This window comes from uncultured Shimia sp., from assembly GCF_947493595.1.
GTDB lineage: Bacteria > Pseudomonadota > Alphaproteobacteria > Rhodobacterales > Rhodobacteraceae > Shimia.
In genome coordinates, this window is sequence record NZ_CANLRL010000003.1 from 1 (window position 1) to 56,461 (window position 56,461).

57 protein-coding genes are annotated in these 56,461 nt (G+C 56.7%); 23 read left to right on the forward strand and 34 right to left on the reverse strand.

Annotated features, from left to right (window positions below; translation table 11 throughout):
- From Q0955_RS08860 to Q0955_RS08890, 7 genes are all read right to left on the reverse strand, one after another.
- The coding region (locus Q0955_RS08860) for a VCBS domain-containing protein (RefSeq protein WP_299423259.1) at positions 1-1,234 on the reverse strand (1,234 nt) is incomplete at its 3' end.
- Positions 1,231-2,532 (reverse strand): HlyD family type I secretion periplasmic adaptor subunit, encoded by a 1,302-nt coding sequence (locus tag Q0955_RS08865; RefSeq protein WP_299423262.1) that lies wholly within the window; start codon positions 2,530-2,532, stop codon positions 1,231-1,233. The genes Q0955_RS08860 and Q0955_RS08865, both read right to left, overlap by 4 nt.
- Positions 2,525-4,462: an ATP-binding cassette domain-containing protein gene (locus Q0955_RS08870; protein ID WP_299423264.1), complete on the reverse strand. Its 1,938-nt coding sequence runs from the start codon at positions 4,460-4,462 to the stop codon at positions 2,525-2,527. Before Q0955_RS08870 ends, Q0955_RS08865 begins: the two co-directional genes overlap by 8 nt.
- Positions 4,462-5,991 (reverse strand): hypothetical protein, encoded by a 1,530-nt coding sequence (locus Q0955_RS08875; protein ID WP_299423267.1) that lies wholly within the window; start codon positions 5,989-5,991, stop codon positions 4,462-4,464. The genes Q0955_RS08870 and Q0955_RS08875 overlap by 1 nt, the downstream gene beginning before the upstream one ends.
- 205 nt (positions 5,992-6,196) lie before the next feature.
- Entirely contained in the window at positions 6,197-6,709 is a 513-nt protein-coding gene (locus Q0955_RS08880; protein ID WP_299423268.1) for a hypothetical protein, read from the reverse strand.
- Positions 6,700-7,470 (reverse strand): hypothetical protein, encoded by a 771-nt coding sequence (locus Q0955_RS08885; protein WP_299423271.1) that lies wholly within the window; start codon positions 7,468-7,470, stop codon positions 6,700-6,702. The genes Q0955_RS08880 and Q0955_RS08885 overlap by 10 nt, the downstream gene beginning before the upstream one ends.
- Positions 7,471-7,542: 72 nt before the next feature.
- On the reverse strand, positions 7,543-8,058 hold the full coding sequence (locus Q0955_RS08890; protein ID WP_299423273.1) for a DUF805 domain-containing protein: 516 nt from the start codon (positions 8,056-8,058) through the stop codon (positions 7,543-7,545).
- Positions 8,059-8,252: 194 nt separating this feature from the next.
- Between Q0955_RS08890 and Q0955_RS08895 the strand changes: the two genes are divergently transcribed.
- Positions 8,253-8,717 (forward strand): hypothetical protein, encoded by a 465-nt coding sequence (locus Q0955_RS08895; protein WP_299423276.1) that lies wholly within the window; start codon positions 8,253-8,255, stop codon positions 8,715-8,717.
- A 41-nt stretch (positions 8,718-8,758) separates the two neighbouring features.
- Positions 8,759-9,178: a hypothetical protein gene (locus Q0955_RS08900; RefSeq protein ID WP_299423278.1), complete on the forward strand. Its 420-nt coding sequence runs from the start codon at positions 8,759-8,761 to the stop codon at positions 9,176-9,178.
- Positions 9,179-10,012: 834 nt separating this feature from the next.
- Here Q0955_RS08900 and Q0955_RS08905 read toward each other — a convergent pair.
- Positions 10,013-10,195, reverse strand: coding sequence for a hypothetical protein (locus Q0955_RS08905; protein ID WP_299423281.1), 183 nt, complete (start codon positions 10,193-10,195; stop codon positions 10,013-10,015).
- 63 nt (positions 10,196-10,258) lie between these two features.
- Here Q0955_RS08905 and Q0955_RS08910 point away from each other — a divergent pair, with 63 nt between their 5' ends.
- Complete coding sequence (locus Q0955_RS08910) at positions 10,259-10,549, forward strand: hypothetical protein (RefSeq protein WP_299423284.1); 291 nt, start codon at positions 10,259-10,261, stop codon at positions 10,547-10,549.
- Between the two features lie 45 nt (positions 10,550-10,594).
- On the opposite strand, the gene Q0955_RS08915 is transcribed toward Q0955_RS08910, so the two are convergent.
- From Q0955_RS08915 to Q0955_RS08960, 10 genes are all read right to left on the reverse strand, one after another.
- Positions 10,595-11,353 (reverse strand): hypothetical protein, encoded by a 759-nt coding sequence (locus Q0955_RS08915; protein ID WP_299423288.1) that lies wholly within the window; start codon positions 11,351-11,353, stop codon positions 10,595-10,597.
- Positions 11,354-11,503: 150 nt separating this feature from the next.
- Positions 11,504-11,830 (reverse strand): hypothetical protein, encoded by a 327-nt coding sequence (locus Q0955_RS08920; protein WP_299423290.1) that lies wholly within the window; start codon positions 11,828-11,830, stop codon positions 11,504-11,506.
- A 289-nt stretch (positions 11,831-12,119) separates the two neighbouring features.
- Positions 12,120-13,031 (reverse strand): SdiA-regulated domain-containing protein, encoded by a 912-nt coding sequence (locus Q0955_RS08925; protein WP_299424351.1) that lies wholly within the window; start codon positions 13,029-13,031, stop codon positions 12,120-12,122.
- Positions 12,982-13,746 (reverse strand): hypothetical protein, encoded by a 765-nt coding sequence (locus Q0955_RS08930; protein WP_299423293.1) that lies wholly within the window; start codon positions 13,744-13,746, stop codon positions 12,982-12,984. The genes Q0955_RS08925 and Q0955_RS08930 overlap by 50 nt, the downstream gene beginning before the upstream one ends.
- 26 nt (positions 13,747-13,772) lie before the next feature.
- Positions 13,773-14,741: a metallophosphoesterase gene (locus tag Q0955_RS08935; RefSeq protein ID WP_299423295.1), complete on the reverse strand. Its 969-nt coding sequence runs from the start codon at positions 14,739-14,741 to the stop codon at positions 13,773-13,775.
- Positions 14,728-16,152: a hypothetical protein gene (locus Q0955_RS08940; RefSeq protein WP_299423298.1), complete on the reverse strand. Its 1,425-nt coding sequence runs from the start codon at positions 16,150-16,152 to the stop codon at positions 14,728-14,730. The genes Q0955_RS08935 and Q0955_RS08940 overlap by 14 nt, the downstream gene beginning before the upstream one ends.
- A gap of 19 nt (positions 16,153-16,171) precedes the next feature.
- The gene (locus Q0955_RS08945) at positions 16,172-16,819 is read right to left on the reverse strand and encodes a hypothetical protein (protein ID WP_299423300.1); all 648 of its coding nucleotides are present in this window, start codon (positions 16,817-16,819) and stop codon (positions 16,172-16,174) included.
- 245 nt (positions 16,820-17,064) lie between these two features.
- Positions 17,065-17,964, reverse strand: coding sequence for an HNH endonuclease (locus Q0955_RS08950; protein ID WP_299423303.1), 900 nt, complete (start codon positions 17,962-17,964; stop codon positions 17,065-17,067).
- 4 nt (positions 17,965-17,968) lie between these two features.
- Positions 17,969-18,265 (reverse strand): hypothetical protein, encoded by a 297-nt coding sequence (locus Q0955_RS08955; RefSeq protein WP_299423306.1) that lies wholly within the window; start codon positions 18,263-18,265, stop codon positions 17,969-17,971.
- Between the two features lie 4 nt (positions 18,266-18,269).
- Positions 18,270-18,692: a helix-turn-helix transcriptional regulator gene (locus Q0955_RS08960; protein ID WP_299423308.1), complete on the reverse strand. Its 423-nt coding sequence runs from the start codon at positions 18,690-18,692 to the stop codon at positions 18,270-18,272.
- Positions 18,693-19,057: 365 nt separating this feature from the next.
- On the opposite strand from Q0955_RS08960, the gene Q0955_RS08965 reads away from it, so the two are divergent.
- A complete protein-coding gene (locus Q0955_RS08965; protein ID WP_299423311.1) occupies positions 19,058-20,152 on the forward strand; it encodes a tyrosine-type recombinase/integrase in 1,095 nt (364 codons plus the stop codon).
- A 579-nt stretch (positions 20,153-20,731) separates the two neighbouring features.
- Here the strand turns inward: Q0955_RS08965 and Q0955_RS08970 are convergent.
- From Q0955_RS08970 to Q0955_RS08980, 3 genes are all read right to left on the reverse strand, one after another.
- Complete coding sequence (locus tag Q0955_RS08970; protein WP_299423313.1) at positions 20,732-21,262, reverse strand: DUF1415 domain-containing protein; 531 nt, start codon at positions 21,260-21,262, stop codon at positions 20,732-20,734.
- Between the two features lie 274 nt (positions 21,263-21,536).
- On the reverse strand, positions 21,537-21,851 hold the full coding sequence (locus Q0955_RS08975) for a hypothetical protein (RefSeq protein ID WP_299423316.1): 315 nt from the start codon (positions 21,849-21,851) through the stop codon (positions 21,537-21,539).
- 18 nt (positions 21,852-21,869) lie between these two features.
- Positions 21,870-22,403 carry a hypothetical protein gene (locus Q0955_RS08980; protein WP_299423318.1) on the reverse strand — a complete coding sequence of 178 codons (534 nt, stop codon included), beginning with the start codon at positions 22,401-22,403 and terminating at the stop codon, positions 21,870-21,872.
- A gap of 175 nt (positions 22,404-22,578) precedes the next feature.
- Here Q0955_RS08980 and Q0955_RS08985 point away from each other — a divergent pair, with 175 nt between their 5' ends.
- Positions 22,579-23,067 (forward strand): hypothetical protein, encoded by a 489-nt coding sequence (locus tag Q0955_RS08985; protein ID WP_299423321.1) that lies wholly within the window; start codon positions 22,579-22,581, stop codon positions 23,065-23,067.
- An 80-nt stretch (positions 23,068-23,147) separates the two neighbouring features.
- Here Q0955_RS08985 and pnp read toward each other — a convergent pair whose 3' ends face one another.
- Positions 23,148-25,289, reverse strand: a complete 2,142-nt coding sequence (pnp, locus tag Q0955_RS08990) for a polyribonucleotide nucleotidyltransferase (protein WP_299423323.1) — start codon at positions 25,287-25,289, stop codon at positions 23,148-23,150.
- A gap of 371 nt (positions 25,290-25,660) precedes the next feature.
- Between pnp and Q0955_RS08995 the strand changes: the two genes are divergently transcribed.
- Together Q0955_RS08995 and Q0955_RS09000 are read left to right on the forward strand one after the other, a co-directional pair.
- Complete coding sequence (locus tag Q0955_RS08995) at positions 25,661-26,440, forward strand: SGNH/GDSL hydrolase family protein (RefSeq protein WP_299423326.1); 780 nt, start codon at positions 25,661-25,663, stop codon at positions 26,438-26,440.
- Between the two features lie 247 nt (positions 26,441-26,687).
- Positions 26,688-27,194: a hypothetical protein gene (locus Q0955_RS09000; RefSeq protein ID WP_299423328.1), complete on the forward strand. Its 507-nt coding sequence runs from the start codon at positions 26,688-26,690 to the stop codon at positions 27,192-27,194.
- Here the strand turns inward: Q0955_RS09000 and Q0955_RS09005 are convergent.
- The 4 genes from Q0955_RS09005 to Q0955_RS09020 form a co-directional block, all read right to left on the reverse strand.
- Positions 27,191-27,922 carry a sterol desaturase family protein gene (locus Q0955_RS09005; RefSeq protein ID WP_299423331.1) on the reverse strand — a complete coding sequence of 244 codons (732 nt, stop codon included), beginning with the start codon at positions 27,920-27,922 and terminating at the stop codon, positions 27,191-27,193. The two genes, Q0955_RS09000 and Q0955_RS09005, sit on opposite strands and share 4 nt — an antisense overlap.
- 117 nt (positions 27,923-28,039) lie before the next feature.
- On the reverse strand, positions 28,040-29,257 hold the full coding sequence (locus Q0955_RS09010) for a GTP-binding protein (RefSeq protein ID WP_299423334.1): 1,218 nt from the start codon (positions 29,255-29,257) through the stop codon (positions 28,040-28,042).
- Positions 29,258-29,391: 134 nt separating this feature from the next.
- Positions 29,392-29,661: a 30S ribosomal protein S15 gene (rpsO, locus tag Q0955_RS09015; RefSeq protein ID WP_164644262.1), complete on the reverse strand. Its 270-nt coding sequence runs from the start codon at positions 29,659-29,661 to the stop codon at positions 29,392-29,394.
- A gap of 159 nt (positions 29,662-29,820) precedes the next feature.
- Positions 29,821-30,330, reverse strand: coding sequence for a DUF1643 domain-containing protein (locus Q0955_RS09020; protein ID WP_299423338.1), 510 nt, complete (start codon positions 30,328-30,330; stop codon positions 29,821-29,823).
- 124 nt (positions 30,331-30,454) lie between these two features.
- Between Q0955_RS09020 and Q0955_RS09025 the strand changes: the two genes are divergently transcribed.
- Positions 30,455-31,858: a hypothetical protein gene (locus tag Q0955_RS09025; protein WP_299423340.1), complete on the forward strand. Its 1,404-nt coding sequence runs from the start codon at positions 30,455-30,457 to the stop codon at positions 31,856-31,858.
- Here the strand turns inward: Q0955_RS09025 and truB are convergent, their stop codons facing one another.
- From truB to Q0955_RS09050, 5 genes are all read right to left on the reverse strand, one after another.
- Entirely contained in the window at positions 31,859-32,773 is a 915-nt protein-coding gene (gene truB, locus Q0955_RS09030; protein ID WP_299423351.1) for a tRNA pseudouridine(55) synthase TruB, read from the reverse strand.
- Between the two features lie 176 nt (positions 32,774-32,949).
- Entirely contained in the window at positions 32,950-34,464 is a 1,515-nt protein-coding gene (locus Q0955_RS09035; RefSeq protein WP_299423353.1) for a tripartite tricarboxylate transporter permease, read from the reverse strand.
- Position 34,465: 1 nt separating this feature from the next.
- Positions 34,466-34,699, reverse strand: a complete 234-nt coding sequence (locus Q0955_RS09040) for a hypothetical protein (protein WP_299423355.1) — start codon at positions 34,697-34,699, stop codon at positions 34,466-34,468.
- Between the two features lies 1 nt (position 34,700).
- On the reverse strand, positions 34,701-35,192 hold the full coding sequence (locus Q0955_RS09045; RefSeq protein ID WP_299423357.1) for a tripartite tricarboxylate transporter TctB family protein: 492 nt from the start codon (positions 35,190-35,192) through the stop codon (positions 34,701-34,703).
- 69 nt (positions 35,193-35,261) lie between these two features.
- The gene (locus Q0955_RS09050) at positions 35,262-36,245 is read right to left on the reverse strand and encodes a tripartite tricarboxylate transporter substrate-binding protein (protein WP_299424352.1); all 984 of its coding nucleotides are present in this window, start codon (positions 36,243-36,245) and stop codon (positions 35,262-35,264) included.
- Between the two features lie 111 nt (positions 36,246-36,356).
- Between Q0955_RS09050 and Q0955_RS09055 the strand changes: the two genes are divergently transcribed.
- The 3 genes from Q0955_RS09055 to Q0955_RS09065 are packed head-to-tail and all read left to right on the forward strand — an operon-like array spanning position 36,357 to position 39,368.
- Positions 36,357-37,022: a response regulator transcription factor gene (locus tag Q0955_RS09055; RefSeq protein ID WP_299423359.1), complete on the forward strand. Its 666-nt coding sequence runs from the start codon at positions 36,357-36,359 to the stop codon at positions 37,020-37,022.
- Complete coding sequence (locus Q0955_RS09060; protein WP_299423361.1) at positions 37,015-38,382, forward strand: sensor histidine kinase N-terminal domain-containing protein; 1,368 nt, start codon at positions 37,015-37,017, stop codon at positions 38,380-38,382. Before Q0955_RS09055 ends, Q0955_RS09060 begins: the two co-directional genes overlap by 8 nt.
- The gene (locus tag Q0955_RS09065; protein ID WP_299423362.1) at positions 38,361-39,368 is read left to right on the forward strand and encodes an ABC transporter substrate-binding protein; all 1,008 of its coding nucleotides are present in this window, start codon (positions 38,361-38,363) and stop codon (positions 39,366-39,368) included. Before Q0955_RS09060 ends, Q0955_RS09065 begins: the two co-directional genes overlap by 22 nt.
- On the opposite strand, the gene Q0955_RS09070 is transcribed toward Q0955_RS09065, so the two are convergent.
- Together Q0955_RS09070 and rbfA are read right to left on the reverse strand one after the other, a co-directional pair.
- Positions 39,358-40,107, reverse strand: a complete 750-nt coding sequence (locus Q0955_RS09070) for a phosphodiester glycosidase family protein (RefSeq protein WP_299423363.1) — start codon at positions 40,105-40,107, stop codon at positions 39,358-39,360. The two genes, Q0955_RS09065 and Q0955_RS09070, sit on opposite strands and share 11 nt — an antisense overlap.
- Complete coding sequence (gene rbfA / locus Q0955_RS09075; protein ID WP_299423365.1) at positions 40,104-40,526, reverse strand: 30S ribosome-binding factor RbfA; 423 nt, start codon at positions 40,524-40,526, stop codon at positions 40,104-40,106. Before rbfA ends, Q0955_RS09070 begins: the two co-directional genes overlap by 4 nt.
- Positions 40,527-40,628: 102 nt before the next feature.
- Here rbfA and dapB point away from each other — a divergent pair, with 102 nt between their 5' ends.
- The 5 genes from dapB to Q0955_RS09100 all read left to right on the forward strand — a co-directional run bounded on the left by dapB (position 40,629) and on the right by Q0955_RS09100 (position 47,420).
- A complete protein-coding gene (dapB, locus tag Q0955_RS09080; protein ID WP_299423367.1) occupies positions 40,629-41,438 on the forward strand; it encodes a 4-hydroxy-tetrahydrodipicolinate reductase in 810 nt (269 codons plus the stop codon).
- Between the two features lie 273 nt (positions 41,439-41,711).
- On the forward strand, positions 41,712-42,674 hold the full coding sequence (locus Q0955_RS09085; RefSeq protein ID WP_299423369.1) for an ABC transporter substrate-binding protein: 963 nt from the start codon (positions 41,712-41,714) through the stop codon (positions 42,672-42,674).
- 6 nt (positions 42,675-42,680) lie between these two features.
- Complete coding sequence (locus Q0955_RS09090; protein WP_299423371.1) at positions 42,681-43,733, forward strand: glycine betaine/L-proline ABC transporter ATP-binding protein; 1,053 nt, start codon at positions 42,681-42,683, stop codon at positions 43,731-43,733.
- Positions 43,730-45,802 (forward strand): ABC transporter permease subunit, encoded by a 2,073-nt coding sequence (locus Q0955_RS09095; protein ID WP_299423374.1) that lies wholly within the window; start codon positions 43,730-43,732, stop codon positions 45,800-45,802. Before Q0955_RS09090 ends, Q0955_RS09095 begins: the two co-directional genes overlap by 4 nt.
- A gap of 280 nt (positions 45,803-46,082) precedes the next feature.
- Positions 46,083-47,420, forward strand: coding sequence for a hypothetical protein (locus Q0955_RS09100; RefSeq protein WP_299423376.1), 1,338 nt, complete (start codon positions 46,083-46,085; stop codon positions 47,418-47,420).
- Between the two features lie 6 nt (positions 47,421-47,426).
- On the opposite strand, the gene Q0955_RS09105 is transcribed toward Q0955_RS09100, so the two are convergent.
- The gene (locus tag Q0955_RS09105; protein ID WP_299423379.1) at positions 47,427-47,612 is read right to left on the reverse strand and encodes a DUF1674 domain-containing protein; all 186 of its coding nucleotides are present in this window, start codon (positions 47,610-47,612) and stop codon (positions 47,427-47,429) included.
- 77 nt (positions 47,613-47,689) lie between these two features.
- On the opposite strand from Q0955_RS09105, the gene Q0955_RS09110 reads away from it, so the two are divergent.
- The 7 genes from Q0955_RS09110 (at position 47,690) to Q0955_RS09140 (ending at position 56,378) form a co-directional block, all read left to right on the forward strand.
- Positions 47,690-48,961: a transcription antitermination factor NusB gene (locus tag Q0955_RS09110; RefSeq protein WP_299423381.1), complete on the forward strand. Its 1,272-nt coding sequence runs from the start codon at positions 47,690-47,692 to the stop codon at positions 48,959-48,961.
- Between the two features lie 101 nt (positions 48,962-49,062).
- Positions 49,063-50,805 carry a heparinase II/III family protein gene (locus tag Q0955_RS09115; protein ID WP_299423384.1) on the forward strand — a complete coding sequence of 581 codons (1,743 nt, stop codon included), beginning with the start codon at positions 49,063-49,065 and terminating at the stop codon, positions 50,803-50,805.
- A 19-nt stretch (positions 50,806-50,824) separates the two neighbouring features.
- Entirely contained in the window at positions 50,825-52,414 is a 1,590-nt protein-coding gene (gene purH / locus Q0955_RS09120; RefSeq protein ID WP_299423387.1) for a bifunctional phosphoribosylaminoimidazolecarboxamide formyltransferase/IMP cyclohydrolase, read from the forward strand.
- A gap of 175 nt (positions 52,415-52,589) precedes the next feature.
- Positions 52,590-53,063: a signal peptidase II gene (lspA, locus tag Q0955_RS09125; protein ID WP_299423389.1), complete on the forward strand. Its 474-nt coding sequence runs from the start codon at positions 52,590-52,592 to the stop codon at positions 53,061-53,063.
- Between the two features lie 26 nt (positions 53,064-53,089).
- Complete coding sequence (locus Q0955_RS09130) at positions 53,090-53,635, forward strand: DUF3035 domain-containing protein (RefSeq protein ID WP_299423391.1); 546 nt, start codon at positions 53,090-53,092, stop codon at positions 53,633-53,635.
- Positions 53,636-53,745: 110 nt separating this feature from the next.
- Positions 53,746-55,083, forward strand: a complete 1,338-nt coding sequence (locus Q0955_RS09135; protein WP_299423394.1) for a pitrilysin family protein — start codon at positions 53,746-53,748, stop codon at positions 55,081-55,083.
- The gene (locus Q0955_RS09140; protein WP_299423396.1) at positions 55,080-56,378 is read left to right on the forward strand and encodes a pitrilysin family protein; all 1,299 of its coding nucleotides are present in this window, start codon (positions 55,080-55,082) and stop codon (positions 56,376-56,378) included. Before Q0955_RS09135 ends, Q0955_RS09140 begins: the two co-directional genes overlap by 4 nt.
- The last annotated feature ends 83 nt before the right edge of the window (positions 56,379-56,461 follow it).

The following is a 56,461-nucleotide window of genomic DNA, read 5'->3' on the forward strand; positions in this document are numbered from 1 at the left end:
CCGCCTGACCCGCATCCGGGTCGGTCACATCGAGCTTGCCACCGGTCGAGGCCAGCTTGTCTTCCGTGACTGCGCCCTGAGAGGCTCCGGCGATGACCGCTCGATCGTCGGTGCCCATTACGTTCACGACCAGTTGGTGGCTCGTTCCATCGACGCTGTGTACCGTGAACGTTTCGCGCTCGCTCTGCCCTGAAACCAGCGCCTGAACCGAGGGAGAGGCGTTGTCGAGCCTGTAGGTCCACCGACCCGACGCATCGATCTGCAGACTACCGAAGCTTCCAGTCAAAGACGTGGTTTGAAAATGTGCTTCGCCCGGATCCGGATCGACGATCGTCAGCGCGCCGGACACCGTCAGAACACGATCCTCGGACGTCGTTCCGGTATCCGTTCCCGAGATTCTGGCTGCGTCGGGTTGTGGCAACACATTGAAAGGCAACTGAACCTGTGCGGAGTGACCGTTTGGATCAACGACCGTTGCGGTTAGGTGCCCTGATCCGAACCAGTCGGTCGGGGGAGTCATGGTCAGGTTCTTAAGGTCGGTGCCGGGACCAAGGACCCACGTCCCACCCGGACCTGCGTGCCCTTGGTTCATGATCGTTCCGGGGGGCAACCCACTGATGGTCACAGTGGAGCCACCCTGCGTGTTGTTGCCGTTCACTACCGAGATCAGGACCGGCACAGGGTGGCCTTCCTTACCACCGGGGATCAACCCGGCGATGGCAGGCCCACTGGGCTGACCAGCCGTCACGATGTGGCTTGGCGTCTGTCCCGAAGCGTTACCGCCACCGCCAGTTGAAACGGAGGGGATGATAGCATGTCCGACATTCTGACCTGTGCCAATGCCCGGCAAAGCATGAGTGAAGTCGGGATGTCCAGCACCAGATTTCTGGATTTTAGTTGGGGGCAAGGGAGCCAGGCCGGACGAGGCCAACCAGTCGGAGCCGGACTCCGCCCCCGGACGACCCGGCTCGGAATGCAACTCGGAAAGGTCGGCGCCCATATGTCGTGCCAGGGCCGGCGCGGAGACCACCAACTGCCGGTTGCCGGAACCGCCGCCTTGCTCTACGCCATCCGGCGTCGCATGGGCGCCTTCGTCCTGTACATCCGGAAGGTCGCTCGTGTCGGTCACAACCCAAGCAAAAACCTCTTCGGACAACTCGTCTCTGGGATCCGCGGTCGAGCGGGAGGTTTGGGATTTGCTCGGGTTCTGATCGGACATCGCGTCTCTCCTCACCTCTCTGTCAATGCCAAGTCGAGATTGGTGTAGATGGGTTTCCAGACATACTGAAACACGGTCTTGGCACCGGTCTTGATATCGGCCTCACCGGTCATTCCGGCGATCAATGTAAGTCCGTCCTCAACATCGCGGAAATGGTCGCGGTCCAGCTGCACCAGCACTTCATAGTATGCTGTTCCTTTCTCATCGACAGCCGTTGTTGGCGAAACTCCCTCGACCGTGCCAGGCAATGCTCCGAAGCGACTGTAATCGAAGCTATCAACTTTCAACCGAACGGATTGGCCTACTGAGACGAAGCCAACATCGCGCGGCGACAAGCGGCCGCTGAAACGAAAGCCACCGTCGGCGGGAACGATCGTGACAACCATGCCGCCGGGATCAATGACATCGCCTATGGTGTCGTCGGGGATCGACTGAATAACACCGGCAATGGGTGACCGAATCTCCGTCTCGGCCACACGGCTCTGCAAGCCAGCGGCTTCGGCCTGCAAAGCACGCCGCTGGGAATCTGCTTCTGCAATCCGGCTCCGTGCCTTGGCAAACTCATCCAGTTCGACCTGTGTTAGCGATGCTTGTAGCTCGGCAATCTCGGCCTCGGCAATGGTTCGCCGGCCGGCGAGCTGGGCAAGATCAAAGCGATACTGTGCTTCCTGCTCGCGGAGTTCCGCGAGCTTCGCGCGCGCGCTTAGGCCCCGTTCCAGCAAGTCTTGTTGAATGGTGCGCTCCTCTTCGGCGACGGCGATTTGTTGAATGAGTTGGGGACGTTCCTCGTCGATGGCTGCAATCTCGGCACGCTTTTCTTCGATTTGCGACCGGATCACGGAGTGTTCGGCACGAATGAAGGCGCGCGTTGCTGCAAGCGCAGCTGTCTCGCGTTCCACAAGGTCACTGAAATCCTCGGCATGGGCCGAGAAATCCGGTTCCCGCCCCTCTGCAAGCGCGAGAAGCCGCTCGATCTCAAGCGACAGTCCCGCAATACGCGCTTCAGCCGCTCGGAGTGCCGATTGTGCCTCCGCCTGATCCAGAAGCGCCACGATCTCGTTCGCTTCCACCATCTGACCGCGCGCCACCCGCAGCTCGGCCAGTTGACCTCCGTGCCGGCTTTCAACCCGCTTCACCTGCGCGATGGGTTCGATTTCCCCGCGCGCCTTAGAGATCTCGTCGACCGGCGTGTAGACCATCCAGATCACCAGTGCGGTCAGACCGAGCAGAATGACAACCGCCGCACGACGCATCCAGACGAAGGTCGACGTATCGTAAAGGTCGAAAGGTTGATCTCCGCGATTTTCATGCATCGCTCTTCTCCTCAGTCGAAGCTTCTGCTTCTGGCTTTGTTGTCTGAACAGGCCCGCAATAGACGACATTGCCGGCGTCCAGAACGATGACGATATCGGCGTGCGCCGCGAGTTCCGTGTCGTGGGTTGCAAGAAAGATCGTAGCTTTGCCGCGCGTTTCGTCGATGAACTTCCCGATCTCGGCCACGGCATCCTTGCCATTCGCGGCAAGCGGATCATCGAGAACGAAGAACCTGCTGCAATGTTCCGTTATCGCGGTCCACGCCGCACGTTCCACCTTGGTTTCGGCTGTAAACCCGACGCCGGGCTTTGTCTTGCTTTGCTCTAGCCAGACGCTCTTGTCGCCACCGACATAAGCGCACCGTGCGTCGATCTCGTCGGGATCAAATTGGGACATCTGGCGCCCGTTCAGCGTCAGATGTCCGGATTGCGGACGCAGATGCCCTGCGATGAGCTGCAGCAAAGTGGATTTGCCCGAACCATTCAGCCCCATGACGACCACGACGCTCCCGGGGGAGACATCAAATGTAACGCCGGTAACGGCGGGCGGCTGACCGGCTTCATGACGGTAGAACAGCCCCTGTGCGGCCACGGCGGGTGCTTCAGGTTCAAGCGCTATCTGCAGATGTGACTCCTGGCCTATCGTTGGTGCCCGGAGTTGGGCCTCAAGGGAAGTCCAGCCGCTATGGATCGCCTTGAGACGAGGGATCGCCAGGAACAGCGATTGCGCGGGGCCGGTGATGCGCCAGGTCAGCAACATGGTACCGATCAATGTTCCCGGAGACAGATGGCCGTTCAGCGCAAGATCGATCCCGACGACCAGAGTCACGAGCGCGGTGCCGGATCCGAGCGTTGTCGCGATTGCAGACTGGGAACCGGTCCTCGCCATCAAACGGTGCGTGTCGCGCGCACTTGAGCGCAAGGTAGAGTCGAACCGCTGAAGCCATTTCTCACCCAGTCCGGCACGTTGAATGGCGCCGTTGGCATCAATTAGTTCGCCGATCATCTGGGAGCGTCTCTGGGATTGACGGACAGCAAACGGGTCCCGGCTGCCCGTTCCGGCGTTCATCAAAAGGCCGAAGCCAAAGAACAGCACGAGGTAGATTGCGGGGATGATAGCCATGCCCCCGCCGACGATCACAAGCGCGGCAAAAGTCAGCACTATAAATGGCGCGTCATAGATCGCCGCGATATTCGGCGAGGCGAACAAGTCGGCGGCGCGCTCGCCCTGCCGGACCTTCGCGACAATCGCACTGCCAGAGTTCCCTGCAGCGTTCGATGCGGGCGAACGAAGAGCCTTGCCGGTCAGCAATGTTGAAATCTGCCCCGAAAGCGAGGCGTATTCCGTGGAAGCAAGCCCTGACCGCACTCGGCGCATCGCCAGCATCGTGATCAAAACAATCACTGCGCCCGATAACAAGGCCGGAAGCGAATGAGCGGCGCCCCCACCCAGCACCCGATCATACACCGCCATGGTGAAGAACGGCACAGCAAGAGCGCATAGGTTGATGATCAGAGATTGCCACGCGACATGGACGAATGCGCCCCGCGCGCGGGAAGATATGTTGGCATAGGTGACCCTGGATGCCTCTGCTTCTGGAAGCATGCGCAGATAAAGGAGCGGCCCTGCCGGCAGATTGATCTGCCCCGTTTTTCCGGCCTCCGGGAACGAAACGAGATCGCCATCACGTCTTGCGACGCCAATCCAATTGGTGCCGTCTCTTGCAATCAGGGCTCCATCATGCCCGTCGCTCCAGGATTTCGGAAGGCCCTTGTTGATGGACGCGTGAACACCAATCAGATTGCTGGCGCGCGCCATGTCGGCCAGCGAAGAAGAATACCCACCGAAAGCCGCTTCAACGGTCTGATCGGAGTGACGCCCGTCGAGATACTTGAGAACAGATTGGAGAAAGCCGGTGGCGTCAGACATCATTCGACTCCCTCGATCCAATTTCTCGGATTGTCGAGGCGCTTGGCATCTTCAAGTCCGTCGCGGAGAGCCTGCGACGTGGTCTGTAAAAGTATTTTGACGTCATTTGCGCGGGGCAGGAGGAACTCCGACAACTTCTTCACAGCATCAACATCCAGGGAAGCTTCCGGGGCCTCAAGAATAACCAGCTCGGGGCTGCCAACGAATGCCTGGACGATTGCGGACCGTTTGGTGCCACCATCCGGCAGTGGCCGGCCGGAAGACGCAATCTCCGTGTCGTACCCATGGGGAAGTCGGCAAACGATGCTGTCCAGTCCGATCTCGCGCGCCAGGGTCAGAGCTTCCGATTCAAGATCCTTGTCCAGGCGGGACAGGCTATCCATGAGTCTACCGATCAAAAGCTGCGGCCGAGCAGACACGATCCGGGTCTTCTCCGGGTTTGCCATGTTATGCGGCAAATGATCGATGATGGCTTCCAACTTCTCTGTCTCAGTCTGCTGCGAACACGCCTCGAGGATCCAAATGCCCCCGCCAGTCGAACTCAGGTATTCTTTCGTTCGTTTCGAAGGCTGCCTTCCGCTCTCTCCGCTGACTTCGAAGATCGCCTTTGAACGCTCCGCCGTGACGGCCGCAGGCTGGGCACGCAGGCCCGTCGCCGCAACTCCAACAATCTGAGATGCCGCCCGGGAACCCAGCAACGTGCAGGCGGCAAGGCCGCCGGTTGTCATCTGCCCAGCGAGCACTTCTCCGGCACCCAGCCAAACAACGCCGACGGTCGAGATGAGTGCGCCACTCTGCAACAGATCTAGTTGGAAGCTACTGATATTCTGCGTTGTCTTGTTTGCTTGGGACTGGACGGCTCGCGCGTGGGCAAGACGCGAGAATCCGGAACCGATGCTGGCCAGGCTCGTCGTGTTCGAGGGCGTATTTGCGAGCGCAGTGACACCGGCTTCGTACTGTGCGCCCGACAGTAGTTCCTCCTCCAGAGCTGATCGGTTCCGCGATGCCACCGCGAGGAACGCGAGCATCGATACGGCAGCAACCAACAAGGGCGCTACAACAACGGTTCCACCAAGATACGCAATCAGAGCGATGAAAACGATGGAGAAAGGCGCATCAAATCGCGCGAGCATCGTTTGACCGACATTCACATCGCGTGCCTTTGCAGGCGCGGAGGCGAGTAGAAGGGCTTTCTCTCGGCTATAATGTCCATGAAGCAGTTCTCGGGCTGATCGAGACCACAGCCTGTGTTCTTCCAGCGCAGACCAGCGTGCAAATATGCCGGACCTTACGTATCGGAGCAGTCCCGAAAACAACAAGGCCACGACAACCGCCGAGAAAATGACAATAGCCGACCCGGCCGACTGATTTGGCAAAATTCGGTCGTAGACTTGAAGTAGAGCCAGCGGAAGCGCCAACGCCAGCACGTTGATTCCCATGGACAGAAGGCCCACAAAAACGCGCGCGCTCATCTTCCGACCCGGAGCATGATTGGGTCGACTGCTTTGTAACGCCTCATCAATACCCATACTACTGATTCCTCAAACCTCGAAAGTCTTAGTTTACGTTGCCGAACTCCATTCAAAAACTCACGTTTTTTATTGTTGGTTTGTTTTCATTTGGCCGGGTTTGTCGAGAACAGCAGAAGGAGCGGAGCTCCAACGAAATGCACTTTGGCTGTTTCCTCCGATGAAGATCTACATATGAGGAAGGCAAAGAATTCACGTACTGCGTCTATTCCCATTGTGCTAAGCTTGTTCGCCAGCGTCCCTCTTCTTTGTCCCAAACGCTGGCCGTTACACACGGGGTTGGGTTTATGCCACCACACTGCGAGCCATGCACTTGCGCTAGGAGCACTTTGAACGGACCAAGTACCTCCAGCGACCATCCCTTGTTCAATAGGGATTGGATCGAACCCTCCACGAGGAAGTGCGACATACAACCGCCGGTTCCACAATAGAGCGACGCAGCGGACGAACAGGCAAAGCCATACTCGTTCAAGACCCAATCTGCATATAAATCGCCATCAAGGTCGACCCGGTCAAGTGCGCCCCAGTCCAGCGCGAACTCTCCATCATCAATTGCCGCGCAAGCTGCCTGCGCATTCTCAACTTTGGATTGGAGTTGCACAGGCAGCGTCGAGATGTCTTGCGAATGAGCAGGCGCTGCCCCCATCACAAAAACCAGAAATGGTGCGGCCAGAAGAAGGGGCGCAATCAGCCCCCGGATAGAAACGTTTAGTTGCATTGGTCGTACCTGTAGTCCCCGTACTCGATCCAGTTCTGGCCGCCATCTTGGAACACCAGAAACTCCGAGCGATCTTCAGCGAGCAGAGCCACGACAAATCCCTTCGGAGGTTGCGCATTGCCAAAGTAGCTGTACGCAGTTATTGCTCGGGTAGTCTGGCCATTTACAGTGACAAACGCGTTCCAATCACTGCTTGATGACTCAAGAAGAGCGTACTCGATCTGTCGCTTCACCCCGCCGCCACCGCAATACACGATGCCCTCCGGCGCTTCTGGCTGTGAAGATGCCTCTGCGCTGCGCCCGCAGGCCGCTTTCAGTGACCGGACCGCCGCGGCCGACCCCTTCAAGTCGAATATCCCATATGTGACATCCTGGTCGATCATTGATAGGTCCACGGCGGCGTTTGCAGCAATTTGGTCGAGTACGAAGTCATAGTCGCTGCTGTTTCGAAAAACGATCTCGATCGGGTAGTTGTCGACAATATTTACCGACGCATTGTCTCGCCCGACTTGGAACGCACCAACTTCAGTTGTTCCGTTTGCGAGAAACCGAATGGACACTCCTTGCTTTGAGGCAATGTCCTGGCTGTCTTCATAGCCTGCGGGCGCAAATCGAATGCGGTCACACTGAAGTTCGAGGGTTGAGTTGTTACTTTGAATAAAAGCGTTGGGCGACGGCGAACCTACGAATGACCAATCCGCCAAAGCAGGCGCAGCACAAATGCATGCCGCAGCAACCCCCGCCAATGTCCAAGTTTTCATGTTACATGCTCCCTTTGTGTCTGTTGAACGTCTGAAAGCTGTCCGCAATATCTGCATACGATCGGCTTCGGTTCACGCCGGCGGTGGGCCATAGGCGTTGGTACCTTCCTCAGACGGTCGTGTGAGCCACCAAATCATCATGATTGCCAGTACCACCTGTAGTACAACCACGACCATCAGCCCTATGCCGCCAAGAAACTCCGCGGGCCTACGCAGCGTATCAGGATCTTCGACACCGGTCTCAAGCACTGAGAAAACTGCGACACCGCCAAGCAACATGAAAGTTGTTGCCAGTGATAAAGCTGCTGGAAGCAACAAGTACCACCCCGGACGCCCGCTATCATGTAGGCGACGCCATCCAGCCGCTAGTAAGGGAACCAACACCATAAGTTGGAAAATCGAATTGAGCGGTCCCGAACGGTCACCGGTTTCGAGGTTGGCACCGAACACCGTAGCGTCGACAACAGAGAGAAGCACACTGACAATGACGACAAACAAAACGAACCACCAGTACTCTGGGCGTGAAGCCCGGCCAGAGAAAACAAAGTACTTCTTCAAGCAAACGCGAGATGACTCAATTAAGCCCATGCCTTATTTCCTTCTACCCATGCGGTAACTATATATTTCTACTTATGCGGTAACTATTGAACAGATCCAGTAGGTGCGTCAATTTTTTCTGTGAATTCTCTTCTCTTTAGGTAAGCTTGAATTCGTTAAGGCAGACTTAAGCATTGTGTAGATGATGACCTCGATTCCGCAGCCGAATGAGTGGGAATGTACCAATGGCCATTAGAAAACTCGCCAGCATGACCTTGGTAGGCGCTGTTGCCCTCCTATCCTTTTGGGCCGGCTCCACCTACCGCGATATGATCTATTCGGATGCCTGTCTTGATATAGGCGGCGGCCGAGAGCCGGGCGGGCATCAGATCTGTGTGCTTGTTGCCGGTTCCACCCCACTTCGTCTTGGACCCATTCTGATTATGCCCGAATACGTTGCTACCGCCGATGTTGAAGTCGTAGCCGACGGTGACGCGCTGCTGAATTTGGGCCTGAACAAGGACGTCGCCGCAGCCTTGGCTGCTTATACTGAGAACGCGATCGGAAAGCCCCTCGACATTGTGGTAGGCGGCCAACTCGTAAACTCTGTCGAAGTTCGCGAAGCCGTCACCGGGACTCAGATCTCGCTGGCCATGCCCGCAGGTTTGGCCGAGAAGGTTCTCAAGGACTTGAACGCGGGCCGCAATTAGGAAACTGACAACCAGTGACCTGTAACATTGAAGCATACATCATGGACTGGAGACATCGAGTGTTGGCGCGACTTATCCTGCTTGTATTTTTTGCGCCTGCCGCTGTTCTTGCCGACGGTGTGCATTTTTCCGGTCTCTATGTGCCGCAAGGATTGACGTGCGAAGATGGAGCAAGGATTTCCGAGGAGTACGGTGACCTACGAGCAGGGTATGTCATTTATGATAACGAGGGTCGCAAGTCTGACGACGGAGACTGCGACTACACCCAGGTTCAGCCCTTGCGCGGTACGGCGTTGCAAATCGTGGATCTTGCATGTTCCTACGATGGGTCCTCATACGAGTATCGTCAGGTGCTGACCCCTTTGAGCGAAAACCGCATGATGGCACTCAGCAGCCTTGATGACGGAACTTCGATATATCAGATTTATACCTATTGCGCCTGGGTGCCAGAAAGCAACTGACGAAAATGAATGTTTTCCGACCGGCGGTTATATCCGTAGCAACTCTGATCTTTGCAGGGTGCTATTTGAGTCGCCCATTGCTTGCTGGAGATCCATACGAAAGAATAATGGGTCATCGGAAAGACGAATATCGGAAAATTTTATCCAGAGGAATAACGCGCCAGAGCGCCTTCGCCGGACGATGGCCCTAGAATGAAAGGTCTCGCATGAACAAATTAACCACCGCGTTGCTTGCAGTTGTCGCCACACTGCTTGCCGGTTGTGCCGACCCGGTCTGACAAGGATACGCAGGCTAAGACGTTCAATCGGTCGTGCTTGATCAGGGCCCGCCTGCCAATGTTGAACAATTGTCCGATGTCCGACACGCGTATCAGTGGATTGTTGAATACACGGGCACCCGCCCGGTTGTATCTAATACCACTACGAATGTGGAAAGCGATGTGGCTGGGTCGACCACGGCCAACGCCACTACGACAACCCATGTTCCTTACACGCAACGATGCCTCTACACACTGATCGCGGTGCCGCGGGGAAGTCGCTGGTTCGTTGATGGCATGCGTAACGGCGGCCCAACTTGCCGCTAGGTTTGCGGGGCCCTCTGGCCTCGAACTTGAATGAAGGGCGACATCAATTCAAAGCGGCAGAAACGGAATCCCCGCAGCGCTTTCGATCTGTCAGACCAGCCAATCTGTTCATAAAATGTCCCAACTCGGGTGCACTTTTCGAAGACCGGTGACCCGTGCTCGCTATGCCCCGCTTACAAACAACGCTGGTAATACGTTGTTCATGGGGGGATTTTACGGGACCCAACCAGAAGGGTCGCATCAATGCCGATCAGGCCCCTTGACCCGGCCAGACCAGGTTGAAAATCAGTATGACAAAAGCAAAAGCAATCGCCAATAACAGACGCTTGCGACCCTTTGTTTTACCCTCGAGGACGCCGGACAACTCCATCGCCCAATATGTTGCGAACAACAAAGCCCCCGAGATTATCGCATGGAGAAAATCATACTGCATCTTGACTTGCACTCCTTATCGGGACGAGACTGGCCTTTGAGGAAACAAATACCGGAGGCAAAAATGCGTTTGCAAACATCTTTTCTGCTGCCAAGCCTTGGCATTCTGTCTTTGACTGCCTGTTTAGAGGTGTCTGAACCGGTTTCCGGCGGTAACGAAGCTGTCGCGCGGGCAAACTGTGTGAATAGCGTCAACTCGACCATAGGCGCGGGTGGGTCAAGCATTTCCGATGTGACAGTTCTCGAAGACGGTTACAGCTTTCTGGTAGCAGTACCCGGAGCCGAGCAGCCGTGGGTTTGCGAAGCAGACTTTGCCGGTAACGTCGGAGAAGTATTTTATCTGGGTGAAGGCTAAACGAGTTCAGCGATTGCTGGTGGCGACGCGCAAGCATGCGCCGTCTCACCTTATGATCCGCTTCCAACTCGGGTTACGCGCAGCCAGTTCTTCTAAAGTACCGGGTCCGTGCGCTGCTCCGAATAACACCACAACGTCACTCGGGGCAGCCTCGATCATCTCTGCGAGATGCTCGTTTCGCAAGTCAATGATCACCATCGGTGTCTTGGCGATATCCCCTGTCGGCATTACAAACTCGCTTATCGGCGTTAATCGATTTTCATCGGAAATTTCCAGCTTTCCCATCGAGCTCTCATAAGCGTCGGCTAACTCAGCAGGGGTTAGGTCCGCGTTCACGTCTCGACCACCGGGAAACCCCAGGAACATCTCATTGTCCTGCGCCACGAGTCCTTCTGCGACATTCTCCGCATAAAACGCTGGGGTCGGCAGGAAACCAAGCATCGCCCGAATGCGCAATTGGTCTTCATGGCTAGCGGCTTCAAAATCGACAAACTCATAAAACAGGTCTGCTCCGCCGGACTTCAAATTCTGAACCACCCCGGCAATAGCAGTGTAGAACTCGGGCTCTGCCTGATGGATCATAGGCACGAAATAGAGTGTCCTAGTACCGTCAGAAAACTGTAGCAGTTTGACGCTTCCGACCGTGCCGTCGACCAAGAAATGCTCCTCTGTCAATTCAGCGATACTACCGGGTGGTCCATCCGCAATATCTCCAACTGCCTGCGCGGCCGCAGGCATCATGATGCAAGAAAAAAAGATACTGGTGAATGCAAGCCGACAAGTTGCGGCAATTGAACTCTTCATATTCATGCTTCCCCTTTGCAAGCGTGCGCAAACAAAACTGCTTAGACTCGAAGTCTAATAGAATACGCTTTGCACCTCGCTGAAATCAGTAGTCCAGAACAGGTTTGCAAATCTGAAAGACCCTTCGTTGACGACACCCTCGATTGAGACCTAAAGGAAACCGTTTTCCGTAACGAAGACAATCAACTCTCCCATAAAGCGTTCTGCCTGTCGGACCCTGCGTGCGATAATGCATTCGACTACTCCGGCTGACAACGCCTTTGAAAACTCCTGAATCAGCTGAGGCCTCACACTATCAGGCATGTCGAGTTGCGCTACAGCAGCTTCTATTTGCCCAATTGAAAGATGTGCTTTGGCCTGTTCCAGAGCAGGATGACTGCTTGGCTGGTCAATGCGCTCACACGCAGCATAGCTGCCGGTACTGAGCAGCAGTGAAACCGGAAGTGCTGTCAGAAAACGCTTTATGATCAGAATCACGAAAGTCCTTTCGCTTGTGTTCCACTTCCCGCAGAGCGTAATGCCGACCCCACAGAACAACCAAGCAAAAACTTGTTTGAGTTGGGAGCGGGTGTTTTAAACCGAATGGGCTTGCACATCGCTTCTTTGAAGGTCGGACATGTGCAGGATATTGTTGAGCTCATGGTGTCGACAACCACCATTAGGCTGCATCTGAGCTGCTCCTCTGACAGGTTTTGAGTTTGAGGTTGGCCAGTTCCCTGGCTGATGAGAGGAGCTGTGACGGAATGCCGTTTCAAAGACGCGCTGCTCATTGACACTCAGCGGGCATTTCGTGTGGGCATGATGTTGCCACTCGCCCAGTCGCATATTGGACAAGCATCGAGTCCTGCTCATCATCTGTGACAACAAACAAAGACTCACCGTCCGGCGACAAGGCCACACCTTCGGTGTTTTTCAACCTGCGCCTCTTTTCGCCGTCTATCCAGTAAAGATCAAACGTTGCTACGTCGCCGTCATCTGGCAGAAAATGCACGGATCTTCCAACATCGCTGACGATCCAGAGCCCCCTTCTTTTTGGATCAACCGCCAACCCCGACACGTCCTCACCACCTGGCAAGATTTCATCGAGAGAGCGCACTGAAACAACCCGGTCCAGTGATGGCGCAATCACGACAAGCAGTCTGGGGCTCCGTTCCTTCAGAACAAGAACCGTTCCAGTTTCGGGATCGATGGCAATGCCTTCCAATCCATTCTGTCGGTCTTCTAACGCATCGGTAAGGTCTGTGGGGCTCGGTAGTGCCGTGACGTCGACAACTTCGGCACGATGGGGTGGCACGAGCGAGACCGTGACGATACTTCCGGTGCGCTCAGACACCATCAGAAGGCGGCGCTGAGCGACATCATGTGCCACCCCTTCGAGGTCGCGCAGTCGATCATCACGGCCGGTGTAGGCAGCAATATCGCCGTTAGCGTCAAGCCTGAATGCAGTGTGCGTGCTATCGGAAACAATCCAGAATCCGGTCCCGTCCGGATCAGTGGCCAGCCCCGAAGGTTCAGACAGTCCGATCTCAGGAAAATAGAGTGGAATATGCGAAACGTATTTCAGTTCAAGCGCGCTAACTGCTGTCGAAAACCCGATCGGTGCACAAAGTAAAGCGAGCGCAGCAACTTTAGGAAACATGCCAGCCTTTGGCGCGATGACCCGCCTGGCCCAGATCATCAAGCACGCCAGGCACACGGCTTACGGCTTCAGAATCGCTATGAGAAAGAACGAATTCGATTGTGGGCTTGAAGTCGTTCTTTCGCATCGAAACGATCCGGAAACTCTTGGCCTCAAAAGCCGCCTTTAGCGGTTCGATAGCAGCTCGGAGTGCATCATCGTCGTCGAACTTCACCTCCACAACGGACGTTTTTCTCGCGGTAACGAACCACAGCGTTGCCCAACCAGCAACTGTCGCGACGAGTGCCATAACCGGCAGATTCAGTCCAACCGCCAAACCGACGAGGGTCACAATGATCAGGATTGCGCCATCGACCAATGAGTTTGACGCCATGCGGAACCGGAAGAGACTGCCAAGGCCGAAAATGACAAAACCAATCAGGTAACCGTGGTGGATGACGAGGAACCCCACGAACATCCCGATCAGTCCGAAAAGGAATATGCTCACTTGCACACTCCAGCCTTGTGTATCTTGCCGAAGCGCGTTGCCACGTGGATGGAAGGCGAAGGCAACGGCAAGCAAAAGTGTCTCGATCACTGAAAGGAAGAATTCAAGCAACTCCTCCGTGTTCGCGATCTGCGACCACCCAGCATCCCGCACTGTAATGCTCGTGGGTAACGTAAGCGTCCCCTCAGGCGACTGGGCCAAGGTCAAATCTGGCAGACTGCATCCTACGAGCGCGATCAGAAGCACAGTGGCGAGGGGCTGGAACATCCGTTGATTTCGTTTCGTCGTTGTTTCTACTTGACCATTTCTACCGCACCGGATGGAACGGTATCAATCCGATAGATTACGCGCTCGGGTGTGTTCAGGCTTTCCGGCAGCGTACGCACATCAACAGGGGTCCGGAAGTCGGGGGCCTGCAAGGCCGACACCCGAATTGTGCCGTCTGCCTCGATATCGAGGAGCGTGATGGTTTTGGGCCCCGGACGCTCGGCTCCGATCAAGCGCCGAGATCCGCCGCCCAGTTCAGCCTGAGCAATCACTGACAACCGATCAAGGTGACCCGGGTAGAAGGCGTGATGATGTCCCGAGAGGTGAAGGCCGACGTCGATCTGCTCAAGCAGAGTTTCCAGATCAGGGTCGCCAATAATGTGGGTTTCGCGGCCTTCGGTGAAGGGCCATAGCGGCATATGGCTAAAAACGATCCGCGCCGGCCCTGCGTCTTCGAAAACAGTCGCGAGGGCGACCATCTGGGCGGAGTCCAGACGACCGATCGTGGTCGCGTCTAGCGACACAAGGCGGGCTGGCCCAATATCGAAGGCATAGAAGAAAGGATAATTGTCATCCTCCACGAAACTCACCTCGGGGCGCCTGTCCTTCCATTGCTCAGCGTACAAGCGCCGTTCTTGTTCGAAACCCTTGTAACCTGACGCGTCGTGGTTTCCCGGGGTTACAGCCATCGGAATGCCCGCCGCCGTAAGCGGATCGGTGACAGCAGCGTGAAACGCAGCCCACATCGCCCGTACTTCGGTTTCAGATAGCAGGGGCTGTCGCTGACCGGCGACCATGTCACCGGTCGAGACGACGAGATCAGGAGAAAGCGCAATAATGGCAGAAACTGCGCGGTGGACGTTTGCAGAATAGTCAGTCGAGCCGTAGCTGCCATTCAGGTCCGAGATCACCACGATCCGAACGGCCTCGGCAGCCGCCTGAACACCAGCCAGCACCCACAAAATCAGGCCAAGGGCGAGGCTACGCCGGATCACAAGTGATCTCGTCAGGCACAACGTCGCCGGTGAGGAAGAACTCTTTGGGGTTCAGATCGAACCTCAATTGCCCTGCTCGGCAACTGTCCTGAAGGATGCCTGCCGCGAGCGCTGTGTTGTTGACGACCTGAGCGACCTCTCTTTCCTTGAGCCCAAGGCTTGTCGAAAGCCACTGATAGATCGGCCCCTGCGATTGTAGATCACGGTCGAGCGCTACCAGACGCTCGTATACTGCGCCGTCAAAATGATGGAGTTTTTCGAGCATCTCGGTGCTTTTTGCAAAGTTTGCGTATGCAACACGCCCACCGGCATCATTGTCATTGAGGTTGGTGCGTCTCAGAAGCATTGCGCCTGCAGGCACGTCGCCATCTCCAGCTTCATGGTGCTTGGCCCTTTTGTGCTCCAGATCACCGTCCTCGATCCAATAGTAGTAAGGCGTGAAGTCGATATTCCCAACCCGGTCCTGCTGACTGAAGATAAAGTCGAGGAGGACAATCTCAGAGATCTCGCGCATCCAGTAGGCCATCTGCTCGCGAGGCACGTCCGGCCCGAGGTCGCGGTTGATCTGGCCGTCCCGACGACCTTTGGCGAGGCCAGTGTCAATTGCATCGATCAGCGGCGCATCCTCGCGCAAAGCCAAAAAGGCCGGAGTTTCCTGGAAGTCCCGGTTCTGGCCCTTGCCCCAACCTGATTTGCGCGTGCCGTTGATCTCAGATCCATACCTATGTCCCGGGCTCAATGTCATAATACCATAGATCTGCGTGCGATCAGCGGTGAAGATGTCATCTGTTGGGCTATAGGACGCGGGGTTCGTTTCGGCATCGACCAGGTGCTTCCACCCGGCATGGTTCATCCGCGCGGACCCGGACATGGAAAGGCCCGGGCGCGCGACCTCTGATGTGTGCATCGCCACGTCCATCGAGCGCCAGACTGCGACGGGAACTTTCACATCCATGTCGAAATACCGAGAGAAATGATAATAGAGCAGCGGCGAAGCGGAGTATGTTCCGCTAGTGCCTTCGGCGTTCATTGTCACCTTGAACTTGGCATGCTGGCCCTCGGCGAGATCCTTGGCCGACTTGCCCTCCTTGCACGCGTTGCGCTCAAACGCGACGCGGCCGTTCGCATAGGACCCGGTCGAGATGTCATATACCATCATGCCGGGGCTCGTGCTCCAGGTCTTGGGGCAAAGTGCGACCGCGTCGGCGTAAAGGTCGACAGCACAGAAGGCGGCTTCGTCTTCGAGATCGCGTTTGGAATATGAACCGCCAGGGATCTGCGCGATCCTTACGCAGCGCTCCTCTACGCCGTTGGGGCTCGAGAAGGTGGTTGTGTCGCCGCGGACCGCATCGGTTGCAAATCCAGGAGTGGCGGAAAGAAAAGCAAAAAAGCAAATCGTGGTTCGGATCATTGTGCAGATGGTCCTTCCGTTACTTTGGGCAGATCGCGGCGCGTTCGGCATCCGTGATCTGAAGCGCCGGATTGACGGTGAAGCGCTCGAACTTGCCGTCTATCCAGGCATCGCAGCCACCCGAGCAGGGCGCTCCATTTCGCGCTTCATTCCAATAGTCCTTGGCGCGATCTTCCGACCAGCCGCAGAATTGAACCAGCGCCATCGCCGACAGCGCGCCTGAAGAGTGCACACCCCACATGCAATGCACATAAACGGGGCCGTCATTACCCTTTATGACGTCATATACAGCCTCCATCACAGTCGCCGGACGCGAAGATCGCGCAGACTGATAATCAAAGCTGCCGGAACCGCAGGAGGTCGAGCCATAGTCGGTGTTTTTCCCAAAATCGGCATAGAAGCCGCGGGAGAAGCCTTCGGAACAAAGCGACTGGCGTTGAGAAGACGACAATCCAGTGCGCGCTTTGTCACCTCCAGAGAAACCACCACGATACAGAACACCATCCAGTACGGGGCGGAAGAACGCTGCTCCCTCGGGAGCACCAGAATTCGTGCGCGCTAGCATTTCGGACGCCGATGGCCCGCCGTCGCGAGAGGAGACGTCGGCGAAAACGATGGTAGGAGCCGCAAACGCGCAGGCCAGAGCCCAAACAACGAGGCTTTTCATTAGAGTATCCCTCCTTCTGAAAATCATGTTCTTGGGATGACAATAGCCCAGAACACGGCGTCTCTGAAACACAGAAATCCGGTTTCTTGGAAGATCTATTTGCACGTGGACTCCGGGTGCCACAGATGTCACGTAAAGTCACTCAACTCGAAATGCGATGAATATGATCAGCATGCAGTCAGAAAGGTCACTTCGGGCTCTTTCCGGCCGTACGCTGCATTCTACGCCAATGTCCGCACTGAGTACTAATGCTTGAAACAATTCTCTCTGTGCCAGGCTACAAACTCAGTCCTTGGCCGGTTGGCGAGGCGGTCCGGCACCAAGATCTTGCCGGACAAGTTGATCATCGATGTCACGGCTTCGATATCGTTGCTCTGGCGGGAAACCAGAATAGTTAGGTCGTCTGCTAACCCAACGAGGCCGCGATCAAACATCCAATGCGCGGTTCCGGACAGGGCGAGCCCATTGCTCACGATGTCAGGGCCGTCGTGTTCGACCGGTCTGATATGAGCGGCTTCCACCTCGGCGCGGCCACCGCCATTGATGAGACGCAAGCCCGTTATGGCACACCGTTCATTATAGGCGCGGAGTACATTCTTCCTGAAATTACGGTCGCGAACCGCGCGATTGGTCAACTGGTTTACGCGTTCTCGAGGGGGCATGTGTTGGAAAGGTGTTTGAGCATCTTGAAACCCTGGCATCTGCATCGAGTCACCCACGCGTGGCAGGATGTCCTCATCCCGTCCAAGGCCACGTTCGATAATTCGAGCAAAGTCTTCAGCGGAAAGGGTTCTGACCGCTGCTTGCGCGCGCCCGGAAATCTTACCTTGATCGTTCAACAAGCCTTGTTCGACGATTGAGTTTTCGTCCCGAAATGAAACAGGGTCGCCGAAATCAAGATACGTTCCTGGCTCGATAACCGCCAAGAACATGTCCTGTTTCCGAGGATCCGGAATGATCTCCTGGACCTTAGCGACAGAAAAATAGCCCTTGGTCTCTTTGACTTTGCTTGGCTCCAGATAGACGATCCAATCCCCTTCACACTGTTGGGCACGCGAGAGGTATTGCTTGGGAAATTGATACCGCTCCGAGGGAATGTCGTCGTAGATCGAGTCGCTGCGATGGATGAAGATACCGAAGGTCATTGGATCACCCGCGTTGGAGGCGTTCCAGCTTTCGATCGGCCGCGCGAAGGGTTAGCACCGCACCTGTCAAAAATGGAAGCGCCAAGCCAGCCGCAGCGATTGCTAAAATCATGATGGTGGCCAAAACTGAGTATTCAGCGGTCTGTTGCGCCAATGATAGTCGGCCCAAGCCAATCAGGTAGAACACACTGGTTCCCAGGAGGATCAGGTAAAGCGGGCCAAAGGGTTCAATCACCTCACGACGGGTGCGCTCCAAGGCCGAATGCCGCAACATGTTCCAGCGTTTGCTTGCTTTGTTCACCAGACTACTCCCTTACTAACTCGATCCATGTGTGCACGTCGTCATCACTGACTTCACGGCCTTCGACGTGCGACTGATACCAGCGAGCTACGATTGCTCCGCGTTTCTCGCTCTTAATTCTGATGTCTTCCTCAGTGAGGTGTTGATCGAGCGAAATCTCGATCCTCTTTAGGGCTTCGAAGTCGTGCGCGGCCCTAACAGATTTAGTCCCCAAAAGGATCCATGCTGCGTCCACATCGAACTTGTCGGCAATTGCGACCAAGGCCTCAACGGGAAGGCCGCGCTGGCCTTTTTCGTAGCTGTGATAGGCGCGGTGTGAGACGCCGATCGCGTCCGCCATAGCGGTTTGCGTCAAGCCAACTTCGTTGCGCGCGATCGCAAGACGCGCACCCATTGCCGAGAAGACAGCCTTCAAGTCCCGCGCCATGCAAGGTTCCCATTGACGTGACTGTCAAATTGCGCGAAACTGCACAAAATGACATAAATTTCCTGTTAATCCCATCTGACCACGTCAGAAGGTGCAGAACAAGCGATTCCATGCGCATCGCCGACTCAACTTAAGCGGACAAGGACGACTGAAATGGCAGAGACCAACTATTCAGACAGCTCTCAGATCCTGGGGCTTGGGAAAACGCCCGCTCAATGGGTCGAAGTCATGGCCGGGATGGGGATCGATATTTCTGAACGCACTTTGCGGGAACGGGCCAATGAGACGGGCGCTTTTTATCGCCTTGGGCGGACCATGCTCATCACGCCCGCGCAGATTGATACGATTTTTGAAGGAGGCCAGTCATGCCGCTCCAAATTTACAAGAGGGGCCGTTTCTACTGGGCCAAGGGGTGGGTTGAATACAACGGCAGGCCAATCGCCGGCCCATACCGGCGAAGCACTAAGGCATCTACAGAAGAGGGCGCGAGGGACTGGATAAACCATGAGACCGAACGTCAGATTCGTCGCTATGTCGTGGGCGACGAGCCGAGCAAGACGTTCTCCGATGCTATCATGCTGTACAACGCGTCCCCCAAAGCAGCGAAGCAGTTGATTCCGATTGTCGAAGCAATCGGCGACCTGTCGCTAGGCGCGATATCTGGTGCGCTATTGAAGAGCCTTGGACCAAAGCTGAAGCCCAAAGCATCAACCGACACCTGGTGGCGTGAAATCGTGACGCCCGCGAGTGCGGTCATCAACAACGCGCACGAGCTGGAAGGCACCCCGCTCATCCGCGTGAAGCCCTACGACAAGTTCGAGCGGATCGCGCAGGACAAGCGGCGAGGGAAGCTAAGTCGTGTAGAGCGCACGCCAGCCGACAAGGAATGGATAGAGGCCTTTTGCCGTGCAGCAGATCCGTACAACGCCGCACTGGTTCGTTTCATGTTTGAGACGGCAGCGCGAATTGATCAGGCCGTATCATTGGAGCCGGATGATCTTCGGCCGCACGAGAACAAAGTTCGCGTGAAAGCGCAGAAGGGACATCCGGAAAGTTGGATCACCGTCTCACCTCAGATGATGGACGAGCTACTCGCGTTGCCGCCTAAACGCCCCAAGAATCGCAAGACCAGCAAGCTCATGAAGGCATGCGTTTTCGGCTATGGGAGTTCTACCGGTTACAACACGCGATGGAAGACGATCTGCAAGCGCGCAGGTATCCCGTACCTTTCTGCCCACCCGGCAGGACGGCACGGCTTCTTCACGGAGCTTGTTGTCCGTCAGGGCGTCGATCCCGTCACGGCAGCCAAGGCTGGACGCTGGTCAGACCCCAATTTGCCCATGCGGATTTATGCCCACGCAGAGACCGATGAGGCCGACATCAGGGCCCGTTTTCGTACAAACCACGTACAGGATGACGCTGTACAAATACCCAACAGCAAGAAATCACATAAGGAATAGCTCTATGAACGCATCCCTCCTAAGGGGCAGGTTGCAGGTTCGAATCCTGCCGGGGTCGCCATTTTAAACATTTTCTTTTAAAACAATTGTTTGAAGCATCTCATTGCGATGGTGGTTCCGGTTTTGTGTGGTGTCTTGGTGGTTCCGGAGACGGAATGTGGAGTTCCAGAGCTTTTGTTGGCGCAGGGCTTTCAGCACTTTTTGATGATTTGCCTATCGAGCTATTTCCTAGCTAAGTCTTGCTGAAGATCTTCGGCGTCCGTTTGCCACGCACCGTCAAGTATGGCTGCTTGACGGGTTGAGGAGGCCAATGATCAAGATGGATGAAGTTCTGGCCCGTGCTGCCCTTCCATTACTGGATGTACGGGGTGTTCTGTTCCTGCATAACCTCGAGCTGGATCGTCGTGTTAAACATGCGGCTTCTCGAGATGAAGTCTGCATGCGGATGATAACAGTGCCAGGTGTTGGCCCGATCGCGGCTCTGGCTTTCAAATCAGCCGCGCCAAACGCTCTGTTGGATTTGAGCCCCTTTGGGCCAAGAATGGACGACGGACGTGGTAAAATACCAATGCGGGTGGTCTATTTCCCCCAGGGGCAGAGTTCTTCCACTTGTTGGCGACCAAGGTCGTTCAGTGTTTTTATGTTGTCCAAATAGATTTTCTCAGGGTCTGAAACGTGAGCGAGGACTTTGGTCAACTGCTCCTGACGCAGAAGATGAATGGTTGGGTAAGGGGCGCGGTTGGTAAAGTGGCTGAGATCGTCTGCGGCCACACCGTCAAATTGATATTGAGGATGAAAAGAGGCCAATTGAACGTGCTCTATCAGGTCTGCGTTCTCCAGCAGCTGCTGAAACCAATCGAGCAAGGTGAGGTAATCCCCAAACTCTTCCAGACCCTGAGGAAACATCAGCAAGCTTGTGGCAACGTCATTTTCGTTGGCCCCAAGGAGGTGCTGCAATTCATCCACAAAGAACTGCTTTAGGTCCGCATCGGTGGTGGCATCACATATGGCATAGCGGACTTGATCTCGGGCTATAACGCTCGAGGAAAATGGGCAGAGGTTCAATCCTACGACCATTTGTTCAAGCCATTGACGGGTGTTTTTGACCACGTCTTGATGCGCGTTTGACAGCGTTTGTGGGGCAAGCTTGGCGATGCGACAAATCCTTTCCTGTTTGACCCGTTTAAATCACGTTCTGCTCGTACTTCCAATTTGTTTGCAGAAGTCAAAACCGTCAGATCTGGTGTCGGATGTCAGCGCTGATGCGGCCACTAGCCGGCAGATACCTTTCTGGCGAGCTGGCAATGTGGGGTGAATGTCACAGCGTGGATCAAGTTTGTGCAACGCCAAATTCTCCGCGGACGCAGAAACAGCAGGCAGGTGGTTACTTACCGCAATAGTCAGCAGTGACAGCAATCACGCGTTTGTCTTGGAAGAAGATGATCTGACCGTTCTGCTGCATGCCGGTCAGTGTGTTGGAGACACGCGACGCGGTGGTGATTTTGTTTCTGATAAAGACCGGTTCCCAGTCGGCGGCTTGAAGCACGCAATCGCTGCGCAAGCGGCCCAGTTGCAGGGCGAGCTCCGGGAAGCCGTTTTGGGCGGCGATTTTCGGGTCGGAATATTGGCCGTCCACCCCCATGCAGCCGGTGAGAAAGGTTGCCGAGGCGATAAGGGCGGATGGAATGAGCGCCTTCATGGATTGGGTCTCTTTCCGTTAGTTCGACTTATTAAGATGGAAAGTAGTGACCATGCCACTATAGGCATAGCCGTCCAGAATCAGGCTGTGTTGTCCTTTGGTAAGTAAGAAGCCATCTTTGACTTTGCCTTTAAAGGCGTAGCCTTCAGCCTCCAGGAGTTTGCGCAGGGTTAGTCCGCCAGAGGTCACTGAACCGTAGTTCCCGAGGACGAAAACGCAGCCCTGCTGCGAGACATTAAAACTTGTGTTCTTGCTGTTGATCCGGTCCATCGCGCTGTCGCCGCGTTTTTTTCTAAACGCGGATGATTTGCCAAAGGAGGTCGCTGGGGTGAAGCCCAGAGATTGCATTTTTTTGGCGCTCACAATGGTCCCGTTTTCAACGGCATCCAAGCAGAGCGGGATGAGGGGTTTGAATTCAGACATCGCAAGTGCGGAGGCGTTTTTGTTGTACTCCTCCACGCGTTTGATTTGCTCGGCGCGGTATTCGGGGGCGTTGCTCATGCAGCCTGCAAGAAATGCGCAGGACGTTGCGATCAAAAGAAGTTTTTTCATGTCAGGGCCTTAAAGGAAGTTGTTTGCTCTTAAGGGGATCGCGCATAGGTGGCAATGGGGGGCTAAACAGAGGGCTCATTAGGCAACAGTGTCTTAGGTATAATTGATGGTTCAGGTTGATGATTTTCTTAATGCCACTACCACAGGCAGCGGTGATTCAATTTTAGGAACCAACATGACTATCTCTAAACTGCTTATAGGCGTTGCTCTTTCTCTGAGTGTTGCGGCCTGCTCCACCGTTGAAGGCCCGTCTGATAAGGCGATTTCCGTCAGCTTCAAAAATCAGGCCGGTAGCAGCTACTTGGCCGGGTATAACCCCGTTCCGGTGCGGGCGGCCGTTGGTAAAAAGAGCGTGCCTGCCATTTGCCAAATCACATCGGCAAATTTCGAAAGCCCCTCTTTCAAGTCACCTGCCAAAGTGAACCTGCCAGCCTACAGCAAAGGCGCACAGAATGTCACACTGAGCTGCACATACGAGGAAGAGACAAAAACCGTCACCGTTGCTCCTGAGAACCTGTCGGCGAAAGCACGTGCAGGGTCTGCGATTGGCGTTGCACTCTTGTGCCCAATTTGTGGGGTTGGTGTTGCGGCTGCGGGCGCAGCCAAAAACAAAGACAGTGACATCTATGGCTTTGTCCAATTGGACCTGTCTTTCGACGGCTGAGCCTGGCTTGATTTGGCTGATCCGTAAAAAAAGCCCCGGTGTTTCCACCGGGGCTTTCGTTTTGTCAGAGAGAGCAGACCTTAGTCTTCTTTCTTCTCTTTTTTCTCAGCAACGATCTCTTCGCCGGTTTCCTGATCCACAATCTTCATGGACAGGCGAACCTTGCCGCGGTCGTCAAAGCCAAGCAGTTTGACTTTCACTTCCTGGCCTTCTTTCAGAACGTCGGATGGGTGGTTCAGGCGGCGGTTCTCGATTTGAGACACGTGCACCAGACCGTCGCGCTTGCCGAAGAAGTTCACAAACGCGCCGAAGTCGACGATTTTCACAACTTTACCGGTGTAGATTGCGCCTTCTTCCGGCTCTGCCACGATCGAGTGGATCATGTCGTAAGCCTTCTTGATGGCTTCGCCGTTTGGCGAGGCAATCTTGATCACGCCTTCGTCGTTGATGTCGACTTTGGCGCCGGACACTTCAACGATTTCACGGATGACCTTACCACCGGAGCCGATCACTTCACGGATCTTGTCGGTTGGGATGTTCATGGTCTCGATGCGTGGAGCGTGGACGGAGAATTCCGCAGCACCTGTGATCGATTTGTTCATCTCACCCAGGATGTGCATGCGGCCGTCTTTGGCTTGAGCCAAAGCTTTTTCCATGATTTCCGGTGTGATGCCCGCAACCTTGATGTCCATCTGCAGCGAGGTGATGCCGTTTTCGGTACCTGCCACTTTGAAGTCCATGTCGCCGAGGTGGTCTTCGTCACCCAGGATGTCAGACAGGATCGCGTAGGAGCCGTCTTCTTCCAGGATCAGGCCCATGGCCACACCCGCAACTGCGGATTTCAGAGGCACACCTGCGTCCATCATGGACAGGGAGCCGCCACAAACGGACGCCATGGAGGACGAGCCGTTGGATTCGGTGATCTCGGACACGATGCGCACGGTGTAAGGGAAGTCGGTTGCCGCTGGCAGAACCGCCTGCAGCGCACGCCATGCCAACTTGCCGTGACCAATTTCGCGACGGCCGGGAGGGCCCACACGACCAGCTTCACCCACAGAGTATGGAGGGAAGTTGTAGTGCAGCAGGAAGTTGGATTTGAAGTTGCCGTGCAGTGCGTCGATGAACTGTTCGTCATCGCCGGTGCCCAGTGTGGTCACAACCAGACCCTGTGTTTCGCCACGGGTGAACAGAGCGGAGCCGTGGGTCCGTGGGAGCAGGCCGGTCTGGCACACGATGTCGCGGATCTCGTCGGTTTTACGACCGTCGATGCGGGTGCCGGTTTTGACAACGTCACCGCGCAGGATGCCGCCTTCGAGCTTCTTCAGAGCGGAGCCGAGGTTGGCATCTTCAAGCTGCTCTTCTGTCAGAGCGGCTTTGATTGCTTCACGTGCAGCGGCAACAGCGGCAGTGCGCTCTTGCTTGTCGGTGATGGCAAATGCGGCGCGCATCTGCTCTTCGCCAGCCGCTTTCACAGCTTCGTAGAGGTCAGCGTAATCAGGCGCTTGGAAGTCAAACGGCTCTTTTGCAGCGTCTTCGGCCAGATCAATGATCAGGTCGATCACCGGCTGGATGGAATCGTGGGCAAATTTCACCGCACCGAGCATCTCTGCTTCGGACAGTTCGTAAGCTTCGGATTCAACCATCATCACCGCGTCTTTGGTGCCGGCTACAACCAGGTCCAGACGTTGGTCAGGGTTCTGACGCAGGTCCTGCATGTCGTCTACGGTTGGGTTCAAGATGTACTCGCCATCTTCAAAGCCAACACGTGCAGCAGCCACTGGGCCCATGAACGGTGCGCCAGAGATGGTCAGAGCTGCGGAGGCTGCGATCATGGCAACCATGTCTGGGTCGTTGACCAGATCGTGGGACAGCACGGTGCACATCACCAGAACTTCGTTTTTGAAGCCAGGGACAAACAGCGGACGGATCGGACGGTCGATCAGGCGCGCAGTCAGTGTTTCTTTTTCTGTTGGGCGCGCTTCGCGCTTAAAGAAGCCACCCGGTACTTTACCGGCGGCGTAGTATTTCTCTTGGTAGTGCACAGTCAGAGGGAAAAAGTCCTGACCGGGCTTTGGTGCCTTTGCAAAAGTCACTGCGGCCATCACGGAGGTTTCGCCCAGAGTGGCGATCACACAACCGTCGGCCTGACGGGCAATCTTACCCGTTTCCAGAGTGAGCGTTTCTTCGCCCCACTGCATGGATTTTTTGGTTTCTTCGAACATCATCGTATCCTAGCTGGGAGCACTCCTGGGCGTATCCCAGGTCTCCCGTTTGAAAATAGCGGCCCCATTGCCGCCGACCTCTTCTATCTTTCTTTGATGCGCCGAGGTCAGGCACAACGTCTCAGATGGTCGGCCCATATCGGAAAACAAGGGGTTTGGAAACCAAATTCTATGTCTGCGGTGCGCCGTATGGGACAGCGCAGGGGAGCAGTGATTGAAGCGTCATCACATGGGCAACACATTGTTTACGGCGCAAAAGTGGCATTTTAGGCAAATCTGGGCGATAGTGTGGCTGACAGAATCGCGGCTAGGGGGCTTGCTGCGAAGACAACGTAATGCGCAAGTTGTGCGCCCAGTGTGAGATATGTGCCATGAGAGCCCCGTTTACCCTGATCCTAACCATCGGTATGGCGGCGATATTTTTTGTCGCGGGATGTGCGGAGACCACCAGTCTTGAAAATCCGGTTGGCGCTGAAAGAGCCGCGCCACAGGAGGTTGTGACCAAGAACGCTGTTGCGGAGGCCGAGCCACAGGGCACGCGTATTCTGGCGATGGGTGACAGTATGATGGCTTGGCACACGTTTACGGGCCAGTCGATCCCGCACACCATTGAGGCTGCACTTGGAGAACCAGTTTATAACACAGCCATCAGCGGTGCGAAGATTACCTATAAGCTGCCGATATCTGGAGCGATGGGGATGCGGATCGAGAACCAGTATCGCAAAGGCGACTGGGACTGGGTGGTGCTTAATGGTGGTGGCAATGATCTGTGGTTGGGCTGCGGTTGTGGCAAATGCGCGGGTAAGCTGAACAAGATGATCTCTGAGGACGGCAAGCGTGGCGTGATTCCAATGATGGTGCAAAAATACCGTCATGCTGGTGCGCAGGTTGCCTGGGTTGGATATTTGCGCAGCCCGGGTGCGTGGTCGCCAGTGGAAGGCTGTCGCGACACCGGCAATGAGCTGGAGCAGCGGATCAACAAACTGGCGGCGATTGATCCGGGCGTGCACTACGTGTCCCTGGCCGATCTTGTGCCAAACGGGGATCGCAGTTTTCACACGTTTGATATGATTCACCCGTCGATCAAAGGCAGCCGGGAAATTGGCAAGCGGGTGGCTTCTGTGATCGCAGCACACGACGCGGCGCGATAAGACCGCCAGAAATTCAAAGTGTTAGCCCCATCGCGCAGCGGTGGGGTTTTGTCGTTTATGGCGCGACAAAAAAGGCAGTTGTCAATTCTGATAAAATTTGTCAGATAAAAGCCGCCCAGCCAGACATCCTCCAGATCAGCCCGGGTATTTCAGGCATGGCACGTGATTGGATTGCGTGATGAGGCCTCTGACAAGGTGAGAGCACGTGGCGATGCGCGGTGCTGGGCCTCCAGACGGAGAATGAGACATGAGTATTCAAACCCAACAAACCCCGCACCGATGCCACGAGGTGTTGGAAACACTTGGCTGTGACGACTTTGAGATAGGGTTACTGCCGGTGTTGCGGCACCTTTGTGTCAGTGCGCAGAGTGCTGACCCCAAAAGCTGGAGCCGTGCCTTTGACATTGCCGTGGAGCGCTATGGTGAGGCAATTGGATTGCCCGCAGCCCATGGCTTGCACAAAATTGTGCTGAGTGTTTTTGCCTGTCGTGCCGGAGGGCTAGAGGTGAAAGACCCGCTGGACACAGAGGCGCGCAAGGACATTACGGACGATGAGGTGCAGATGTTGTCGATGGTGCATCATATGCGGCGGGATAATTCGGCGGCTGCGCGCTCAGCTGTTGCGTTTGTGACCCGTGGGCGCATGGATCCGGTACTGATCCGTGCGGGGCTTACATTTGCCAACCGGTTTCCGGCCGGCGTGGGGCGCCATGCGCGCAAAGTGGCGCGGCCCAAACTGTCGGTTGTGGCTTAAGTTGTCGACGTTCGTGCAGTCTTGGAACCTGGCTTTTCCGTGATGCCAAAAGCCTTGCGCGCGGTCACAAGACGTAGGTCTTCGGGGTCCATCCCCATCGACAACATGGTTTTGCGGTCGAAGCGCTCTTTGGCGGTGGCTTTGTCATGGGCGGTGCCAAACAGGCGGTCAATCCAGTCAAAGCCAAAGCTGACCTGAAAGGTCGCGTGGTGGTCTTGGAAATGATGCGCCAGATGCTTGCGGGTGATGTATTGGCCAAGCCGCCCTTTGGGCACGTTCAGATGTGCAATGGTGTGGCAGTATTCATAGAAAGCAAAGGCTGAGACCGAGCCAACAAACAGCGCAATGTAGGAAATGGTCAGGGCCGGGATCAGGCCGAGGAACGGCCAGAGGACCGCGGTGTGAATAACCGTGGACAGGAGACCAAAACGCACGGCGTACCAGTGATCGTCACCGGTGAAGAACTCCGGGTCGGTGGGGTATTCGTGATGGCCGATGTGGGTGCGGTAAAGCTCGTTGAAGGTGCCTTGGTCTTTGGGTGGCTCGCGGTGCATCAGAAAGCGATGCATGCCGTATTCGACAAAGAGCTGCGCGATGTAGCCGTAGATCAGTGCGACGGGAATCCACCAGGACAGGTTCTGGGAAATCAGAAAGACACCCAGCAGCCAGAACGGAAACAGGCGGTGTAAGCTGCCCATGCGGATCAAGACGGATAGTGTTTCTTTCATGGTGACCTCCCCTGTCGCAAGGAAGTCTGCGCCCGTAATGTGGAGCGTGTCAAATTTGACTTGGCGTCAAGGGAAAGAGCCCCGCGCCTCCAAGAAAGCGCGGGGCAGCTGGTGCGCTTAGGCGCGACGCCAGCCGGGGAACGGATCCGGCATGTCTTCAACAGCCGAAAGGGCAGCAACGGACTCGACGTGCAGCAAGCAGGCGTCCAGTTTGGCTTTCAGTTTTGGCCAATCGATGCCGGTGCCGATGAACACCAGCTCCTGACGGCGGTCCCCAAAGGGGTCTGCCCAATGGGCCGCCATGTAATCTTGTGCCTGTGGATGGGTTGGTCGACGGTCTTCCGGCACACTGGCCCACCATGTGCCTAGCGGCGCGACGGAAGACAAAGCGCCAGCCAATGAGAACTCCGCCACCCACTCCGGGCGTGTGGCGATCCAGAAGTGGCCTTTGGCGCGGATCACACCCGGCATGTCGCCGTTAAGAAAGTCATGGATCTTTTGCGGGTCAAACGGCAGACGCTCGCGATAGACAAAAGAGGCAATGCCGTATTCTTCACTTTCCGGGGTGTGGTCGGCGAAACCATACAGCTCCTTTGCCCACATTGGGTGTTCATGCGCTTTGTCGAAGTCAAACAGGCCGGTGTTGAGCACATCCAACGCCTGTACCTTGCTGCGGTCAGTTTCGATGATGCGGGCATCCGCGTTTAGGCTGCGGATGATCTTGCGGGCTGCGTCGGTTTTGACCGGGCCTGCATCCGTGACTTTGTTGAGAACCACCACATCGGCAAACTCAAGCTGGTCGGTCAGCAGGTGCACCAGTGCCCGTTCGTCTTCTTCCCCCAAAGTCTCGCCGCGATCCGCCAAAAGGTCATGGCTGCCAAAGTCATTGAGCAGATTCACAGCGTCGACCACTGTCACCATGGTGTCCAACCGCGCCACGTCAGTGAGACTCTCGCCCTCTTCATCGCGGAATTCAAAAGTTGCGGCCACGGGCAGGGGTTCAGAAATGCCTGTGGATTCGATCAACAGGTAGTCGAAGCGGCCTTCGGCGGCGAGGCGGCGCACTTCACTCAGCAGGTCGTCGCGCAGGGTGCAGCAGATGCAGCCGTTGGACATCTCCACAAGGGATTCTTCGGTCTGGCTCAACTCGGCGCCGCCTTTGCGCACAAGGTCGGCGTCGATGTTCACTTCGGACATATCGTTGACAATCACCGCCACGCGCAAGCCGTCGCGGTTGTTGAGGACACCGTTGAGCAGCGTGGTTTTGCCGGCTCCTAGGAAACCTGAAAGCACAGTGACGGGGAGGCGGGTGTCTTGGTGTTGGGCGTCTGGCATGGTTGGCTCCAATAATGTTATAACATAACAATCATGCAGGAGCCGAAACTGCAAGAGGTGGAATGCAGGTATGGCAACAAAAAACGCCCGCTCCGGGGAGCAGGCGTTTTCCGTAATCTCGGTAGGGGTACGTCTTAGCGACGGATGCCCAGACGCTTGATCAGGTCCTGATAGCGGGCTTCGTCTTTGCCTTTGGTGTAGTCCAGAAGCTTACGACGCAGAGCAACCATTTTCAGAAGGCCACGACGACCGTGGTTGTCCTTCTTGTGGGTTTTGAAGTGCTCGGTCAGGGTGTTGATGCGGGATGTCAGGATCGCAACCTGGACTTCCGGAGAACCGGTGTCACCTTCTTTGGTCGCAAATTCTTTCATCAGGCGGTTTTTTTCTTCAACAGTGATCGACATCGGGGTCTCCTATTCAAAAGGGTTTCGGGCACAAGCCGGGATGTCGTCCAGCAAGGTCCATAGAGATACTCCCAAGAGAATCCCTTGGAAGATGGGCGTATGTAGTCGCAAACGGCCCAAAAGAAAAGGGCCAAGGCGTTAACGTGCACTTTGGTGCGCTCAGAGTGGCCAGATTTCAGGCTGTGTGGCGTAGGAGATGTAAAGCGGGTGGCGCGGATGGCCAGCTTTGGTCAGGCCCAGACATTTGATGGTTTCGCCCGTTGTCTTCAGCACGTCCCTCATTTCAAAGCCGCGCATCAAGTGATCGCCGTGGGCGCCCCAGGCGGCGATGATGTCATCTGCCCAGAGGCAACTTTCCGCAACAACCGTGTCATTGTCCGGACCAGCGGGGGTCTTGTGTTGGCGCATTTTCTTGGGGTCGGTTTCGCGGAGGGCAAAGATATTTACCGCGCGAAAGCCGCCATAGCCCAGTGCACGGGCGCGGCGTTCGCAGCGCTCAATCGTGGGGTCGTTCTGGCGTTCGGTGGCTTTGGAGGGGTTCAGCATGATGAACAGCACTTTGGTTGCGTTGGTGTCCCAGACACGGGTCAGCGCATAGCGATAGGTTTCGCAATCGGAGTAGAGTGCGGAACTGGTGGCGTCATCTTTTTGGAAGTGGCGTTCGATCATTCTGTCTACTTAGGATTAACCAACGCGGAGTCAAATGTTTGATTTTGAAGCCTCACTTACTTATCCCTGAGACTTGGGATTACAGCCGTCTGGGGTTTATTCGGCTGATTGGTGAGGTGGTGAGATGCCGTTTCTATTCTTTTTAGGCTTGCTTGCGGCAGGCGCAGCTGTTGGCACGATGGTTGGTGTGACTGATGACACCGAGGCTGAGGACGACAGCACAACGTCTGACGACGAACGTGATGACAGCGCGGATACGCAGGGTGCGCAACCGTCGACCGAAGAGGAACCAGAAGACGAGGAGGAGCCGGTAGGTGATCCGATCTCGCAGTTTTTGTTTGGCGATGAGGATGTTGATGACAACCTGATCGGCGGGGCGGGCGATGACACGGTTGTCGGTAATGCCTGGGATGATGATTACTTGGAAGGCGGCGAGGGCGACGACGACCTGTTTGTCTCAGCCGGCAATCTGGTCAACGGCGGTGCGGGGGCTGACACGTTTTTCTTAGAGGCCGACAATGAGGTTGTGGGCCGCATAGAGGATTTTGACGCCTCTGAAGACATGCTGGTGTTGCGCAATTACGAAAGCCCGGTGGATGGCTCTTCGGGCAACTTTGTCCTGACGCAAGAGGACAATGGGCTGGCCTTGCGGGATGTCGATACCGGCGATGTGCGGATTGACCTTCCTGGGGCCTCCTTGACGGATGGCGAAAGCCTGTCGGTGCTGTTCCAGCACACGGATGGCGACGCCCATGATAGTGAGGTTCAAGCCGAGTGGACGCGTGACTATACCATTCAAGGCAAGCCTTATGTGGCGGATGCGCTGAGAGGCAGTACCGGGGATGACACGCTGATTGGCGACGACAGCGATGACCGCATCTTTGGCGAGGCTGGCGCGGATGATCTGCAAGGCGGCGGCGGCGATGACCACATCTTTAGTGGCAGCGGTAGCGTGTTTTACGGCGCCGAGTGGAACCATGAGCCGGGCCATCTGAACCGCCTTGGCGCGGGGGATACCTTGTCTGGTGGCGCAGGTGAAGATGTGCTGTGGCTTGGATCTGGCAATGTGGCAACCGGCGGGGCGGATGCGGATACGTTTGAGGCCTTTGCCGGCGCGTATGACACCGTGACCGAGATCACCGACTTTGCGCCCGGTGAGGATAAGTTGGTCATCAGCTTTGGTCTGGATGGACCGTTTGGTGCGGGCTTCCAGAATGCGGACAACGAGTATTTCACCGTATCTGAGGCGGCAAACGGCTTTGACAGCAGCTATGACGCTGACGCGGATGAGACCACGCTGACGTTGGGCGGGCATCCCTTGCTGGTCCTCAATGGCGATCAGACCGGGGCAACCGTGGCGTTCAGCAATCAGGATGCGGCGGACAATTATGATCTGCCGGAAGTCTGGCTGGATGCCAATGGTGATCCGATCACAGCCGCGCAAGGCCAAGCTGCTGACATTTTGTTCAGCGGCATGACACCGCAGGATATGTATGACGCCAATGGCAATGGCGGCATGGTCGCCTGATCAGCTCTCAGGTTTCACAAACACACGGCTGGGGTGCAATTCCCCGGCTTTGAAGCGGCCAACAGCGACGGCTTCACCTTCAAAACTGGCCCAGCATTCTTCGCCGTACTCCACATCTGACGCCATAACCATGCCTGGGTTGCCGTTACGTAGGCGCACGGTGCCTTCGGCGGTGGCTTTCACTTCGGGCAGGTCTTCTAGGCCTTGCTCAAGTGGGCGTAGGTAGGTGTCGAGTTCAGGCTGTTTGGCCATCTCGTCGATTTGCTCGATGGTCAATCCATCGGAAGCATCAAACGGGCCTGACCAGATGCGGCGCAGCTCACGCACGTGGCCAAAAGAGCCAAGTGCTTCACCCAGATCCCGCGCGATAGAGCGCACGTAGCCGCCTTTGCCACAGGTCATTTCCAGGGTGACGTGATCTTCGTCTTCGCGATCTGTCATCACCAGTTCCTCAACCCACAGCGGGCGGGCGGCCAGTTCGAGGTCTTCACCGTCACGCGCGAGTTTGTAGGCGCGTTCGCCGTCGACTTTCACCGCAGAGAACTTTGGCGGCACCTGCTGAATGTCACCGACAAATTGACCAAGTGCTGCTTTGATCTGGTCATCTGTAGGGCGGTTGTCCGATTGCGCGATCACTTCACCTTCGGCGTCATCCGTGTTGGTGGCTTGACCCAATCGCACGGTGAAGGTGTAGGCTTTTAGCGCGTCTGTGATGTAAGGCACGGTTTTGGTGGCTTCACCCAGGGCAACCGCAAGCACGCCAGTGGCATCGGGATCCAGTGTGCCCGCGTGGCCAGCTTTCTTGGCGTTAAACGCCCAGCGGACTTTGTTCACCACAGAGGTCGAGGTGATGCCCGCGGGTTTGTCGATCACAAGCCAGCCTGAAATATCGCGTCCCTTGCGTTTGCGTCCCATGCCTTTGACCTCTCATTCAGGGGTGAGGGCGGCGACCTATCGGATTGCCATCACGCTGTCAATTTACCCAAAAAGAAAATGGGCTCAAAAGTAAAAAGGCCACCAGACCCACGCGATCTGATGGCCTTCCTGAACGCGGGGGTGGAGGAGCCGCCCCGCGTGTTCTTTTGCTGGTGTTAGTCGCCGTCAGCGACGCCAGCGGCGCGGAGTTTGGCCCGACGTGCGCGATAGCTTGGCAGCGCCACAAGGATCAGTGCGATCACCAGAAGGCCGAGGGTCATCGGACGCTCCCAAATGAAGGCAATACCATCATAAAGCTGCATGGAGCGAGAGAAGTTGTCTTCCAGCATGCCGCCCAAGATGAAGCCGATCAACAAAGGTGCCAGCGGATAATCCGCAAAACGCAGAGCGGTGGCACAGACGCCAAACCCAACCAGCAAAAGCAGCTCGGTGGCGTTGTTCTGACCGATGTAGGCCCCCATCAGGGTGAAGAACAGAATGAACGGGATCAGATAGTTGCGCGGAACGGCCAGCACTTTGGCGATGTATGGGATCAGCGGCAGGTTCAGGATCAGCAACACAAGGTTGCCGATGAACATGGACATGATCACCGCCCAGAACACCTGAGGCTCGTCGATCATCAGGCGTGGGCCCGGGGTCACGTTCAGAGCGATCAGCGCACCAAGCAAAATTGCGGTGGTCCCGGAACCAGGGATGCCCAACGTCAGCAGCGGCACAAAGGAGCCAGTGCAAGCTGCGTTGTTGGCTGTTTCCGGGGCCGCCAGGCCCTTAATAGAGCCTTTCCCAAACTGTTCTTGCTCTTCCTTAGGGGCGATGTTGCGTTCAACCGCATAGCCTAGGAAGGAGGCGATAGTTGCGCCCGCACCAGGGAGAACCCCGATGAAGAAGCCCTGGATGGACTGACGTCCGATCACCGGGGCGATGGATTTGGCTTCGGATTTTGTGATGCGCAGATCTTTGATTTCACCACTGTTGGCGTCTTCGGTTGTCCGGGGTTTCAACACCAGGAACAGCGCCTCTGGCAGGGCAAACATCGCCATGGCCAGAGTGATGAAGCCAAAACCGGACTGCAGATCCATGATGCCCATTGTGAAGCGTGGCATGTTGAACAACGCGCCTTCGCCCACGGTGGCCATCATCAGGCCCAACAGCGTCATCATCAGCGCTTTGGCCACTTGACCGGTGCCTGCAAATGCAGCGATGGCAGACAGACCTACAACCATCAGTGCGAAGTATTCTGCGGAGTGGAACAGAAGCGCGACGGAGGACAGCGCAGGGGCAAAGATCATCAACAGCAGCGCACCAATGGTGCCGCCCGCAAAGGACGCGATCGCAGCGATGGTCAGTGCTTTACCAGCTTTGCCTTGCTTGGCCATCGGGTAGCCATCAAAGCTTGAAGCCACGGTGCCCGCGACCCCCGGCGCGTTCAGTAGGATTGAGGAGGTGGAGCCGCCAAAGATCGCGCCGTAATACACACCGGCAAGCAGGATCAGCGCGGCGGAGGGGTCGCCCATGGAAATGGCCACAGGGATCATAATGGCGATGATCGACATCGGGCCAAGACCCGGCAACATGCCGATAAATGTCCCGATCAAACAGCCGCCAATGACCATCAGCAGGTTTTGTAGGGAAAAGGCCGTTTGCAGGCCAATCAGAAGTCCTTCGAGCATGTCAGCCTCCAAAGTTGGCGCCAAAGGGGCGCAGGTTGATGCCCAGCGTATGCTGAACAAGGGTCCAAAGAATGAAGATGGCCATGAACAACACAATCGCAGTGATGTGCCACTTTCCGGCGCCCATCAGGAGGGAGCCGATGATCACAAACGCTGCGGTGGAGAAAAGCACGAGGCCGCCACCAATCAGCATCAGGGTGAATTGCAGTGAGGCAATTGACGGTTCGCTAAACATCTCAGCCTCCCAAGAAGCCGGGCAGCGGCCGTAGGTAGATGCCGAGAACCTCTTGCACGAGATACCAAACCAAGAAGGTTGCCGCGAGTGAGATTGGCACCATGAAGTGGAACTTGCGCTCGCCCAGAATGAAGGAGCCAAGGATCAGGAAGCCGGAAGTCGAGAAAATAAAGCCAGCCGGACGCAGCAACAGTGCGTAAGCCACCATGAGCCCGAGCAGCAGAATGGCTTGACCCAGCTTGTATTCAGTCAGACGACGGTAGTCGATTTCGGCTTCTTCGGCTTCTTTGGCTTCGCTTTTCTCAAGTCCCAAAAGGATGATCAGCGAGGCAATCATGCCAAGGATAGACAAAACCTTTGGAAAGGTGCTTGGCCAAATGGGGTTGCGTTTCATGAACGGGGCAAGACTGCCATCCATCGTGAACCAAGCGGCGTAGCCATAAGCCATACAAATGCCCAGCAGTATCAGTGCGATCCAGCGATCCAGAGCCATGAAGCTCCCCTCCCTTTTAAAAGAGGGCAGAGCGGGTGTCCGCTCTGCCCAGTTAGATGATAGCCGACTTTAGAGGAAGCCGAGCTTTTTCATCAGGTCGCCGATGACTTTTTCTTGGCCTTCGAGGAAGGCTTTGAAGTCGTCGCCGTTGTTGTGGATGTTGACCCAGCCGTTGCGCTCGCGCACGGCTTCCCACTCAGGGGTGTCATACATTTTGGTCAGCGCTTCCTGGTACATTGCCAGCTTGTCTTCTGGCAGACCTGGTGCGCCGAAGAAGCCACGCCAGTTAACGAACGAGGTGTCGATGCCCTGTTCTTTCATGGTCATGGCGTCAGGCGCTGCGGATACACGCTCATCTGCGGTCACACCGATGATTTTCACTTCGCCTGCGTTGGCCAGATCAACCGCTTCGGAGAAGCCGGTGGACAGGGCTGCGATCTCGCCGGAAAGAAGTGCTGCCATGGCTTTACCGCCTGCGTCGTAAGGGATGTACTTCACGCCCAGGGCGTCTTTGCCAGCTGCTTCCATCACCATGGCTGCAACCAGGTGGTCCATGCCGCCTGGAACTGAGCCACCGCCGATCGCGGTTTTGGATGGGTCCGCGTCATAGGCGGCCATCAGGTCGTCCATGTTGTTGATTGCGCTGTCTTTGTGCACAACCAGAGCGGCATAGTCGCCGATGGTGCCGGCCACGAGGGTCAGGTCACGGAAGTTGTGTGGGAACACGCCGGTCAGGGAGCGGATCACGATTGGGGTGGAGTTCACCATCAATGTGCCGTGGTTGCTGTCGGCGTTTTCGATCAGGTAGCCGATGGCTTTGCCGCCGCCGCCACCAGACATGTTTTCATAAGATGCAGTGCCTGCGATGCCTGCTTTGGTCAGCGCTTCACCGGTGCCGCGTGCGGTACCGTCCCAGCCACCACCGGCGCCGCCGGGGATCAGGAAGTGGATGCTGTCGACAGTTTTGTGGCCATCAGCAATGGCTTGACCTGCGAATGCGAATGCGGCCATTGCGCTGGCCATCAGAGCGCGGCGGCCCATGTTCAATTTCATCATTTTTCTCCTCCAAATTGACAACTGTCCGAAAGACGGCTCAGTTGAGGGCAGTCAAACATCGCAACCTGTCACAAACCTGTCATGCTGTCAGAAAGGTGCTCAACCCGCATGAAATTCCTCCTCGTCGAAGACAATATCGAGCTTGCCAATGCGGTCAGTGCACGGCTGCAATTGGATGGTCATGTAATTGATCATGCTGATAAAATTGAGGATGCCATGGCATTCATGCAGACCGGTGAATATGATCTCATATTATTGGATATTATGTTGCCGGACGGAGATGGGCGAACCTTCCTGAAACACCACCGGAGCGGGAAAAACGACACGCCTGTGATTGTTCTGACGGCGCGGTCTCAAGTCAGTGACAGAATCAGCCTGCTCGATTTGGGGGCGGACGATTACATGACAAAACCATTTGACCATGAGGAGCTTCAGGCGCGCTGTCGGGCCGTGTTGCGACGCAATGCCGGGCACGCGCAGTCGGTCACGGAATTGGGTGGCGTGTCGCTTGATCCGGTGGCTGGTCGGTTGAGCATTGGCGCTCGGGCGGTGACATTACGCAATCGAGAGTTGCGACTGTTGGAGCTGTTGATCAACGCGCCAGGGCAGATTTTTTCGAAAGCCAAATTGGCAGATCGGCTGTTTTCCTATGACGAGGATGTCTCGGAAAACGCAATTGAAGTTTACATCGGGCGGTTGCGCAAACACTTGGAACCGTCTGAGTTGCGGATCACCACCCTGCGTGGGTTGGGCTACAGGCTAGACCATGAATGATACGGTCAATGTGTCCGGCTCGCTACGGGCGCGGTTGTCGTTGACCTTGATCGGCAGCGCGGCGGCGATTGCCGTGCTTTTGTTCTTTGTGGTGCGCACCTACGCGGCGCAAATCGCGCAGAGTGGGCAGGACAACATTCTAGAAGCCTCGGTCACCTCTATCCTGGATGCAGCGACCCTGCGAGATGGAGCGGTGGAAGTGGATTTCCCCTATGTCGCTTTCTCCATGTTGAGCACCGATGCGGATGATCGGGTGTTTTACGCCATTTGGCAGGAAGACACGTTGTTGTCCGGGTATGAGCTGCTGCCCGTCGCTGACGCGCCAGATGGCAGCGAAATTGTGCATGTATCCGCGATTTTTGATGGTGCGCCAGTGCGCGTTGCAACCGCCGCTCGGATTTTGGTGGGGGCCAACACAAGAACGAGAGTGACCGTGTCTGTCGCGCAAACGCAGGACGCATTGGCCGGCACATTGAACAAGATTTCCCGAAATGTAGGGTTGATCGGGGCCGGCTTTTTCACCCTGTCGGTGTTGGTGGCGAGCTGGGCGACAAACACAACCATCCGACCGCTGGAACGGTTGACCCATTCCATCACCCGCCGCGGTCCGAAAGACCTCAGCCCTGTGGCGCGGCCGGTGCCGATGGAAATGGCGCCGTTGGTGACGTCACTCAATAGTTTTATGGCGCGACTGGATACGTCGTTGAAGCAATCTGAAGACTTCATTGCCGAAGCCGCACATCGGGTGCGTACGCCTTTGGCGACGGTGCGCAGTCATGCGGAGGCGACGTTGCAACGGGTGGAACGCGAGGACAACCGACAGGCGCTGCGCTCTATGGTGCGCGCGATCGACGAAAGCTCCCGCGCAGCGGGACAGCTTTTGGATCACGCTATGATCACCTTTCGCGCAGATCACTTGGAAACCCAATCAGTGGATTTGGTGGAATTGGTCGAAGATCTGGTCACGCGACTGGCACCGGTGGCAGAAATGAAAGACATTGCTCTCACGGTGATCAGCGAGGGGGAGGTCAGTGTCGAAGCAGATTCGATCTTGCTGCAAAACGCGCTGCGTAATCTGGTCGAAAACGCCCTAAAATATGCGCCGGGAGAGAGTGAAATTACACTTGAAGTGTTCGCAAGCCCGCGCCCCCGCGTGGAAGTGCGCGACGAAGGGCCGGGATTTCCGCCAGATCAGATACAAGGATTGGCCGCGCGGTTTTCCCGTGGAGAAAATGCCAAAGACACAATTGGATCCGGGCTTGGCCTCACCATTGCGCAAGACGTGGCCACGGCCCATGGCGGTGCACTGACTTTGACCAACCTGCCGGAGGGCGGCGCATGCGTTACATTTTTGCTTTGATTGTTTGGCTGTGCCCTTTGATGGGGACAGCAGAAGAGTGGGAGGATCAGAACGCTTTTGGCCCCGCGTCAGCGGCCAAAACGCTGAGGGTCTTGTCCAGCACCGATACATCGCTGTTTGCGCCGGTGATCGAAGACTTCTTGAGGAGCCGCGCAGGAGTGGCTGTGGAGTATTTTGTGACAGGCACAGCGCAGATTGATCAGGTGTTCCGCGCGGCGCCGGATGACTTTGACGTGGTGATTTCTAGTGCTATGGATCTGCAGCTAAAACTGGTGAATGACGGCTATTCGGTGCCAGTCGAAACCCTGTCGCAACCAGATTGGGCGCAGTGGCGCAACAGCCTGTTTGCGTTCACCACCGAACCCGCCACCATTGTGATCAATCGGGCTGCATTTGCCCCGGATACAGTGCCACAGACGCGGCAGGAATTGATCGCGGCCATGCGGGCGCGACCTGAGGTGTTTCGAGGCAAAGTTGGCACGTATGATGTGCGCAAGTCGGGATTGGGCTATTTGTTTGCAACGCAAGATGCCCGCGCCTCGGAGACCTTTTGGCGGTTGATGGAAGTGATGGGGGGATTGGATGCGCGGTTGTATTGCTGTTCCGGTGAGATGATTGACGATTTGGTCTCCGGTGATCTGGTGGTGGCCTACAATGTCTTGGGCAGCTATGTGGCGGCGCGCGAGGATGTGGCCGAAACCTTGGAGATTGTGCTGCCGTCTGACTTCCCGACAACCATGATGCGCACGGCATTTGTAAGCAGCCGCACCGAAGTGGAGGCTGAGGCTGCTGCGTTTGTGCGTCACTTGGTGGAGGTGCAGACGGGGCCACGGAACCCAGATGTTTTTCCGCTGCCTCCGCTGAGTGCTGCGGTGGATGGCGCCGGGCAGGCGGTGATTTCGCTGGGGCCAGCGCTGATGACCTACCTTGATCCGCTCAAGCGTAAAAGATTCATCAAAGAATGGAGCAGTGCGGTTATTCAGTGACCGTCGGTTTGGGCTCCACCACGCCAATGATTGGGCCCATCCAAAAGCCGCCATCGGAGCGACCCAATTGTGGTGCGTGCAGGCGGCTGATCTTGCCATCAAAGTAGAGCGCATTTGGTGTTTTTAGAACATCGCGAAAGAAACGGCCAAATTCGTGGAAGGTCACTGCCTCGTTGGAGATCACAAAATGTGCTGTCTTACCGTCCGTGCTGGTGCCAACGCCATTGCGTAGGAAACGAGAGCTGCTGTCTGGTAGGAAGCGCGGGTGCAGAGCGCCGTCAATCACCAGCATGGGGCCAGATTGGGTGGCGTCGCGGCAGCTTGGCGTTTGTTTTTGAAAATCCAGCGTTTCGTAGACGCGAATGGAGCCGTTTTTCAAACACAGCACGCCATTTGGCAGCAGGCCAAAGTTGCCTTTGCTGCCGCCTGTGAGAAGGCGCATTTCTTCGGTGCCGTCTTCGACATAGTGACCAACCGGGCTGCGGTCGGCGTGGTACATGCCTGCATTCATGCCAAAGGCGAGCGTTTTGCCGCCTTCTAGGTTGCGTTCAATGTCGCGGAATTGGCCCAGAATGGCGCCGCTGTCGTCGCGCAGGAACAGGCGCAAGTTTTCTTTCGTCGCATCAGCTGTGCAAACGGTGAGGCTGCGCCCTTCATGTGTCTGATCTGAACAGGTCACCGCCTGCGCCCATTGGGGCAGGGAGGAAAACAAGATCAAACAGAGCGCAGTTCGTATCACGTAAGGTCGCCGTCCTCTGAGTCAGTTTTGGCCACATCCGCCTGCACCCGTTCATCAGACAACATCGCGCGGGTGGCGTCCATCTGATCAAAGGTGGTGTCCACACGGAAGCGCAGATCCGGGGCGTGCTTGAGCTTGGCTTTGCGGCCAATGATGCGGCGCAACTCGCCTTTGTGGCGGGCCAAAAGCGCAACCGCGTCTTCTTTGTTCTTACCGCCAAGCGGCAGCACAAAGCAGGTCGCAATCGAGAGGTCCGGAGTGATGCGCACCTCGCCCACCGTGATCGACATGCGTGTCACGTCTGGGTCGTGCAGTTCATCACGTACCAAAACTTCCGACAATGTGCGTCGGATGAGTTCACCCACGCGCAGTTGACGCTGGGACGGGCCGCGGCCCTCGGAGGAAGAGTTCTTTGCCATGTCCCTCACTTAGGGCTTCTGTCTGCCTTTGCCAAGCTGGATTGCATTGGGTAAGCAGGGCGCACCGCCATTTGGGTGGTTTGTCAGAGTGGAGAGGACACCATGCAGGAATTGCCAGGAATCGTGATCACAGGCGCATCAGGCCGGATGGGGCAGATGCTGATCAAGACGGTGTCCGAGAGTGACAAGGTGCGTTTGGTGGGCGCGGTCGAGCGCGAAGGTCATGACTGGGTTGGCCGGGATGTGGGCGAAGCCATGGGCGGCGCGGCGCTGGGCGTGACTGTGACGGATCAACCGCTGGAGGCTTTTGCCAAAGCGCAGGCGGTGATCGATTTTACCGCACCAGCGGCAACTATTGCCTTTGCCAAACTTGCAGCACAGGCGCGGGCTGTTCATGTGATTGGCACCACCGGCATGACCGATGCGGACATTGCGCAACTGGAGCCTTGTGGGCGCCACGCCGTGATTGTGCGGGCGGGCAACATGAGCCTTGGCGTGAACCTGCTGACCAAACTAACGCAGCAAGTGGCGGCGGCGCTGGATGAAGATTTTGACATTGAAATCGTAGAGGCACACCACCGTCACAAAGTGGATGCGCCGTCTGGCACTGCTTTGATGTTGGGTGAAGCGGCTGCGGAAGGTCGCGGTGTCGACTTGAAAGATGTGACCGACAGCGGCCGTGACGGCATCACCGGTGCGCGTAAGCGCGGCGATATTGGGTTCACGGCCATTCGCGGCGGCGACATCATTGGAGAGCATGATGTGATGTTTGCTTGTGACGGTGAGCAAATCATTCTGCGCCACAAAGCCACCGATCGGAGCCTGTTTGCCAAAGGCGCTCTCAAAGCGGCGCTCTGGGGGCAGGGTCAAAAACCCGGTGAGTATGATATGTTTGACGTATTGGGGTTGTAAGAATCCCCCACGAACTCTGCGCAAAACGCTATGCGGCGTTTTGCGCATCTTGTGCGATTGGCAATCTCGCAGAGCTGTGCTCAAATTGGTTGCAGAAAAATGACCAATAAAATCAACCACTCAACGGTTGATGGCGGGCCATGTGATAGCCCTCGCAAATGATGCATCCAGACCAGATGCATTTTTTGTTGGCAGGTCAAAGACGTTGTGTTCTTATGCCGGCAAACAAAAACTTAAATGACCATTTAAAAAATGACCAACAGGGAGAAGACCATGACGACGTTTTTGAAAACTGGGCTGTCGGCGCTTGCGGTATCCGCGGTGGCCATGTCGGCACAGGCGGCGGAACTTGGTGCAACCGATGAGCCTATCAAGCTGGCGCTCAACGAATGGACCGGTCAGCACGTGACCACCCATGTGGCGGGCGAGATGCTGAAGGCGGCCGGTTACGAAGTAGAATACGTGACCGCTGGCATGATGAACCAGTTCCAGGCGATTGCCGATGGCGACATTCACGCGACCTTGGAAATCTGGTCCTCAAACGTGTCCGATCAATATGCTGCGCTGAAAGGCGACGGTAAGCTGGAAGAGCTGTCTGATCTGGGCTTGGCGGCCCGTGAAGGCATTGCTTACCCAGCGCACGTCGAAGAGCTTTGCCCCGGCCTGCCAGCCTGGGAAGCGCTGAAAGACTGCGCGATGAACTTCGCCACCGCTGAAACCTTGCCAATGGGCCGTCTGGTGGATTACCCAGCGGATTGGGGCACACCTGGTGCGGACCGCATGACCGGTCTGGAGTTGCCATTCAAAGCGGTACCTGCGGGTTCTGAAGGCGCTTTGATTGCTGAGCTGCGCGCATCCACGGAGAAAAAATCCCCTCTGTTGATCACATTCTGGCAACCACACTGGGCAATGTCTGCTTATGACGTGAAGTTTGTCGAGCTGCCCGCAGGCGAAGATGCCTGTTTTACTGATCCTGCTTGGGGCCCAAACCCAAATGCGATCAATGATTGTGACTTCTCCGCCAGCCGCATCTTCAAGGCAGGTTGGCCTGGTCTGAAAGACAAGTGGCCTGCCGCGCATGAAATCCTGGTGAACTATCAACTGGCTGTGGAAGATCAGCAGCCAATGATGGGCGCTGTGGATGTGGACGGCGAAAAAGTTGAAGACGTTGTGTCCGCATGGATGGGTGAAAACGAAGCCAAGTGGAAGTCGGTTGTCGACGCCGCAACCAAGTAAGACTCCATGACTGATACAAACAGCACCGCTCCGGCGATTGCCGTCGAAGACCTCTGGCAGGTCTTCGGCGAAAACGCCGCCCCGGCTCTGCGCGATGCGCGCGGGGCAGGGGACGACAAAGCCATTGCCAAAGAGCTCAAGGACAAGACCCTTATCCCCGCCGTGCGTGCGGCGAATTTTGAGGTTAAGTCCGGCGAACTCTTTGTGATTATGGGGCTTTCGGGCTCTGGCAAGTCGACGATGATCCGCTGCATCTCGCGGCTGATTGAGCCGACCGCCGGGTCGGTGCGCATTGACGGGGAAGACATTCTTCAGGCCAGTGACAAGCGCCTGATCGACCTGCGTCGTCACAAGCTGGGTATGGTGTTCCAGCATTTTGGATTGTTCCCGCATATGACGGTGGCCGACAACGTGGCTTTCCCTCTGAAAATGCAGGGAGCAGGCAAGGCGGAGCGCCGTGCGCGGGCCCTAGAGGTTCTGCAGATGGTTGGTCTGGAGGGCCGCGAGGACGCCTATCCGCGTAACCTGTCCGGTGGTCAGCGACAGCGGGTGGGTATCGCGCGTTCACTTGCGGTGAATCCAGACATTTGGTTCTTGGACGAACCATTCTCTGCGCTGGATCCATTGATCCGCCGTCAGTTGCAGGACGAGTTCCTCAACATTCAGGCGACCCTGAAAAAATCCATTGTTTTCATTACGCATGACATTCAGGAGGCTCTGAAACTGGCCGACCGGATCGCGATCATGCGCGATGGAGAAATTGTGCAGATCGGTACGCCGGAAGAGATCGTGCTGCATCCGGTGGATGACTATGTCGCAGAGTTCTCCAAAGACGTGCCCAAGGGGCGCCATGCGTGCGTTGAATCGATCCTGATGGACGGTATCCCCGACAATATGCCAGACGATCCGGGTATCAAAATTGGCATGACGCTCGATACGGCGCTGACCAAATGCATGGAGCTTTATGAGCCCGTGCCGGTGCGCGATGCGGAAGGCAAAGTGATTGGCGCGGTGCATCCGCATGAGCTCGCCAACGCGTTGCAGGCAGAAGAGACATGAGCGCGGCAGAGGCCGTGTCAGTTCGCGCGGAACGTAAACTGACACTCACCAAGGGCAGCCAGGCTGCGCTGTTTGTTCTTGCCGTGGTTGTGACGTGCCGCCTGCTTGGGGCGCATTTTGAGTGGCTCGTAAAGTGGCCCGCGGCGTTGACTGTGCCAATGGCTGATTGGATGACGTGGCTGGTTGGTGGTTTTCTGGATATTTTCAAGCCGATAGCGCGGGCGTTTACGTTTTTGGTCAGCTACCCGATGGAGTGGGTTGGCTGGCTTTTGAACGCCGTGCCCTGGCCGATGATCGTGGCCGTTGTGACCGCAATTGGTTGGATGATTGGTGGTATCCGGCTGGCGGCATTGGGCTTCTTTGGTCTGATGTTTGTGGTCTTCACCGGCTACTGGTCGCAGGGCATGAACACTCTGGCGTTGGTGGCGGTTTCGGTGCCTCTGGCGCTGGTGATGGGCGCGGCAATTGGCATTTTGGCGTTTGAATATCCGCGCATGAAAGGGGCGGTCAACGCGCTTCTGGATGTGATGCAAACGGTGCCGACTTTCGCCTATCTTGTTCCTCTGCTTGTGCTTTTTGGCTTTGGGCCTGTGGTTGGCTTGATTGCGTCAGCGATCTATGCGGCGCCGCCGATGGCGCGCAATGTGTTATTGGGTTTGGAACGCGTGGATACGGAAATCCGCGAAGCAGCAGTGATGTCAGGTGGCACACGGCGTCAGCAGTTGTTCCTTGTGGAACTGCCAGCGGCGACGCAGCAGATCATGATTGGCGTGAACCAATGTTTGATGGCCGCACTGTCGATGGTGATCATCGCAGCGGTGATTGGCGGGTTTGACGACATTGGTTGGGAAGTGCTGCAAACCATGCGTAAGGCGTTGTTTGGACCAGCCTTTTTGGCGGGATCTGTGATTGTGGTGTTTGCCATTATCATTGATCGCATGTCCGCTGCGCTTGCCGAGCCACGACAACCTCAGGACCGCAATGTGGCGCTTGGGATTTTGGCAGTCGGCGCAGCGGTGACGATCTGGTCCTTATTCGCAGGGTGGTCACCAACTGGCGTGGCGGCGATGGACGGGATTGCCAAGCGTGTGGATGAGGGGGTCGGTGTGTTCACCGCGACCTACGGCTCCACATTGGACAGTGTAAAAAACACTTCGATGTTTTACGGGCTTTTGCCACTGCGTATAGGTCTGGCAGAGGCGGTATTGCCGTTCACCTGGGGCTTTGCCTGGACTGTGAAACACACTGCCATGCTCTATGGTGCAGCACTGCTTATCTCCTTGATTTTGATCTTTAAAGGTCGGGTCACGGCCGCGGTGATGGTGCTGATTATTGCCTATATTGCGGAAATTGGCGTGGCACATCTGGCTTGGCCTGTGGTGATTTTGGGCGCAGGCGCGATTGGCTGGGTATCTGGCGGCTGGAAGCTAGCGCGATTGGCTGTGATCTTGCTGTCTTTGATCCTGATTTCCGGTCTGTGGGAGCGGGCGCTTTTGTCGCTGTATCTGGCAGGCGCGGCGGTTTTTGCCTGTGCGGTTATTGGCGGGCTTTTGGGGTTGTGGAGTGCCATGAGCACAACCGCCTGGATGGTGCTCCGGCCTATCTGTGACTTCCTGCAAACCATCCCGTTGTTTGTGTTTCTGATCCCAGTGTTGATGTTTTTCCAGATCGGAGAGTTCTCAGCGTTTATAGCCATTTGCATGTATGCGGTGGTGCCGATGATCCGCTACACAAGGCATGGGTTGGTCAGCACGCCAGACGAGATCATCGAGGCGGCGACCGCCAGCGGTGCGGGCAAATGGCAGACCATGTTTGAGGTGCGTGCGCCCTTTGCCGCGCCCACCATTTTGCTTGGGTTGAACCAGACCATTCTTTATGCCTTTGCCATGTTGGTGATTGCTGCGTTGATCGGTACAACTGAGCTGGGGCAGTCGATCTTTTTGGCGCTTGGTCAATATGATGTCGGGCTTGGCATCACCGCAGGTGCGGCGATGGCCATTCTGGCACTGGTGGCGGATCGGTTGGTACAGGGCTTTGCTGAGGAACGTCGGCAGGCGCTAGGGCTGTGAAACTTCACCGAATCGGGGTTAACACTTCGGTTCGGTTGCGTTTTTTGACTTCGGTATCGCGGCTGCATTGCGTCGGTATCGCGTCGGTGCAATTTCTCATGAATTGACTTGTAAACAAAGCGTGCGCTGTTGCGGCTCACGTTGCATGGTTGGGTGGGTATGTGTGCAACCCTGGGTGGATTTGCATTATCGCGCCGAGCGCGGCACACTTGCTTTGATGGAGTGACACTCAGGCTGCCGGTTGAGTGGATTGTTAAGAATTCGGGGGGATTGTGCATTTATGCCAGATCCTGACGCGCCCAAAGGAATGCAGTATAGAATTGCGCCGGATGTCATCCGGGTCGCGGCCGCGCGCGTGTATGGGAGCCAGACGTTCAAAGCGGCAAAACAGCAAGAGATGCTGCTGCGGTTTTTGGTGGAGGACTATCTGGCGGGACGCGCCCAGAATGGCAGTCGCGAGGCTGTGATAGCGGAATTTTTTGCCGATCGCCCTGAAGAGGAGGTCGGGCGGAAATTGGCTTGGGCCTTTACGCGCTTGTCCGAGAAACTGGCGGAGTACTACCAGCGAGACGGGGCGGATGATCCGGTTCGAATTTCCGTCAATCCGGCGCAACATGATCTGGATTTTCAGATGTGGGAAGCAAAGGTTAATGCTCCCAAACGCCAGCGCCCCATGGTGCCCTTTCGGCTTTTGGTGCCAGCTGGGTTGTTAATAGCCGGGCTTGTTATCGGCATCGGATTGATTCTGACGCAGGAGGGGCCCAGTGAGCTTCCGATTTCGGCGATTCCCATAGAAGGCCTGAGAGCCGCGCAGGGTCGACCTCCGTTACCGGCCCATTTCGCGGAATTGACTGTACCAATGTTGGAAGACGAGGCGCGGAATCACCTTTTCCCAATACTGGAGATGGATCGTCAGAGATTGGCGATTGCCATCGCATATGAAGCAATAGATCGGGATCCCCAGTCAGCCCAAGCCTATGCGACTGCTGGATACGCCTTGTCGACACTGGCAATTGTGACGTCGGGTGGTGGTGTGTCGCGGCGACACCTTGAGGACGCGCGGCGGATGCGGAAACATGCAATGGCATTGGCGCCGCAAGATCCCTGGGTTTTGTCGTCTGCTGCGTTGACAGCTTTTGCGGAGAAGGAGTTTTCTCTGGCAATGGAGCTGTCAAAGCAGGCGTATACTGCGGATTCGCAAGATCCCTATGTGTCCAGCGCTTTTGGTGTGGTCGCAATGATAACACATCAATATGAGGAAGCGCTTGAAGCCACGCGGAAGGACCGCATTTCGGATGTCGAAGAAACCGTGGTCGCACGGGAGCGACTCTATGCATTTTCCAGTTTCCACCTTGGAGACTTTGGTGAAGCAATATCAGTGTTGGAAAATTCAGAACGAGAAGGGCGCGGGCATAATGTAACGACGTTGATGTATCTGGCAGCGTCATATCAAGCCAATGGAGATCATACTCGTGCAAAAGAAGCGGTGCAGCGTATTCAGACTGGCTGGCCTACTTTTCGCCCAGAAATGATCGCCCGCGTTTTTTTCAGAGACCCAGAAGAAGCCGATTTCCTGATGCAAAACTTGTCAGCGGCTGGATGGTCATTTCTCGAATAAGGCCCCTCAAAAATCGATAGCGATGCCTTTTTTCTCCCAGTCGCCGTAGCGCACGGGTTCTGGTCCGTCACGACCGCCCAGCTCGGTGGGCATGTTGACGGCTTTCGCATTCTTGCGCCGCTCTTCAGCTTCGGCCAAAGCGCGCTTAGCAGCTTCGGGCAAGTCGTCGCGGGAATCGGAGGCGTCAGTCATGAGAGGGTTCCTTTCAGGCCTAGCCCTTGATATACGCGCCCGTCTGCCGATCTCAAGTCCGTAAGGAAACCTGTCCCATGTCAAACTCCGGTTATTACACCCGTCGCAGCGCTGTGCGTTTGCTGGATAAGGTTATGGAAGACGGGCGTCTGCTTAATGACCTGATCCAGAGTGGCGGGTTGAGCAAGCTGGAGCCAGCCGACCGCGCTCGTGCGCAACGGCTGGCGCTTGATACGCTGCGCAATCTGGAACGTGCGGATCGAGTGTTGCAGAAACATATGAAAAAGACCCCGGATTTGCATGTGCACAATGTGCTCCGGCTGGCCACGGTGGAGCTTTGTCTTGGCGGTGCGGCGCATGGCGTGGTGAACGATGCCGTGAACATCGTTGCCAAGAACAAGCGTACCGCTGGCATGAAGGGGCTGGTCAACGCCGTTCTGCGCAAGGTGAATGATAAAGGTCAGGCGGAATGGGACAAGCTGCGGGTGCCGCGCCTGCCCAAATGGCTGCGCAAACCTCTGGCGCAGGCTTATGGCGCGGAAACCATGCTGGACATCGAAGCGGCCCATTTTGCCGGTGCGCCGTTGGATTTGACCGTGAAAGAAGATGCCGAAGGCATTGCCGAAGCTGTGGGTGGTGTTGTGTTGCCCAACGGGTCGGTCCGTATTGCCGATGCGGGGCAGGTCACGGCGCTTGCCGGCTTCAAGCAGGGCCAGTGGTGGGTGCAGGACGCCGCCGCGTCGATGGCGGCGCGGGTACTGAATGCGCAGCCGGGCGAGACGGTGCTGGATCTCTGTGCCGCGCCGGGCGGCAAGACCATGCAGGTGGCCGCTGCGGGGGCCATTGTAACGGCGGTGGATGACAGCGCGTCGCGTATGGAACGGCTGGAAGAGAACCTCAAGCGCGTGCAGCTCAACGCCACGGTTGTGGTGGGGGACGTGATGGCGCAGGAAGGCCAATACGATGCGATCCTGTTGGATGCGCCTTGTTCGGCCACTGGCACCATTCGACGCCACCCTGATTTGCCCTTTGCCAAAGATGGCAGTGAATTTGGCGATCTGATTGGCTTGCAGGAAGTGTTCCTGGACCACGCAATCGGCTTGCTGAAACCGGGGGGGCGTTTGGTGTTCTGCACCTGCTCGCTGTTGCCGGATGAAGGCGAAGTGCAGGTGGAAGAGGCAGCGGAGCGCTGGGCGGATGTCACCGTGGATCGGGACGCGGTGTTGATTGATGGTGTGGATCCGGCTTGGATCACCGAGGAAGGTGGCCTGCGGCTGCGTCCGGACTATTGGGCGGACAAAGGTGGCATGGATGGGTTTTACGTGGCGATGCTGCGCAAAGGTCAGTGAGCTTTTGCCGATGGAAGGTGATGGGCTGATTCAATCGGTGACTCAGCGCTAACACCTCGCTACACTCTCGCCAAACGCCAAAGAGCGTAGAGGCAGAGTGGATGTCCAAACCAAAGACTATATCGGCGCGCTGGACACGGTTTAATCACCGTGTTGCGGCCCGGATCAGCACCCGTGCGCGGCCTGCCACAGGGTTCACAAGCATGCCGGAACCGCGCACCATTGGGCTGTTTGCCCGTGGCAAGCAGCTGGTGGCCGGGAATTTCCTGTTCGCAGGCCATTTGGTCAGCGCGCCCAAAACCTCGATGTGGGACATTGCTGTGCCCGATGAGGTCTTTGCCGAGGAGCAGCATGGCTTTGCCTGGTTGGATGATCTGGCAGCGGTGGGGGACATGCCCGCGCGGGAGCGGGCGCAGGAATGGGTCTGGCGTTGGATTGATCGGTATGGGCGTGGTTCTGGGCCGGGATGGATTCCGGATTTGGCGGGACGCCGGCTGATCCGCTGGATCAGCCATGCGATTTTCCTGCTCAGGGCGCGGGATTCGGCGCAGTCAGAAGATTTCTACCGCTCGCTGGCACAGCAGACAATTTTCCTCTCCAAACGCTGGCACAAAACGGTGCCGGGCTTGCCACGCTTTGAGGCGCTGACCGGCCTGATCTATGCGGGGCTGGCGCTGGAAGGCATGTCGCAACATGTGGAGCCGGCACTGAAGGCGCTGGACAAAGAATGTGAGCGGCAGGTGGATGAAGAGGGCGGGATTCCGACCCGCAATCCCGAAGAATTGCTTGAAGTGTTCACCTTGCTGACCTGGGCGGCGACGGCGCTCAAGGATGCGGGGCGTCAGCCATCAGCCATGCACATGCAGGCGATTGAGCGGATCGCGCCTACGTTGCGCACGTTGCGTCATTCCGATGGTGGTTTGGCGCGGTTCCACGGGGGTGGCCGCGGCATGGAAGGGCGATTGGATTCGGCTCTGGCGGAAAGTGGCAACAAAACCCGGCAGGCGGATGGTCTGGCGATGGGATACGCGCGGCTCTCAGCTGGGCGCACAAGCGTGGTGATTGACGCCAGCCCGCCCCCAACCGGGGCAAGTTCGCTCAATGCCCATGCGTCGACGATGGCGTTTGAGCTGACCAGCGGGCGGCGGCCTTTGGTGGTGAATTGTGGCTCAGGCGCGAGTTTTGGCGAAGATTGGCGGCGGTTTGGACGGGCGACGCCTTCTCATTCCACGGTCACGGTGGACGAATTGTCCAGTGCGCGGCTTGGCGAAGAGGGGCGCGGTTGGCGTGAAGAACAACTGGTCGATGCCCCCAAAGATGTGCCGATCCAGATGAGCCAAGCGCCGGACGGGCTGCGGTTTGAAGGCGGGCATGACGGGTATATTGCATCCCATGGGCTGACCCATGCGCGGACGCTTGAGCTGACCTTTGATGGGCGTGGCATGGCGGGGGAAGACCTGATCATCGCGATGGAAGATTCGGCCAAGCGGCGGTTTGATAAGGCGATGGACGAAGGCGCGTTGCAGGGAATCCCCTTTGAAATCGCGTTTCACTTGCATCCGGAGGTCGATGCCTCGCTTGATATGGGCGGCGCTGCGGTGTCGATTGCGCTCAAAAGCGGCGAACTTTGGGTGTTTCGGCACGATGCGATCGCGAAAATGCGGCTGGATACCAGTGTTTTCCTCGAAAAAGGGCGATTAAAGCCGCGTGCGACCAAACAAATCGTTCTATCTGGCGTGGCAATGGAGTATGCGACCCGCATCCGGTGGTCGCTGAGCAAAGCACATGAGACCAATGTGGCAATCAGGGACCTGAACCGGGACGAAATGGATTTGAACACCTGAGCCCAAGGACCCTATCCCGATGAGCGACCTCCAGCCTATTCGCCGCGCCCTGATTTCCGTGTCTGACAAGACCGGTCTGATCGATCTCGCCAAAGCCCTTTCAGACCGCGGCGTGGAGCTGCTCTCCACCGGCGGGTCCGCCAAAGCGATGCGCGATGCGGGGCTTGCGGTGAAAGACGTGTCCGAGGTTACTGGCTTTCCGGAAATGATGGATGGCCGCGTGAAGACGCTGCACCCGAAGGTGCATGGCGGTCTGCTGGCGCTGCGTGACAATGAGGATCACGTTGCGGCAATGGACAAGCACGGCATTGGTGGCATCGACCTTTTGGTGGTGAACCTCTATCCGTTTGAAGCAACCGTTGCGGCGGGTGCGGATTATGACACCTGCATCGAGAACATCGACATTGGTGGCCCGGCGATGATCCGCGCGGCTGCCAAAAACGCGGCCTTTGTGAACGTGATTGTCGACGTTGAGGATTACGACAAGCTGCTGGGCGACATGGATCAGCACGACGGGGCAACCTGTCCGAAGTTCCGCCGCAAGCTGTCTCAGAAAGCCTATGCCCGCACTGCCGCTTATGATGCGGCTGTGTCCACATGGATGGCAGAGCAGCTGGAGCTGGAAGCCCCCAAGCGCCGCGCCTTTGCGGGTGAGCTGAAGCAGACCCTGCGTTATGGCGAGAACAGCCATCAGAAAGCGGCGTTTTATACCGATGGCTCGGGCCGTCCCGGTGTGGCGACTGCGACCCAATTGCAGGGCAAAGAGCTCAGCTACAACAACATCAACGACACCGATGCGGCGTTTGAGTTGGTAGCGGAGTTCGATCCGGCGGTGAGCCCTGCCGTGGCAATCATCAAACACGCCAACCCTTGTGGTGTTGCTGTGGGCGCCACCTTGGTGGACGCGTATCAGAAAGCGTTTGATTGTGACCGCACCTCTGCGTTTGGCGGCATTGTGGCGCTGAACCAGCCGCTGGATGCGGAGACCGCCAGCAAGATCGTAGAGATTTTCACCGAGGTGGTGATTGCGCCGGGCGCTTCTGAAGAAGCGAAAGAAATCTTCGCGGCGAAGAAAAACCTGCGTCTTCTTCTGACCGATGGTCTGCCAGATCCACGCGCGCCGATCACAGCCTATAAGCAGGTTGCCGGTGGTGTGCTGGTGCAGGACAAAGACGTTGGCACCGTGGCAGCGGATGAGCTGAAGGTAGTGACCAAGGTTGCACCAACAGACGCACAGATGGCCGATTTGCAGTTTGCCTGGAAAGTGGCCAAGCACGTGAAATCCAACGCGATTGTCTACGTCAAAGGTGGCGCGACTGTGGGTGTTGGCGCGGGTCAGATGAGCCGTCTGGACAGTGCCAATGTGGCCGCCTCCAAGGCACAGCGCATGGCCGATGCCTTGGGGCTGGACGAAAGCCCTGCCAAAGGCTCTGCGGTAGCCTCTGACGCGTTTTTCCCTTTTGCGGACGGTCTGTTGGAAGCGGCTGCGGCGGGCGGCACTTGTGTGATCCAGCCGGGTGGCTCCATGCGGGATGAGGAAGTGATCAAGGCGGCGGATGACGCTGGTCTGGCGATGGTCTTCACCGGCATGCGTCACTTCCGTCACTAAAAGTGACCAAAAAAGCTATTGGCCTGCGGTTGGAATTGCTCTGATCGCGGGTCACACCCTTGTTGCGCCGCCCTAAAGTGGCGTAGCATGGGCGCTAACAATCAAGGCGCAAGATTCTGGGGATAACACGGAACGGCGCACCGAGGCAGACAGGCAGAGAAGGAGACGCGCCGTGATGCGTCTTGTGTTTTGGGCAGGCTTTTGGGCCTTCATCACCGATCAGGCGAGCAAATTTCTTGTGCTCAACGCGCTGAACCTACGCGAGGTGATGCATATTGAGATTCTGCCGCCGTTTTTACAGTTTCACATGGCGTGGAACCGCGGCATCAACTTTGGTCTGTTTTCAGACAGTCCAGCGGCGGCCAAATGGGTGCTGATTGCGCTGGCCTTTGTGATTTGCGGATTTGTGTTGCATTGGGTGCGCAAAGATCCGCCGGGCAAATGGGGCATGATCAGTGCCGGTTTCCTGATTGGCGGTGCGCTCGGAAATGTGATCGACCGGCTGTTATTTGGCGCTGTGGTCGATTTTCTCAACATGTCCTGCTGTGGGATCAACAATCCTTACGCGTTTAACCTTGCGGACGTGTGGATATTTGCCGGTGCCATCGGGTTAGTGGTGTTTGGTGGGGGCAAGAAAACTGAGGCGTGACCTTCCTGTCAGGATGCGCTAAAGCTGTGCCCAAGTTTCGTGGAGTGGGGCATATGGGGCTTTTGCGTCTTTTGATTTTGGGAATGGTTGCCGTTGGTTTGGCGGCCTGTTCGGGCAGTAAAACGCTGCATTCCAACGCGCCAACCGGTGACGGGCCGGATGAGTTTTCCATCATGCCCGCCAAGGAGCTGACCCAGCCGAAGGATTACGCAGCGCTGCCGCCGCCAACACCGGGTGGTGTAAACCGCACCGATCAGGATCCGCTGGGCGACGCGGTTGCGGCACTGGGTGGCAAAGCTTCCGCGCGCAGCCCTTATAACACCGCCATTCCCGCCAGCGACGGCAACCTTGTGAACTACTCATCGCGTTTGGGACGTGAGGCGAACATTCGCGCCACGGTGTTGGCCGAAGACGAAGAGTTCCGGCGCAAGCGTGGTCGCGGTACGTGGCTGCGGATCAGCAAAAAAGGACTCTATGAAGACGTCTACAAACGTCAGGCTCTGGATTATCGCGATGAGTGGTGGCGGTGGAAACGTGCCGGTGCCCGTACACCGGCGGCCCCGGTTGAATAAGGTTTTGGGCATGAATGTGCCCATTCTTGCTCACAAATCCGTTTGATGCCTTGCAGCGCCCCTTCGGGGGCGTAACTATTTGTACAAGCCTGTTTTAAGGAGATTGTTTTATGTTGCGACGCTTAGTCTGTGCGCTGGCGCTTGGGGCGGTCAGTGCGCTGCCCGCGCAAGCGGAGGATCAGGTCACCGATTTTATGCTGGAGAACGGTATGCAGGTGGTGGTCGTTGAAGATCACCGCGCGCCGGTGGTGATGCATATGGTGTGGTACAAGGCCGGCTCTGCTGATGAGAAGCCCGGCGTGTCCGGCGTGGCGCATTTTCTGGAGCATCTGTTGTTCAAGGCCACGGACAAGCTCGAGTCCGGCGAGTTCTCTGCAACCGTGGCGGCCAATGGCGGGCGGGACAATGCGTTTACCAGCTATGACGTGACTGCCTATCACCAGCGTGTAGCCGCAGATCGGCTGGAGCTAATGATGTCGATGGAGAGCGACCGGATGGTCAATATCCGGCTTGGGGAGGAGGAGATCCTGACCGAGCGCGATGTCATCATTGAGGAGCGCAACCAGCGGGTCGAGAATAACCCGGGTGCGCTGTTCCGCGAGCAGTTAAATGCGGCGCAGTATCTCAACCACCGCTATGGCATTCCGATCATTGGTTGGCGGCATGAGATGGAGGCGCTTGGGCTTGAGGACGCGCTGGACTATTACGGCACCTATTACGCGCCCAACAACGCCATCCTGATTGTGGCGGGCGATGTGGAGCCTGAAGAGGTCAAGGCGCTGGCAGAGCAGTACTATGGCGTGATCCCGGCCAATCCGGACCTGCCTGAGCGGGCGCGGCCCAGCGAGCCACCCCAGACCAGCGCACGGCGGATGGAGTTCTATGATGCCCGTGTGGCGCAGCCCTATGTGACGCGCTCTTACCTTGCGCCAGAGCGCAACCCCGGTGATCAGCGGGGCGCAGCGGCACTGACCTTGTTGGCGGAGCTTTTGGGCGGCGGGCAGACCTCTGTGTTGAGCCAGAAGTTGCAGTTTGAGGACAAGAACTCGATCTACGCCACCGCTTGGTATCGCGGCACGTCGCTGGATGCGACGACGTTTAACCTGCTGACCGTGCCCGCGCCGGGGATTGAGATGCAGGAGGCCGAAGACGCCATGGATGCGGTTGTGGCCGAATTCATGCAGACCGGTGTGGATGAGGCGCATCTGGAACGCATCAAGATGCAACTGCGTGCCAGCCAGATTTATGAGCGTGACAATGTGGACAGCGTGGCGAACCGCTATGGTCGGGGGCTGACCTCGGGGCTGACCATTGGTGACATTCAGGAATGGCCGGAGATTTTGCAGTCGATCACACCAGAAGAAATCATGGCGGCGGCAGAGACGATCTTTGACCGGAAAAAGTCGGTGACCGGCTGGCTGTTGACAGAAGAGGAGGCGGCGCAATGATCCGTGCTTTCATCACATGCGTGACGCTGTTTGTGGCTGTGCCTGCCTGGGCGGAGATCAACATCAAGGAAGTCACCTCGCCCGGTGGCATCAATGCCTGGCTGGTCGAAGAGCCGTCGATTCCCTTTGTGGCGTTGGAAATCCGTTTCAAGGGCGGCACCTCGCTGGACGCAGACGGTGCGCGCGGCGCAACCAACCTGATGGTGGGGCTGCTCGAAGAGGGCACCGGCGACATGGACGCGCAGGGGTTTGCCAAGGCAAGCGAAGAGCTGGCGGCGCAGTTTGGTTATGACAGCCATGCGGATGCGGTGTCGATTTCTGCGCGGGTGCTGACCGAGAACCGCGATGAGGCGCTGGCTTTGCTGCGCAAATCCTTGGTGGCGCCGAGCTTCCCGCAGGATGCGCTGGACCGTGTGCGTGAGCAGGTGCTCTCTGGCCTGCGTTCCGATCTGAAGGACCCGGACAAGATTGCCGGGGCGCGTATGGCGGAGATCATCTATGGCGATCACCCTTATGGCAGCGCAGGGGAGGGCACAATTGAGAGCGTGACCGCCCTAACCCGTGAAGACATGATTGCTGCGCATCAGGGCGCGATGGCCAAAGACCGGCTGTTTGTTGGCGTGGTGGGCGACATCACCGCCGAAGAGCTCGGGCCGGTGCTGGATCGCCTGCTGGGCGATCTGCCAGAAACCGGCGCAGCGATGCCAGTTGATGCGGTGGTGGACATCACCGGTGGCATTGATGTGGTGGATTTTGACACGCCACAATCCGTGGCAGCCTTTGCGCAAAACGGCATTGACCGCGACGACGAAGATTTCTTTGCCGCCTATGTGCTCAACACCATCTTGGGCGGCGGCGGGTTTGAAAGCCGTCTGATGGAGGAAGTCCGGGTTAAGCGCGGACTGTCCTATGGGGTCTACAGCTACATCGTGCTGCGCGATCTGGCGAACGTCTACATGGGCAGCGTGTCCTCCGCCAATGACCGCGTGGCGCAGGCGATTGAGGTCATTCAGGATGAATGGGCGCTCATGGCCGCCGAAGGTCCAACTGAAGACGAGGTTGCGAAAGCCAAGGCGCTTCTGACCGGGGCGTATCCGCTGCGATTTGATGGCAATGGGTCGATTGCGACCATCATGGTCTCCATGCAGATGGACAACATGCCGATCGACTACATCGCCACCCGCAACGACAAAGTGGATGCGGTCACGGTGGAAGATGTGAAACGCGTGGCAGGAGAGCTTTTGAGGCCCGAGAAGCTGCAATTTGTGGTGGTGGGCAAGCCTGAAGGGCTTTGAAGGCTGTCATCCATTAGGATGTAAAGCGCGGGAGGTGAGAGCCTTCCGCGTTTTTTTGATTCTTTTGGTTGATTTGGATTGCG

Bases quoted from the DNA above. Each gene is read 5' to 3' on its own strand.
- Q0955_RS09020 (WP_299423338.1), bottom strand. From the start codon at position 30,330: ATGATCGAACGCCACTTCCAAAAAGATGACGCCACCAGTTCCGCACTC.
- Q0955_RS09035 (WP_299423353.1), bottom strand. From the start codon at position 34,464: ATGCTCGAAGGACTTCTGATTGGCCTGCAAACGGCCTTTTCCCTACAA.
- Q0955_RS08890 (WP_299423273.1), bottom strand. From the start codon at position 8,058: ATGGGCTTAATTGAGTCATCTCGCGTTTGCTTGAAGAAGTACTTTGTT.
- Q0955_RS08880 (WP_299423268.1), bottom strand. From the start codon at position 6,709: ATGCAACTAAACGTTTCTATCCGGGGGCTGATTGCGCCCCTTCTTCTG.
- rpsO (WP_164644262.1), bottom strand. From the start codon at position 29,661: ATGTCGATCACTGTTGAAGAAAAAAACCGCCTGATGAAAGAATTTGCG.
- Q0955_RS08870 (WP_299423264.1), bottom strand. From the start codon at position 4,462: ATGTCTGACGCCACCGGCTTTCTCCAATCTGTTCTCAAGTATCTCGAC.
- Q0955_RS09050 (WP_299424352.1), bottom strand. From the start codon at position 36,245: ATGAAATTGAACATGGGCCGCCGCGCTCTGATGGCCAGCGCAATGGCC.
- Q0955_RS08875 (WP_299423267.1), bottom strand. From the start codon at position 5,991: ATGGGTATTGATGAGGCGTTACAAAGCAGTCGACCCAATCATGCTCCG.
- Q0955_RS09025 (WP_299423340.1), top strand. From the start codon at position 30,455: ATGCCGTTTCTATTCTTTTTAGGCTTGCTTGCGGCAGGCGCAGCTGTT.
- Q0955_RS08865 (WP_299423262.1), bottom strand. From the start codon at position 2,532: ATGCATGAAAATCGCGGAGATCAACCTTTCGACCTTTACGATACGTCG.
- Q0955_RS09100 (WP_299423376.1), top strand. From the start codon at position 46,083: ATGCCAGATCCTGACGCGCCCAAAGGAATGCAGTATAGAATTGCGCCG.
- Q0955_RS09140 (WP_299423396.1), top strand. From the start codon at position 55,080: ATGATCCGTGCTTTCATCACATGCGTGACGCTGTTTGTGGCTGTGCCT.
- Q0955_RS09095 (WP_299423374.1), top strand. From the start codon at position 43,730: ATGAGCGCGGCAGAGGCCGTGTCAGTTCGCGCGGAACGTAAACTGACA.
- Q0955_RS08980 (WP_299423318.1), bottom strand. From the start codon at position 22,403: ATGAAAAAACTTCTTTTGATCGCAACGTCCTGCGCATTTCTTGCAGGC.
- Q0955_RS08945 (WP_299423300.1), bottom strand. From the start codon at position 16,819: ATGAAAAGCCTCGTTGTTTGGGCTCTGGCCTGCGCGTTTGCGGCTCCT.
- Q0955_RS09090 (WP_299423371.1), top strand. From the start codon at position 42,681: ATGACTGATACAAACAGCACCGCTCCGGCGATTGCCGTCGAAGACCTC.
- Q0955_RS08915 (WP_299423288.1), bottom strand. From the start codon at position 11,353: ATGAAGAGTTCAATTGCCGCAACTTGTCGGCTTGCATTCACCAGTATC.
- Q0955_RS08895 (WP_299423276.1), top strand. From the start codon at position 8,253: ATGGCCATTAGAAAACTCGCCAGCATGACCTTGGTAGGCGCTGTTGCC.
- purH (WP_299423387.1), top strand. From the start codon at position 50,825: ATGAGCGACCTCCAGCCTATTCGCCGCGCCCTGATTTCCGTGTCTGAC.
- Q0955_RS09135 (WP_299423394.1), top strand. From the start codon at position 53,746: ATGTTGCGACGCTTAGTCTGTGCGCTGGCGCTTGGGGCGGTCAGTGCG.
- Q0955_RS09045 (WP_299423357.1), bottom strand. From the start codon at position 35,192: ATGGCTCTGGATCGCTGGATCGCACTGATACTGCTGGGCATTTGTATG.
- Q0955_RS09110 (WP_299423381.1), top strand. From the start codon at position 47,690: ATGTCAAACTCCGGTTATTACACCCGTCGCAGCGCTGTGCGTTTGCTG.
- pnp (WP_299423323.1), bottom strand. From the start codon at position 25,289: ATGTTCGAAGAAACCAAAAAATCCATGCAGTGGGGCGAAGAAACGCTC.
- Q0955_RS08925 (WP_299424351.1), bottom strand. From the start codon at position 13,031: ATGATCTGGGCCAGGCGGGTCATCGCGCCAAAGGCTGGCATGTTTCCT.
- Q0955_RS09005 (WP_299423331.1), bottom strand. From the start codon at position 27,922: ATGAAAGAAACACTATCCGTCTTGATCCGCATGGGCAGCTTACACCGC.
- Q0955_RS08905 (WP_299423281.1), bottom strand. From the start codon at position 10,195: ATGCAGTATGATTTTCTCCATGCGATAATCTCGGGGGCTTTGTTGTTC.
- lspA (WP_299423389.1), top strand. From the start codon at position 52,590: ATGCGTCTTGTGTTTTGGGCAGGCTTTTGGGCCTTCATCACCGATCAG.
- rbfA (WP_299423365.1), bottom strand. From the start codon at position 40,526: ATGGCAAAGAACTCTTCCTCCGAGGGCCGCGGCCCGTCCCAGCGTCAA.
- Q0955_RS08960 (WP_299423308.1), bottom strand. From the start codon at position 18,692: ATGGCGCGGGACTTGAAGGCTGTCTTCTCGGCAATGGGTGCGCGTCTT.
- Q0955_RS08930 (WP_299423293.1), bottom strand. From the start codon at position 13,746: ATGTTCCAGCCCCTCGCCACTGTGCTTCTGATCGCGCTCGTAGGATGC.
- Q0955_RS09105 (WP_299423379.1), bottom strand. From the start codon at position 47,612: ATGACTGACGCCTCCGATTCCCGCGACGACTTGCCCGAAGCTGCTAAG.
- Q0955_RS08985 (WP_299423321.1), top strand. From the start codon at position 22,579: ATGACTATCTCTAAACTGCTTATAGGCGTTGCTCTTTCTCTGAGTGTT.
- Q0955_RS08975 (WP_299423316.1), bottom strand. From the start codon at position 21,851: ATGAAGGCGCTCATTCCATCCGCCCTTATCGCCTCGGCAACCTTTCTC.
- Q0955_RS09010 (WP_299423334.1), bottom strand. From the start codon at position 29,257: ATGCCAGACGCCCAACACCAAGACACCCGCCTCCCCGTCACTGTGCTT.
- Q0955_RS08940 (WP_299423298.1), bottom strand. From the start codon at position 16,152: ATGATCCGAACCACGATTTGCTTTTTTGCTTTTCTTTCCGCCACTCCT.
- Q0955_RS09055 (WP_299423359.1), top strand. From the start codon at position 36,357: ATGAAATTCCTCCTCGTCGAAGACAATATCGAGCTTGCCAATGCGGTC.
- truB (WP_299423351.1), bottom strand. From the start codon at position 32,773: ATGGGACGCAAACGCAAGGGACGCGATATTTCAGGCTGGCTTGTGATC.
- Q0955_RS08995 (WP_299423326.1), top strand. From the start codon at position 25,661: ATGAGAGCCCCGTTTACCCTGATCCTAACCATCGGTATGGCGGCGATA.
- Q0955_RS09085 (WP_299423369.1), top strand. From the start codon at position 41,712: ATGACGACGTTTTTGAAAACTGGGCTGTCGGCGCTTGCGGTATCCGCG.
- Q0955_RS09060 (WP_299423361.1), top strand. From the start codon at position 37,015: ATGAATGATACGGTCAATGTGTCCGGCTCGCTACGGGCGCGGTTGTCG.
- Q0955_RS08965 (WP_299423311.1), top strand. From the start codon at position 19,058: ATGCCGCTCCAAATTTACAAGAGGGGCCGTTTCTACTGGGCCAAGGGG.
- Q0955_RS09115 (WP_299423384.1), top strand. From the start codon at position 49,063: ATGTCCAAACCAAAGACTATATCGGCGCGCTGGACACGGTTTAATCAC.
- Q0955_RS09000 (WP_299423328.1), top strand. From the start codon at position 26,688: ATGAGTATTCAAACCCAACAAACCCCGCACCGATGCCACGAGGTGTTG.
- Q0955_RS09065 (WP_299423362.1), top strand. From the start codon at position 38,361: ATGCGTTACATTTTTGCTTTGATTGTTTGGCTGTGCCCTTTGATGGGG.
- Q0955_RS08885 (WP_299423271.1), bottom strand. From the start codon at position 7,470: ATGAAAACTTGGACATTGGCGGGGGTTGCTGCGGCATGCATTTGTGCT.
- dapB (WP_299423367.1), top strand. From the start codon at position 40,629: ATGCAGGAATTGCCAGGAATCGTGATCACAGGCGCATCAGGCCGGATG.
- Q0955_RS08900 (WP_299423278.1), top strand. From the start codon at position 8,759: ATGGACTGGAGACATCGAGTGTTGGCGCGACTTATCCTGCTTGTATTT.
- Q0955_RS08910 (WP_299423284.1), top strand. From the start codon at position 10,259: ATGCGTTTGCAAACATCTTTTCTGCTGCCAAGCCTTGGCATTCTGTCT.
- Q0955_RS09040 (WP_299423355.1), bottom strand. From the start codon at position 34,699: ATGTTTAGCGAACCGTCAATTGCCTCACTGCAATTCACCCTGATGCTG.
- Q0955_RS08950 (WP_299423303.1), bottom strand. From the start codon at position 17,964: ATGACCTTCGGTATCTTCATCCATCGCAGCGACTCGATCTACGACGAC.